The organism is Natronohydrobacter thiooxidans (assembly GCF_001884735.1).
GTDB classification, from domain to species: domain Bacteria; phylum Pseudomonadota; class Alphaproteobacteria; order Rhodobacterales; family Rhodobacteraceae; genus Roseinatronobacter; species Roseinatronobacter thiooxidans_A.
This window is the reverse complement of record NZ_MJAP01000013.1, coordinates 170899-224921: the sequence shown is the minus strand read 5'-3', so window position 1 is coordinate 224921 and position 54023 is coordinate 170899. Positions and strand designations below refer to the sequence as shown.

60 protein-coding genes, 2 tRNA genes and 1 pseudogene (2 of these 63 only partly in view) are annotated in these 54023 nt (G+C 64.4%); 41 read left to right on the top strand and 22 right to left on the bottom strand.

What is annotated here, in order from left to right; genetic code table 11:
• Positions 1-852, top strand: partial view of a hypothetical protein gene (locus tag BG457_RS10405; RefSeq protein WP_071797070.1) — the 3' portion only. Its footprint begins 213 nt before the window's first position; only the last 852 of its 1065 coding nucleotides appear in the window; the start codon falls outside the window, past its left edge; its stop codon occupies positions 850-852.
• On the opposite strand, the gene BG457_RS10400 is transcribed toward BG457_RS10405, so the two are convergent.
• Entirely contained in the window at positions 840-1331 is a 492-nt protein-coding gene (locus BG457_RS10400; protein ID WP_084657585.1) for a hypothetical protein, read from the bottom strand. The two genes, BG457_RS10405 and BG457_RS10400, sit on opposite strands and share 13 nt — an antisense overlap.
• 108 nt (positions 1332-1439) lie before the next feature.
• On the opposite strand from BG457_RS10400, the gene moaA reads away from it, so the two are divergent.
• Together moaA and BG457_RS10390 are read left to right on the top strand one after the other, a co-directional pair.
• Positions 1440-2444 carry a GTP 3',8-cyclase MoaA gene (gene moaA / locus BG457_RS10395; RefSeq protein ID WP_071797069.1) on the top strand — a complete coding sequence of 335 codons (1005 nt, stop codon included), beginning with the start codon at positions 1440-1442 and terminating at the stop codon, positions 2442-2444.
• 110 nt (positions 2445-2554) lie between these two features.
• Positions 2555-3157: a GNAT family N-acetyltransferase gene (locus BG457_RS10390; protein ID WP_425434922.1), complete on the top strand. Its 603-nt coding sequence runs from the start codon at positions 2555-2557 to the stop codon at positions 3155-3157.
• Between the two features lie 110 nt (positions 3158-3267).
• Here the strand turns inward: BG457_RS10390 and BG457_RS10385 are convergent, their stop codons facing one another.
• From BG457_RS10385 to dusB, 3 genes are read right to left on the bottom strand one after another with little or no spacing between them, the layout of a single operon-like run.
• Positions 3268-4659 (bottom strand): response regulator, encoded by a 1392-nt coding sequence (locus tag BG457_RS10385; RefSeq protein WP_071797068.1) that lies wholly within the window; start codon positions 4657-4659, stop codon positions 3268-3270.
• A 22-nt stretch (positions 4660-4681) separates the two neighbouring features.
• A complete protein-coding gene (locus tag BG457_RS10380; RefSeq protein WP_071797067.1) occupies positions 4682-5776 on the bottom strand; it encodes a two-component system sensor histidine kinase NtrB in 1095 nt (364 codons plus the stop codon).
• A complete protein-coding gene (dusB, locus tag BG457_RS10375) occupies positions 5773-6801 on the bottom strand; it encodes a tRNA dihydrouridine synthase DusB (RefSeq protein WP_071797099.1) in 1029 nt (342 codons plus the stop codon). The genes BG457_RS10380 and dusB overlap by 4 nt, the downstream gene beginning before the upstream one ends.
• Positions 6802-6990: 189 nt before the next feature.
• On the opposite strand from dusB, the gene ispD reads away from it, so the two are divergent.
• The 4 genes from ispD to BG457_RS10355 are packed head-to-tail and all read left to right on the top strand — an operon-like array spanning position 6991 to position 9121.
• Positions 6991-7650, top strand: a complete 660-nt coding sequence (ispD, locus tag BG457_RS20260) for a 2-C-methyl-D-erythritol 4-phosphate cytidylyltransferase (protein WP_071797066.1) — start codon at positions 6991-6993, stop codon at positions 7648-7650.
• Positions 7651-7665: 15 nt separating this feature from the next.
• Positions 7666-8154, top strand: a complete 489-nt coding sequence (gene ispF, locus BG457_RS20255; RefSeq protein ID WP_071797065.1) for a 2-C-methyl-D-erythritol 2,4-cyclodiphosphate synthase — start codon at positions 7666-7668, stop codon at positions 8152-8154.
• Entirely contained in the window at positions 8151-8648 is a 498-nt protein-coding gene (locus tag BG457_RS10360; RefSeq protein ID WP_071797064.1) for a phosphatidylglycerophosphatase A family protein, read from the top strand. The genes ispF and BG457_RS10360 overlap by 4 nt, the downstream gene beginning before the upstream one ends.
• Positions 8645-9121, top strand: coding sequence for a CinA family protein (locus tag BG457_RS10355; RefSeq protein WP_071797063.1), 477 nt, complete (start codon positions 8645-8647; stop codon positions 9119-9121). The genes BG457_RS10360 and BG457_RS10355 overlap by 4 nt, the downstream gene beginning before the upstream one ends.
• A gap of 33 nt (positions 9122-9154) precedes the next feature.
• Here BG457_RS10355 and BG457_RS10350 read toward each other — a convergent pair whose 3' ends face one another.
• Positions 9155-9601, bottom strand: coding sequence for a type II toxin-antitoxin system RatA family toxin (locus BG457_RS10350; protein WP_071797062.1), 447 nt, complete (start codon positions 9599-9601; stop codon positions 9155-9157).
• 64 nt (positions 9602-9665) lie between these two features.
• Between BG457_RS10350 and hpt the strand changes: the two genes are divergently transcribed.
• The 5 genes from hpt to BG457_RS10325 all read left to right on the top strand — a co-directional run bounded on the left by hpt (position 9666) and on the right by BG457_RS10325 (position 14034).
• Entirely contained in the window at positions 9666-10202 is a 537-nt protein-coding gene (gene hpt, locus BG457_RS10345; protein WP_071797061.1) for a hypoxanthine phosphoribosyltransferase, read from the top strand.
• An 82-nt stretch (positions 10203-10284) separates the two neighbouring features.
• Positions 10285-10743 (top strand): c-type cytochrome, encoded by a 459-nt coding sequence (locus BG457_RS10340; protein ID WP_071797060.1) that lies wholly within the window; start codon positions 10285-10287, stop codon positions 10741-10743.
• Between the two features lie 49 nt (positions 10744-10792).
• Positions 10793-11683 (top strand): c-type cytochrome, encoded by an 891-nt coding sequence (locus tag BG457_RS10335; RefSeq protein ID WP_071797059.1) that lies wholly within the window; start codon positions 10793-10795, stop codon positions 11681-11683.
• A gap of 91 nt (positions 11684-11774) precedes the next feature.
• Positions 11775-12956, top strand: a complete 1182-nt coding sequence (locus BG457_RS10330; RefSeq protein ID WP_084657584.1) for an AI-2E family transporter — start codon at positions 11775-11777, stop codon at positions 12954-12956.
• Between the two features lie 106 nt (positions 12957-13062).
• Entirely contained in the window at positions 13063-14034 is a 972-nt protein-coding gene (locus BG457_RS10325) for a cation transporter (protein ID WP_071797058.1), read from the top strand.
• Positions 14035-15455: 1421 nt separating this feature from the next.
• On the opposite strand, the gene BG457_RS10320 is transcribed toward BG457_RS10325, so the two are convergent.
• Both BG457_RS10320 and BG457_RS10315 read right to left on the bottom strand, forming a co-directional pair.
• Positions 15456-16043, bottom strand: coding sequence for a 5-formyltetrahydrofolate cyclo-ligase (locus BG457_RS10320; protein ID WP_071797057.1), 588 nt, complete (start codon positions 16041-16043; stop codon positions 15456-15458).
• Between the two features lie 67 nt (positions 16044-16110).
• Positions 16111-16308: a hypothetical protein gene (locus BG457_RS10315; RefSeq protein ID WP_071797056.1), complete on the bottom strand. Its 198-nt coding sequence runs from the start codon at positions 16306-16308 to the stop codon at positions 16111-16113.
• 87 nt (positions 16309-16395) lie between these two features.
• On the opposite strand from BG457_RS10315, the gene BG457_RS19975 reads away from it, so the two are divergent.
• A complete protein-coding gene (locus tag BG457_RS19975) occupies positions 16396-16626 on the top strand; it encodes a hypothetical protein (RefSeq protein WP_139257673.1) in 231 nt (76 codons plus the stop codon).
• 9 nt (positions 16627-16635) lie between these two features.
• Here BG457_RS19975 and gmk read toward each other — a convergent pair whose 3' ends face one another.
• Both gmk and BG457_RS10305 read right to left on the bottom strand, forming a co-directional pair.
• Entirely contained in the window at positions 16636-17280 is a 645-nt protein-coding gene (gmk, locus tag BG457_RS10310) for a guanylate kinase (RefSeq protein ID WP_071797055.1), read from the bottom strand.
• A 4-nt stretch (positions 17281-17284) separates the two neighbouring features.
• Positions 17285-18187, bottom strand: coding sequence for a YicC/YloC family endoribonuclease (locus BG457_RS10305; RefSeq protein ID WP_071797054.1), 903 nt, complete (start codon positions 18185-18187; stop codon positions 17285-17287).
• A gap of 202 nt (positions 18188-18389) precedes the next feature.
• Between BG457_RS10305 and BG457_RS10300 the strand changes: the two genes are divergently transcribed.
• Together BG457_RS10300 and hisA are read left to right on the top strand one after the other, a co-directional pair.
• Positions 18390-18971, top strand: coding sequence for a PAS domain-containing protein (locus BG457_RS10300; protein WP_071797053.1), 582 nt, complete (start codon positions 18390-18392; stop codon positions 18969-18971).
• Positions 18972-19328: 357 nt separating this feature from the next.
• Positions 19329-20054 (top strand): 1-(5-phosphoribosyl)-5-[(5-phosphoribosylamino)methylideneamino]imidazole-4-carboxamide isomerase, encoded by a 726-nt coding sequence (hisA, locus tag BG457_RS10295; protein WP_071797052.1) that lies wholly within the window; start codon positions 19329-19331, stop codon positions 20052-20054.
• Positions 20055-20075: 21 nt separating this feature from the next.
• Here the strand turns inward: hisA and BG457_RS10290 are convergent, their stop codons facing one another.
• Genes BG457_RS10290 through glmU form a run of 3 tightly spaced genes read right to left on the bottom strand, consistent with a single transcriptional unit; the run spans position 20076 to position 23929 of the window.
• Complete coding sequence (locus BG457_RS10290) at positions 20076-20762, bottom strand: DNA alkylation repair protein (RefSeq protein ID WP_071797051.1); 687 nt, start codon at positions 20760-20762, stop codon at positions 20076-20078.
• Positions 20759-22576, bottom strand: coding sequence for a glutamine--fructose-6-phosphate transaminase (isomerizing) (gene glmS / locus BG457_RS10285; RefSeq protein WP_071797050.1), 1818 nt, complete (start codon positions 22574-22576; stop codon positions 20759-20761). Before glmS ends, BG457_RS10290 begins: the two co-directional genes overlap by 4 nt.
• A gap of 3 nt (positions 22577-22579) precedes the next feature.
• Positions 22580-23929 (bottom strand): bifunctional UDP-N-acetylglucosamine diphosphorylase/glucosamine-1-phosphate N-acetyltransferase GlmU, encoded by a 1350-nt coding sequence (glmU, locus tag BG457_RS10280; protein ID WP_071797049.1) that lies wholly within the window; start codon positions 23927-23929, stop codon positions 22580-22582.
• A 195-nt stretch (positions 23930-24124) separates the two neighbouring features.
• Here glmU and BG457_RS10275 point away from each other — a divergent pair, with 195 nt between their 5' ends.
• The 4 genes from BG457_RS10275 to BG457_RS10260 all read left to right on the top strand — a co-directional run bounded on the left by BG457_RS10275 (position 24125) and on the right by BG457_RS10260 (position 27643).
• The gene (locus BG457_RS10275; RefSeq protein ID WP_071797048.1) at positions 24125-24538 is read left to right on the top strand and encodes a universal stress protein; all 414 of its coding nucleotides are present in this window, start codon (positions 24125-24127) and stop codon (positions 24536-24538) included.
• A gap of 39 nt (positions 24539-24577) precedes the next feature.
• Positions 24578-24994, top strand: coding sequence for a universal stress protein (locus tag BG457_RS10270; protein ID WP_071797047.1), 417 nt, complete (start codon positions 24578-24580; stop codon positions 24992-24994).
• Positions 24995-25106: 112 nt separating this feature from the next.
• Positions 25107-25523 (top strand): universal stress protein, encoded by a 417-nt coding sequence (locus BG457_RS10265; protein ID WP_071797046.1) that lies wholly within the window; start codon positions 25107-25109, stop codon positions 25521-25523.
• An 86-nt stretch (positions 25524-25609) separates the two neighbouring features.
• A complete protein-coding gene (locus BG457_RS10260) occupies positions 25610-27643 on the top strand; it encodes an ASKHA domain-containing protein (protein ID WP_071797045.1) in 2034 nt (677 codons plus the stop codon).
• Positions 27644-27701: 58 nt separating this feature from the next.
• Here the strand turns inward: BG457_RS10260 and BG457_RS20250 are convergent, their stop codons facing one another.
• Positions 27702-28280, bottom strand: a complete 579-nt coding sequence (locus BG457_RS20250; protein ID WP_071797044.1) for a hypothetical protein — start codon at positions 28278-28280, stop codon at positions 27702-27704.
• 173 nt (positions 28281-28453) lie between these two features.
• On the opposite strand from BG457_RS20250, the gene infC reads away from it, so the two are divergent.
• Positions 28454-29008 (top strand): translation initiation factor IF-3, encoded by a 555-nt coding sequence (gene infC / locus BG457_RS10250; RefSeq protein ID WP_425434921.1) that lies wholly within the window; start codon positions 28454-28456, stop codon positions 29006-29008.
• 68 nt (positions 29009-29076) lie between these two features.
• On the opposite strand, the gene BG457_RS10245 is transcribed toward infC, so the two are convergent.
• Positions 29077-29367 carry a hypothetical protein gene (locus BG457_RS10245; protein ID WP_071797042.1) on the bottom strand — a complete coding sequence of 97 codons (291 nt, stop codon included), beginning with the start codon at positions 29365-29367 and terminating at the stop codon, positions 29077-29079.
• A 196-nt stretch (positions 29368-29563) separates the two neighbouring features.
• Between BG457_RS10245 and BG457_RS10240 the strand changes: the two genes are divergently transcribed.
• The 16 genes and pseudogenes from BG457_RS10240 to BG457_RS10165 all read left to right on the top strand — a co-directional run bounded on the left by BG457_RS10240 (position 29564) and on the right by BG457_RS10165 (position 42283).
• Positions 29564-30430 carry an HpcH/HpaI aldolase/citrate lyase family protein gene (locus BG457_RS10240; RefSeq protein WP_071797041.1) on the top strand — a complete coding sequence of 289 codons (867 nt, stop codon included), beginning with the start codon at positions 29564-29566 and terminating at the stop codon, positions 30428-30430.
• Between the two features lie 4 nt (positions 30431-30434).
• Entirely contained in the window at positions 30435-30992 is a 558-nt protein-coding gene (locus BG457_RS10235; RefSeq protein ID WP_071797040.1) for an NnrU family protein, read from the top strand.
• Entirely contained in the window at positions 30992-31195 is a 204-nt protein-coding gene (locus BG457_RS10230) for a DUF1737 domain-containing protein (RefSeq protein WP_071797039.1), read from the top strand. The genes BG457_RS10235 and BG457_RS10230 overlap by 1 nt, the downstream gene beginning before the upstream one ends.
• Before the next feature lie 58 nt (positions 31196-31253).
• Positions 31254-32282, top strand: coding sequence for a MaoC family dehydratase (locus BG457_RS10225; protein ID WP_071797038.1), 1029 nt, complete (start codon positions 31254-31256; stop codon positions 32280-32282).
• A gap of 60 nt (positions 32283-32342) precedes the next feature.
• Complete coding sequence (locus tag BG457_RS10220; protein ID WP_139257671.1) at positions 32343-32774, top strand: hypothetical protein; 432 nt, start codon at positions 32343-32345, stop codon at positions 32772-32774.
• A 240-nt stretch (positions 32775-33014) separates the two neighbouring features.
• On the top strand, positions 33015-33398 hold the full coding sequence (gene sdhC, locus BG457_RS10215) for a succinate dehydrogenase, cytochrome b556 subunit (RefSeq protein WP_071797036.1): 384 nt from the start codon (positions 33015-33017) through the stop codon (positions 33396-33398).
• A gap of 12 nt (positions 33399-33410) precedes the next feature.
• Positions 33411-33791: a succinate dehydrogenase, hydrophobic membrane anchor protein gene (gene sdhD, locus BG457_RS10210; RefSeq protein WP_071797035.1), complete on the top strand. Its 381-nt coding sequence runs from the start codon at positions 33411-33413 to the stop codon at positions 33789-33791.
• Positions 33792-33800: 9 nt separating this feature from the next.
• Complete coding sequence (gene sdhA / locus BG457_RS10205) at positions 33801-35606, top strand: succinate dehydrogenase flavoprotein subunit (RefSeq protein WP_071797034.1); 1806 nt, start codon at positions 33801-33803, stop codon at positions 35604-35606.
• Positions 35603-35917, top strand: a complete 315-nt coding sequence (locus BG457_RS10200) for a hypothetical protein (protein ID WP_084657583.1) — start codon at positions 35603-35605, stop codon at positions 35915-35917. The genes sdhA and BG457_RS10200 overlap by 4 nt, the downstream gene beginning before the upstream one ends.
• A 9-nt stretch (positions 35918-35926) precedes the next feature.
• Complete coding sequence (locus BG457_RS10195) at positions 35927-36706, top strand: succinate dehydrogenase iron-sulfur subunit (RefSeq protein WP_071797033.1); 780 nt, start codon at positions 35927-35929, stop codon at positions 36704-36706.
• Positions 36707-36856: 150 nt separating this feature from the next.
• Positions 36857-37345, top strand: a complete 489-nt coding sequence (locus BG457_RS10190; RefSeq protein ID WP_071797032.1) for a hypothetical protein — start codon at positions 36857-36859, stop codon at positions 37343-37345.
• 325 nt (positions 37346-37670) lie between these two features.
• Positions 37671-38291, top strand: coding sequence for a hypothetical protein (locus BG457_RS10185; RefSeq protein WP_071797031.1), 621 nt, complete (start codon positions 37671-37673; stop codon positions 38289-38291).
• 31 nt (positions 38292-38322) lie between these two features.
• A complete protein-coding gene (locus BG457_RS10180; RefSeq protein WP_071797030.1) occupies positions 38323-38526 on the top strand; it encodes a hypothetical protein in 204 nt (67 codons plus the stop codon).
• Positions 38523-39367, top strand: a pseudogene (locus BG457_RS20245) (urea carboxylase-associated family protein). Before BG457_RS10180 ends, BG457_RS20245 begins: the two are co-directional and overlap by 4 nt.
• A gap of 55 nt (positions 39368-39422) precedes the next feature.
• Positions 39423-41222, top strand: a complete 1800-nt coding sequence (gene lepA, locus BG457_RS10170) for a translation elongation factor 4 (RefSeq protein WP_071797096.1) — start codon at positions 39423-39425, stop codon at positions 41220-41222.
• Positions 41222-42283, top strand: coding sequence for a RelA/SpoT domain-containing protein (locus tag BG457_RS10165; protein WP_084657581.1), 1062 nt, complete (start codon positions 41222-41224; stop codon positions 42281-42283). The genes lepA and BG457_RS10165 overlap by 1 nt, the downstream gene beginning before the upstream one ends.
• Before the next feature lie 72 nt (positions 42284-42355).
• On the opposite strand, the gene BG457_RS20240 is transcribed toward BG457_RS10165, so the two are convergent.
• A tRNA-Tyr gene (locus BG457_RS20240) sits at positions 42356-42439 on the bottom strand.
• Positions 42440-42550: 111 nt separating this feature from the next.
• Here BG457_RS20240 and rlmB point away from each other — a divergent pair.
• From rlmB to BG457_RS10150, 3 genes are read left to right on the top strand one after another with little or no spacing between them, the layout of a single operon-like run.
• On the top strand, positions 42551-43330 hold the full coding sequence (gene rlmB / locus BG457_RS10160; protein ID WP_071797028.1) for a 23S rRNA (guanosine(2251)-2'-O)-methyltransferase RlmB: 780 nt from the start codon (positions 42551-42553) through the stop codon (positions 43328-43330).
• Positions 43327-44229, top strand: coding sequence for an aldose epimerase family protein (locus BG457_RS10155; protein ID WP_071797027.1), 903 nt, complete (start codon positions 43327-43329; stop codon positions 44227-44229). The genes rlmB and BG457_RS10155 overlap by 4 nt, the downstream gene beginning before the upstream one ends.
• A gap of 2 nt (positions 44230-44231) precedes the next feature.
• Positions 44232-44789 carry a DUF2799 domain-containing protein gene (locus BG457_RS10150; protein ID WP_071797026.1) on the top strand — a complete coding sequence of 186 codons (558 nt, stop codon included), beginning with the start codon at positions 44232-44234 and terminating at the stop codon, positions 44787-44789.
• Here the strand turns inward: BG457_RS10150 and purN are convergent.
• Both purN and purM read right to left on the bottom strand, forming a co-directional pair.
• The gene (gene purN / locus BG457_RS10145; RefSeq protein ID WP_071797025.1) at positions 44773-45366 is read right to left on the bottom strand and encodes a phosphoribosylglycinamide formyltransferase; all 594 of its coding nucleotides are present in this window, start codon (positions 45364-45366) and stop codon (positions 44773-44775) included. The genes BG457_RS10150 and purN overlap by 17 nt on opposite strands.
• Positions 45363-46409, bottom strand: coding sequence for a phosphoribosylformylglycinamidine cyclo-ligase (gene purM / locus BG457_RS10140; protein WP_071797024.1), 1047 nt, complete (start codon positions 46407-46409; stop codon positions 45363-45365). The genes purN and purM overlap by 4 nt, the downstream gene beginning before the upstream one ends.
• Positions 46410-46537: 128 nt before the next feature.
• Between purM and BG457_RS10135 the strand changes: the two genes are divergently transcribed.
• Positions 46538-46614 (top strand) — tRNA-Ile (locus tag BG457_RS10135).
• 30 nt (positions 46615-46644) lie between these two features.
• On the opposite strand, the gene BG457_RS10130 is transcribed toward BG457_RS10135, so the two are convergent.
• From BG457_RS10130 to BG457_RS10110, 5 genes are all read right to left on the bottom strand, one after another.
• Positions 46645-47856: an efflux RND transporter periplasmic adaptor subunit gene (locus tag BG457_RS10130; protein ID WP_071797023.1), complete on the bottom strand. Its 1212-nt coding sequence runs from the start codon at positions 47854-47856 to the stop codon at positions 46645-46647.
• A gap of 15 nt (positions 47857-47871) precedes the next feature.
• On the bottom strand, positions 47872-50232 hold the full coding sequence (locus tag BG457_RS10125; protein WP_071797022.1) for an ABC transporter permease: 2361 nt from the start codon (positions 50230-50232) through the stop codon (positions 47872-47874).
• Positions 50229-50951, bottom strand: coding sequence for an ABC transporter ATP-binding protein (locus BG457_RS10120; protein ID WP_071797021.1), 723 nt, complete (start codon positions 50949-50951; stop codon positions 50229-50231). Before BG457_RS10120 ends, BG457_RS10125 begins: the two co-directional genes overlap by 4 nt.
• A 66-nt stretch (positions 50952-51017) precedes the next feature.
• Positions 51018-51542: a flavodoxin domain-containing protein gene (locus tag BG457_RS10115; protein ID WP_071797020.1), complete on the bottom strand. Its 525-nt coding sequence runs from the start codon at positions 51540-51542 to the stop codon at positions 51018-51020.
• 119 nt (positions 51543-51661) lie between these two features.
• Complete coding sequence (locus BG457_RS10110; RefSeq protein WP_071797019.1) at positions 51662-52441, bottom strand: SDR family oxidoreductase; 780 nt, start codon at positions 52439-52441, stop codon at positions 51662-51664.
• A gap of 304 nt (positions 52442-52745) precedes the next feature.
• On the opposite strand from BG457_RS10110, the gene BG457_RS10105 reads away from it, so the two are divergent.
• Positions 52746-54023: the 5' portion of a BCCT family transporter gene (locus tag BG457_RS10105; RefSeq protein WP_071797018.1), read on the top strand. Its footprint extends 402 nt past the window's final position; only the first 1278 of its 1680 coding nucleotides appear in the window; it begins with the start codon at positions 52746-52748; its stop codon lies off the right edge, out of view.

Below are 54023 nucleotides of genomic sequence, written 5' to 3'. Positions count from 1 at the left end.
TCCCATGCCACGCTTGGCCCCGGCAGGCTCGACCTGCGCATCGACGGCGCGCAGCTCGTCTTCGGAAGCTTTCCGCTGCCCACCACCGCCGCCTTCTTCCGGCCCGATATGGCCGGGGCCTCCCGCGCAACCGGGCGGCTCGGCTATCTGCTGAGCCATCACGACATGGCGCTGCGCCTGCGCATCGCCATATCCGCAACAACAGAGATGCTCGCCGCCATCCGGCATCTGCTCCTCAGCCTCACCCGGCCGAAAGCCGTGATCGCCCTGCCGCAATGGCTTGTGCTCAGCCTGCCCGAATTCGAGCGCCTGTCAACCGAGGCGCCCGACCAGCCCCTGCTCGCGATCCCCCTGCCGCGCCGCGCGCCGCGTCATGCCCGCCTGCGCCCCCGCGATCCGGACGCGAAACCGCCACAACAGCCCACCACCGAGCAGCCCGCAGCGCGCCCGCGCCTGTTTCGCCGCAGGCAGGACGGGCCAGATCCGCAGGGCGCGCCGGACCCGATCGAAACCCTGCTCGACGACTATCACGATACCCGCCTCAGCCGGGCCCTGCGCGCCGAGTTTCGCGCCACCGCCAACTGGAACTGGATCGCCACAAGGGGCAGCAACCACCGGCTTGCGCTCCTGCGCGGCCAGACCACCCGGTCAGAGCAGGCAAGCGACATGCTGGTCTGTGACGCAGTGGTTCTTGCCCGCCGGGGCTGGGCACGCCCCCGCCTCGCGCCGATCCTGCTCGCCACGCTGGTCGCGCTTCTGCCCCTGACAGGGCAGGACAGACCGGTTCAGACGGATATGGATCCCGACCGACCGGGGCTGATCCTGACCGCCGCGCCAGTTTATTCCGCGTAGACCTGCAATGTCACCAGTTGCGTCAGCGGCAGGCCCAATGTGGTGAAAGCCGAAAGCGAAAGCTGACTGCCCGACCCGGCCTCCGCGCCCGAGGGCCGCAACTCCACCCGCAACGATCTGCTGCCATCGGGCAACTCGATCCGCCCCTGCGTCACCCGCGTCACCAGACCGGTGCGCAACCACAGCCCCGGCTCGGACGGGCTGCCCAGACTGGCCAGCGTCTCGCCCAGGTGCTGCGTGCGCGCGGCAGGGGGAGCCAGCGCCGCAGCGCGCTCTTCAGCGCTGGTCTGATCGAGCGCTGCGGCCTGCAGCCCTGCACGTCCCAGCCCTGCCGCAACTCCGCCGTCCGGGCGGGTTTGCGGGCGTGCCGTCGCCTCATCAGGGCTTTGCACAGCGACCGCCTGCGCATCGCCCCCGCCGCGCCCAAGGCTGGAAAGCTGCGCACAACCGCCCAGCACCAGCGCCGCACCCAGCAGCATAGCAGAAGAATACCGTACCATCATGCCGCATGACATACCGCCAATACCTGCACCCTGCAATGCCCAAGCCCCTTGCCGCACCCAAGCGTGATCGCTAGATTACCTTGCATGACAGCCCCCCTGATCGACCCTTTCGCCCGCCCGATCTCTTACCTGCGCGTCTCGGTGACGGATCGCTGCGATTTCCGCTGCGTCTATTGCATGTCCGAGAACATGACCTTCCTGCCGAAGAAAGAGCTTCTGACGCTGGAAGAACTCGACCGGATGAGTTCGACCTTCATCCGGCTGGGGGTCCAGAAACTGCGCATCACCGGCGGCGAGCCGCTGGTGCGCAAGGATATCCTGACCTATTTCCGTGCCATGTCGCGCCATCTCGACAGCGGCGCGCTGCAGGAACTGACCCTGACCACCAATGGCAGCCAGTTGCGCAAACATGCCCGCGCGCTGGCCGAATGCGGCGTGCGCCGGATCAATGTCTCGCTCGACACCCGCGATGACACGAAATTCGCCGCCATCACCCGCTGGGGCAGGCTTTCGCAGGTGCTCGACGGCATCGCCGCGGCGCAGGAAGCCGGGATGCGGGTCAAGATCAACGCGGTGGCGCTCAAGGGCTTCAACGAGGACGAGCTGTTCAGCCTCGCCGAATGGTGCGCGCGCGAGGATATGGACATGACCTGGATCGAGGTCATGCCGATGGGTGATCTGGGCAATGAGGACCGGCTCGATCAATACTGGTCGCTCAAGGATCTGCGCGCCCGGCTCGCGACACGCTACACGCTGACCGATCTGGCGGAACGCACGGGCGGCCCGGCGCGCTATGTGCGACTGGAAGAGACCGGCCAGAAAATCGGCTTCATCACGCCCCTCACGCATAATTTCTGCGAAAGCTGCAACCGCGTGCGCCTCACCTGCACGGGAGAGTTGTATATGTGCCTCGGGCAAGAGGATATGGCCGATCTGCGCGCGCCGCTGCGCGCCGCGCCGGAAAATGACCTGCTGGAAACGGCCATCCGCAACGCCATTTCCCGCAAACCCAAAGGCCATGATTTCGACTATTCGCGCCAATCCGTCGCCGGTCAGGTCTCGCGCCATATGAGCCATACGGGCGGCTAGACGTAAGGTGCGTGGTCCCCACGCACCCTACCCCGCCCCAGCGCCCCCTCTGGACAGCGCGCAGTGATTGCGCTCTTCTCCCCGCGAAGCCAGAACCATTTCAGGACATGATGATGATAGATCTCGGCCCGATCACCTTCTCCGGGCGCCATGTCGCGCTGTACCCGCTCGACCCCCGGCACCATGACGATCTCGTTCAGGCCGTGACCGAGGGCGCGCTCTGGCGCCTGTGGTATACCACCATCCCCCGGCCAGAGGCGATGGAAGCAGAAATCGCGCGCCGTCTGGCGCTTCAGGCGGCAGGCACGATGCTGCCCTTCGCGGTCATCGACCCCGCCACCGGTCAGGCCGTCGGCATGACCACCTATATGAATATCGACGCTGCGACCCCGCGTCTGGAAATCGGCTCGACATGGCTTGCCCGCCGCGTGCAGCGCACGGCGCTCAATACCGAAGCCAAGCTTCTCCTGCTCACCCATGCTTTCGAGCGCCTCGGCTGCATCGCGGTCGAATTCCGCACGCATTTCCACAATCAGCAAAGCAGGCGGGCCATCGAGCGGCTGGGCGCAAAGCTCGATGGCGTGCTGCGCCAGCATATGCGGCTTGCCGATGGCAGCCTGCGCGATACTTGTGTCTACAGCATCATCGCCTCGGAATGGCCCGCTGTACGCGCGGGCCTGAACTGGAAACTCGAACAGCACAGCGCCGGTTGACAGGCGCGAAGACCCGCAGCAATCCTGCCCGCCCATGCCCCCGGCATGGGCAGCGCCCGCGAATGGCATGGGCAGGGCGGGCGGGCCGTGAGCGGGCGCTCCTGCCCCCCTCAGGCCAGCTTGCGCCGCCGCGACACGGAAATATCCAGTTCCGTGATCTTCTTGCGCAGCGTGTTGCGGTTGATCCCCAGCAGATCGGCGCATTTCGCCTGATTGCCGCCGGTTGCATCCAGCGCAATCTCGATCAACGGGATCTCCATCTCGCGCAGGATCCGCCCATAGAGGCCGGGCGGCGGCAATTCCTGCCCATGCAGGTCGAAATAGCGCTTCAGATGCCGTCCCACCGAATCCGAAAGCGTCTCATCGGTGAAGCGCTCACCCATCACCGCAGCGCTGGGCTGGCTCTGCAGCGCGCCTTCGATCTCGGCGCGGGTGATCACCGGATCGCTCTGGGTCAGGCTCAGCCGCCGCAATGTGTTCTGCAACTGGCGCACATTGCCGGGCCAGGAATAGCTGCGCACCAGTTCCATCGCCTCGGGCGACAGGCTGCGCTGGCTCGCCCCTTCATCCGCCGCCTGCCCCAGAAAATGCGCGGCCAACGGTTCCAGATCGTCGATCCGCTCGCGCAGGCTGGGCACATTCAGCACCACACCGCCCAGCCGGTAATAGAGATCCTCGCGTAGCGCCCCTTCGGCCAGCGCCCGCGTCAGATTGCCCTGCGCCGTGGCCATCACCCGCGGCCCGTCCTCGGGCAGCGCATCCAGTAGCCGCGCCGCGCGCAATTGCGCATCCGTGTCATAGGCGGTCAGCTCGTCAAAGAGAAGCGTGCCCCCCCGCACCCGCGACAAGAGCGACTGGGCCCCGTCCGCGCTCTGCAGATCCTCGGAATTCGCGGTCACAAAAGGCTGGCTGCGCCGGTCCGACAGATCATGCAGCGTGCGCGCGATCAGCGATTTGCCCGTACCCGATTCGCCGATGATCAAGACCGGCATCGTCGAATTGATCACCCGCGCGATCAGCCGGTACAGCTCCTGCATCACCGGCGTGCGCCCGACAAGCGGTATGGCATCCATGCTCAGCATATCGCCGCGCGGCGCGGGCGAAGGGCGCTGCGGCGCCTCCGCCGCCGAGATCAGCCGCCGGTTCTTCATCGCCGCACCCGCGCGTTTCAGCAGATCCGGCAGGTCGAACGGTTTGGGCAGATAATCATGCGCATCGACCTCATTGGCCTGAATCGCCGTCATGATCGTATTCTGTGCCGAAATCACGATCACCGGCAGATCGGGGCGCTCCTTGCTGATCTTGGGGATCATCTCGATTCCGTTGCCATCGGGCATCATCACATCGGTGATCACCAGATCGCCGCGCCCCTCCTCGACCCAGCGCATCAGCGTCGTCAGGCTGGAAGTGGCATGCACCTTGCAGCCCGCCCGCGTCAGCGCCTGAGTCAGCACGGTGCGGATCGTGCGGTCATCGTCAGCCACCAGAACTGTGCCGTCCATCAGGGCCTCTCCTTGCTCTCGGTCATTTCGGACTTCCGGTCATTTCAGGGTCGCGCGCACGCGGCAGCGAGACGCGGAACATCGTCCGTCCCGGCCTGCTTTCCACAGTGATCCAGCCATCATGCGCGGCGATGATCTTCGAGACCAGCGCCAGCCCCAGCCCGGTGCCATTCTCGCGCCCCGACACGAACGGATCAAAAACTTCATCGGCAATCTCGGGCGGCAGGCCGGGACCATCATCAATCACCTCGACATGAATGGGCAGCGCCACATCCTTGCCGCTCGCCCCGCGCCGCCGCAGCGACTGCTCGAAAAACGTGCGCAGCTCGATCCGCCCGCCCAGCAGATTGGCCTGAGCCGCGTTTTTCAGCAGGTTCAGAAACACCTGCAGCAACTGGTCCCCATCCGCCCAGACCGGCGGCAGCGACGGATCATAGGCATCGACAATCCGCATATGCGCGGCGAATCCCACCTCAGCCGAGCGCCGCGCGCGCTCCAGCACGTCGTGGATATTCACCGCCCGGCAATCGGGCGGGCGCTGGTTGCCGAATTGCTCGACCTGATCCAGAAGCTTCACAATCCGCTGGGTTTCGGCCACGATCAGATCGGTCAGCCCCCGGTCCTCGCCCGAGAGCCCCATCGACAGAAGTTGCGCCGCCCCGGTGATCCCCGCCAGCGGGTTCTTGATCTCATGCGCCAGCATCTGCGACATGCCGATGGCCGAGCGCGCGGCATGGCGGATCCCATCCGCCTTGCCCAGCTTGCCGGCAATATCGCGCGGGGTCATCAGCATCAGCACCAGATCGCGCCGATCCCCCATCAGCGCCAGATGAATCGCGCAATGCCCGCCCGAACGCTCGCCCAGACTGACCGGCACATCATTGATGAAAACCGGTGCGCGATTCTCGCGACAGCGCGCCAGTGCCGTCTCGATCGGCGCGTCAATCTCGATGATCCGCGCCAGCGGCCGCTCCAGCACCGACCGGCGCGACAGGCTCAGGAACTGCTCCGCCGCCGGGTTGCAATCTATGATGCACTCAACCCCGCCCTGCAGCCCGATCATCAGCGCAGGCAGGGGCAAGGCCGCCCAGATCGTGCCGGTGGCCGGTGGCGTCATGCGGCGCACTCCAGATCATCGCAAGGCTCCAGCGCCTCGGGCAGCAGGCGCAACACCTCGTCCGGATCGCGCGCTGTCAGCAGCCGGTGGCGCAGGGCAGCAGATCCCCGCGCCGCCTCGACATACCAGCCCAGATGCTTGCGCGCGTTCTTCATCCCCAGATCGCGCCCGTAAAAATCAAGCATCGCCTCGTAATGCCCGGCCACCAGCGCGACCAGCGCCGCGCCACTCGGGCGCGCAGGCGCCGCCGTACCGAACAACTCTGCCGCCACCTCAGCCAAGAGCCACGGCCGCCCCTGCGCGCCCCGCCCGATCATCACCCCCGCCGCGCCCGATTGCCCCAGCGCCGCCCGCGCGGCCTCGACACTCACGATATCGCCATTGGCGATCACCGGCACGCCCGCCGCCGCGACCACCTCGCCAATCGCCGCCCAATCGGCGCGGCCCTTGTAGAACTGGCAGCGCGTGCGTCCATGGATCGTGACCATCCGCACGCCCGCCTCTGCCGCCCGCCGCGCGATCTGCGCGGCATTCAGGCAATCATCATCCCAGCCCAGCCGGGTTTTCAGCGTCACCGGCACCCTGACCGCGCCCACCACCGCCTCGATCAGCCGCAGCGCATGATCCGGCTCGCGCATCAGCGCCGATCCCGACATGCCGCCCACCACCTTCTTGGCAGGACAGCCCATATTGATGTCGATGATCTCCGCGCCACCCGCCTCGACCATGCGCGCGGCTTCCGCCATCCAATGCGCCTCGCGCCCGGCAAGCTGGACCGAGGTGCGTGCCTCGCCCAGACCCAGTTCCGCCCGCGCCTTGGCCCGGACCGAGGGTTTGGCCTGCACCATCTCCTGACTGGCCACCATTTCCGAGACCACCAGCCCGGCCCCGAATCCGGCAACAACCCGGCGGAAGGGCAGATCGGTGATTCCCGCCAGCGGGGCCAGCAGCACCGGCGGCGCAATCCCCAGCGCCGCCAACCCCGCATGGGGCGGATAGTCTGCGCGGCTCTCGTTCCTCTGCATCAGGTCATCCTGCATTCTCTTGCCCCTGTCCTAGTCTGCCGGGACCGATCACGCAAATGCCTTCGGCAAAAGGCTGACGCGAATTTCATCATGTGATGAAAAATTGTGCATATTTTTCCGGCAGACGCGCGGATTGTCAGCAAGCCCCGCTTCGGCCTATAGCTGGGCGCATCACCAGCCGAGGGGCGCATGGCACAGACACTCGCCGCAATCATCGTCGCCGCAGGGCGCGGCACCCGTGCCGGACCGGGCGGGCCGAAACAATGGCGCCCGCTTGCGGGCCGCCCGGTTCTGGCCTGGACGCTCGACGCTTTCCGCAAGGCGGGGCTCACGCGGCTCGTGCTCGCCATCCACCCCGAGGACCGCGATCAGGCCGAAGCCCTGCTGCGCCCCGGCGAGATTGCCGTCACCGGCGGGGCCGACCGCGCCGCCTCAGTCCGCGCCGCGCTCGAATCCCTCAGCGACAGCCCCCCCGATCTGGTGCTGATCCATGACGGCGCGCGCCCGCTGGTCAGCGCCGCCGTCATCGCAGGCGTGATCACAGCGCTTCAGACCAGCGAGGGCGCCGCCCCCGCCCTGCCCGTCATCGACGCGCTCTGGCGCGGGCAGAACGGCCTCGTGCAGGACACCGCCCCGCGCGACGGTCTCTACCGCGCCCAGACCCCGCAGGGCTTTCACTTTGCCGCTATCCTGCAGGCCCATCGCGCCCATTCCGGCCCCGCCGCCGATGATGTGGAAATCGCCCGCGCCGCAGGCATGCGCGTCGCGATCACGCCGGGCTGCGAGGATAATTTCAAACTCACCTATGCCCCCGATTTCGCCCGCGCCGCGCGGCTTCTCGGGGCCTGAACAGGACAGACCGACATGGATATCCGCCTCGGCAATGGCTATGACGTGCACCGTTTCACCAGCGGCGAGGGCTGCTGGCTCTGCGGCATCCTCGTGCCCCATGACCGCGCGCTCGATGGCCATTCCGACGCCGATGTCGGCATGCATGCGCTGACCGACGCAATCTATGGCGCGCTCGCTCAGGGCGATATCGGCCGCCATTTCCCGCCCAGTGATCCGCAATGGAAGGGCGCGGCAAGCCATATCTTCCTGCGCCATGCGGTCGATCTGGCCGCGAGCATGGGGTTTCGCATCAGCAATTGTGATGTGACACTGGTCTGCGAACGCCCCAGAATCGGCCCCCATGCCGCGGCGATGCAGGAAAAACTCGCGCAGATCATGGACCTCGACACCAGCCGCATCTCGGTCAAGGCCACCACCTCCGAACGCCTTGGCTTCACCGGCCGCGAGGAAGGGATCGCCGCCCTCGCCACCGCCTGCCTGATCGCAAAGGAGACAGCATGACCCCCACCCGCCTCATCGCCACCTTCTTCGGCGCGGGCCTGTTGCGCCCGGCCCCCGGAACTTGGGGCTCGCTCGCAGCCCTGCCCGCGGCATGGGCGATCCACCAGATCGGCGGCTTCGCGCTGCTGGCACTCGCCACAGTGCTTGTCTTCCTGATCGGCTGGTGGGCGACGGTGCAGGAAACCCGCGGCCTCGATGACCCGGACCCCTCGGAGATCGTCATCGACGAAGTGGCCGGTCAATGGCTCGCGCTCTGGCCGGTCTCGCTTGGGGCGATGATGCAGGGCGTGCCGATCACCGCACTCTGGCCGGGCTGGGTGGTGGCGTTTCTCGCCTTCCGCGCCTTTGACATCTGGAAACCGGGGCCGGTGGGGCTGGCCGACCGGATGCACACGCCCTTGGGCGTGATGCTCGATGATATCATCGCAGGCGCGCTGGCGGCAATGGTCGTGGCCGTGGCCGCCGTGGTCGCACATGGGATCATGGGGGCATGAGCCCCGCCGAGCTTCTGGCGTTGGCCCGCGCCGCCGGAGCGCGGATCGCCACCGCCGAAAGCTGCACCGGCGGCATGATCAGTGCCGCGCTGACCGATATCCCCGGATCGTCGGATGTGGTGGATCGCGGCTTCGTCACCTATTCCAACGCCGCCAAGACCGAGATGCTGGGCGTGCGACCTGAAACCCTTGCCGCCCATGGCGCGGTCTCGGAACAGGTGGCGCAAGAGATGGCCGAAGGCGCGCTGGCCCGCGCCAATGCGACAATCACCGTCGCCGTCACCGGCATCGCAGGCCCCGGCGGGTCCGAGCACAAACCCGAAGGCCGCGTCTGTTTCGGCATCGCGCGGCCCGACGGCACCCGTACCGAAACCGTCGATTTCGGCCCGCTTGGCCGTGCTCGGGTGCGCGCGGCCAGTGTCACCCATGCCCTGAACCTGCTCGCCGCAGCGCTTGGCGACGACGCAAGGTAAGGTGCGTGCTACAGCACGCACCCTACGCCCCCCTCACCCGTAAAGCGCCTTCGCCCGCGCCTCGAACGCGCTCACAACCCGGCGCATCGCCTGATCGAACACCACCCCGATCAGCTTTTGCAGCACCGGATTGCGGAACTCGAAATCAACCGAGAAATCCACGACACAGCCGCCCCCCTCGGCAGGCCGCACCTGCCAATGCGAGATCAGATATTTGAACGGCCCGTCCAGATAGGCCGTGTCGATCTTGCCCGCTTCGGGGTAAAGCCGCACGCGCGAGCCGAATCGCTCGCGAAACACCTTGAAGGAAATCACCAGATCCGCCTCGATCTCCTCGCCCCCCGCAATCGGCCTGCGCGACCGGATCCGCGCCGCCGCGGTCCAGGGCAGAAATTCGGGATAGCGCGCCACATCCGCCACCAGATCGAAAATCTGTCCCGCCTCATAGGGCATATGGCGATGTTCGGTATGTTTGGGCATGCTCTGCTCTTGTCCTGCTCCGCGCCCATGTCCTAAAGTCAGACCGAAAAATCAAGGGGCAGTTATGACGCAGCCAGCCTATGTCATCGACCAGATGATCTCCGCCAAGCAAATCGCCGCACGGGTCGAGGAACTGGCCGAGGAAATATCGCGCAGCTTCCAGAGCACCGAGAAACTCGTGGTCGTGGGGCTTTTGCGCGGCTCTTTCGTCTTCATCGCCGATCTGGTGCGCGAAATCGACCTGCCGGTCGAGGTCGATTTCCTCGAAGCCTCCAGCTATGGCGACAGCACCCGCTCCTCGCGCGAAGTGCGCATCCTCAAGGATCTCTCCGGCCAGATCGAGGGGCGCGATGTGCTGGTGGTCGAGGATATCGTCGATACCGGCTTCACCCTCAGCCATGTGCTGCAACTCCTGCTCGCGCGCAACCCCGCCCGGCTGGAAGTCTGCGCGCTTCTCGACAAACCCTCGCGCCGCGAGGTCGAGATCAAGGCCACATGGACCGGATTCGAGATCCCCGATGAATTCGTCGTCGGCTACGGCATTGATTATGCCCAAAGAAACCGCAACCTGCCCTTTATCGGCAAGGTCCGCTTCACCTGAGACCCGCCTCACGGATCTATGATATTGATTTGCGACAGCATTATCCTAAGGTCACAGCCGTGATCAACAGGGAGTAGACAGAATGTCTTTCAAACACCTCATTGGAACCCTTGCCCTCGGCGCCGCCATCGCCTTTCCGGCCATGGCCGAGAATGACCCGGCAGTTGAAACACGGCAGGGGCAGTTCAAGCTCTTCATTCATAATTTCGGCGTCATGGGCGCCATGGCGCAAGGCCGGATCGACTATGACGCCGAAATGGCGCAGACCGCTGCCGACAATCTCTTTCATGTGACCCGCCACGACCAGTCCCGCCTCTGGCCCGAAGGCACCGATTCCATGAGTATCGACGGCACCCGCGCCCGGCCCGCGATCTGGGACAATCTCGATGATTTCGCGGCGAAATTCGGCGCATTGCAAGACGCGACCGAAGCGCTGCAGGGGGCTGCGGGCGATGGTCTGGAGGCCATGCAGGCCGCCTTTGGCAGAACCGCAGGCGCCTGTCAGGCCTGCCATGAGGTCTATCGCGAAGAGGCCAGCTAAGGCAGGGCGCGGCATCGAACCCGCCCACAGGATCAGCGAAAGGGCTCTCATGCACCGGTTTCTTCTGGGCTTCGCAGCTTTGGGCATCATAGCGGCAGGAACCGCCTGGGCGCTCTCCGCCCCGCGCCCCTTGGACGAGGCACAGATCACCGACCTGCAAGGCGACCCGCAGGCAGGTCGAACCATCTTCCTCGCCGCCGGCTGCAGTTCCTGCCATCGTGCGCCTGCGCGCGACTCTGATCCGCTGATCCTGTCAGGCGGGCGCAGCTTTGCCAGCGATTTCGGCACCTTTCACGCCCCGAATATCAGCACCCACCCCGACCATGGCATCGGCAACTGGTCGCAGGCCGAATTCATCAATGCGGTGATGCGCGGCATCTCTCCGCAAGGCGCGCATTATTACCCGGCCTTCCCCTATACCAGCTATATCCGGGCCGAACCGCAGGACATCGCCGATCTCTATGCCTATATGATGACCCTGCCCTCGGACGCGACCCCCTCGCTGCCGCATGATCTGGACTTTCCCTTCACCATCCGCCGCACGCTGGGCCTGTGGAAAACCCTCTTCCTGCGCGACGACTGGGCCGTCACCGGCCCCCTCACCCCGCAAGAAGAACGCGGCCGCTACCTTGCCGAAGCGCTCGCCCATTGCGGCGAATGCCACACGCCGCGCAACCTCCTTGGCGGGCTCACCCGCGCCGAATGGCACCGTGGCGCACCCAACCCCTCGGGCACAGGCCGGATCCCGGCCATTGCCGGGCCGGGTTTCGACTGGACCGAATTCGATGTCAGCGCCTATCTCAGTTCCGGCCTGACCCCTGAATTCGACGTGGTGGGCGGGACCATGGCCGATGTGGTCGGCAATCTGCGCCAGCTCGACAAGGCCGATCTCGACGCAATCGCCGCCTATATCCTGCGCGCGGCCCGCGAAGGCGACTGAGCCGCCGATAAAAAACGCGGCAACACCCTTGTGCGCGTCACAGGGGGCACGCATACTGCATACCTGAGTTCCGCAGTGGCAGCCGCACCATATGTCTGACAAGAACACCACCCCGGCCCCAAGCGGCATCGCAAGGCTGAGCTTCAACGAGAAGTTCCGCCTGCAGACATGGCTGATGGGCATCATCGCCTTCGCCGTGGTGCTGTTTCTGCTGGTGCAGGCGAAATTCATCCTGATCGCACTCGCCATCGCCATCATCCTGTTTTCGCTGACCTCGGATGCGATCAACTCGATCTCGCGCCTGCGCATCGGCCAGTTCCGCATCGCCAACTGGCTGGCCTCGATCGTCGCGGTGTTCCTCATCGCCTCGGGGCTGCTGACCCTTGCAGGGCTGGTGATCTCGCAGATCAATACGGTCCTCAGCACCACCCTCGCCTATACCGACGACGCGCAGCGCGCGATTGCGCAGATGTTCGCATGGATGGGTCCGGGGGTCGAGAACTCGGTCCTGCAGACGGTGCGCAGCATCGAGATCTCGGGCTATCTGCGCTCGGCCGCCGGTCAGGCGGGCACGATCCTCAGCCAGGTCGTGCTGATCATCCTCTTCGTGGGCTTTCTCTTCCTCGAACGGGTCTGGTTCGGCACCAAGCTGGAAAACCTGATGGCCGACAAGGCCCAGGCGGCGCGCGTCAGCGCCATCATCGGCTCGATCATCCGCCGCGTGAACCGCTACCTTCTGGTCAAGACGCTGGTCTCTTCCGTCACCGGCGTCGCGATCTTCCTGCTGCTCAGCGTCTTCAACCTGCAATTCGCCGTGGCCATGGGGCTGCTGACCTTCGTTCTGAACTTCCTCCCCTCGGTCGGCTCCATCATCGCCACGCTGATCGTGACGCTGGTGGCCTATATCCAGGTGCCCGAGCCGCAGACCGCCGTGCTCATCTTCGTGCTCGCAGGCATGATCCAGTTCATCCTCGGCAATGTCATCGACCCGATGCTGATGGGCCGGACCCTGCGCCTCTCGGCCTTCGGCATCATCATCTCGCTCGCCTTCTGGGGCGCGGTCTGGGGCATCCCCGGCATGTTCCTCGCCGTCCCCTTCATGGTCGCGGTGATGATCGTCTGCTCGCATATCCCCGCCGCCCGCCCCGTCGCCATCCTGCTCTCGCGCGAAGGGTTGCCGGAAGAGGAATTCCCCCTGACGCCCGACAGCCCGGCCCAGAGCACCGAGGCCGGGGCCGAACGCGGCTACAGCCACGCCATCGGCGCCGAATAACCCGCCCCGAAAACGCAGCCCTGCCTGCCAGCACCGCGCTTCACCCCGGCCGCCATCCGTGCCAAGCTGGCGCAACGATCCGCTGTCCCGCCCAAGGTGCCCCGCCATGACCCAAAGCCCCCATGCCACCCGCGAAAGCCGCTCGATGATCCTGTCGATGATCGGCAATCTCTTCATGGGCGCGGCGGGTGTCGGCGCGGGCATCATGGCCAATTCCAGCGCCATTCTCGTCGACGGGCTGTTTTCGGCCATCGGCTTCACCTGGGCGCTGATCGGCCTGCTGGTCAGCCGCCGCCTCTCGCGCGGTCCCGACAAGTTCCGACCGCTGGGCTATGCGACCGAGGAATCACTCTTCACCACCTTCCGCGCGCTCACCATCCTTGGCCTGATCCTCTTTGCGGTCGCCACATCCGCGCAGTCGATCCATGCCTATCTGGTCCATGGCGAGGTCTCGGAACTCGTCTTCGCCCCGGTCTTCATCTATTTCGCCATCATCGCCGTGACCTGCCTGCTGCTCTGGGCGGTGCATTACCGCAACTGGGTCAAAACGGGTCGGCGCAGCGACATCCTGCGGGTCGAGGCCAAGGCCGCGATCTTCGACGGCGCGCTGTCGGGCATCGCCGGAACCGGCCTCATCGCCATCTATGTCTATCGCGACAGCTTCCTCGCCCCCGTCGCGCCCATCGGCGATTCGCTGATCGTGCTCATGCTGTGCCTCGCCGCCCTTGGCCATTTCTGGAAGGATTTCCTCGCCGGTCTGGGCGAATTGGCCGGTGTGACCGCACAGCCCGCCACGATCTCAGCGGCACGCCGGGCGATGCGCCCGGTTCTCGCGGCCCTGCCCGGCGAGGTGCAGGATTTCACGGTGATGAAAAACGGCCGCAGCCATCTGATCTGCGTCTATTACACGCCCGAGGCCGCCATCACCGCCCGCGAGGTCGACGCGCTCTATCAGCAACTGACAAAAACCGTGCACCCGGTCCTGCCCGGATCGGAAGTGCTGGTGATCATCTCCGAGGAATCGCGCGCAGGCGTCGCGATGCCCGGCCCGGAGGGGTTGCCCACCGCCCCGGCCTGATCGCGCAGCCCTTCCCGCGCGCCATGTCAACGCCCGCGCCCCGCAGCGGCGAGACGCCACGCATCCCGCGCCCGCCCCGGCCCACCTCGCGCGCGCTCAATATCCGCGACCTAAAATGCGCGAGAGGCTGCATATTTCCCTGCCCGGCACCACAAGGCGCCTGATCCCCCCGAAAGCGCGCACGCAGCTGTCATCCCTCCCATCCCGGACGGCTCAGACGCCAATCTGACCTTCACCCGCCGCGTTCATCGCCGCCCGTGCCCCGCAGCGGCGAAAGGCCCTCCATTCCGCCCCACCCGGCACCGCGACGGCCCCGATCACCCCCGAAGACCCGTGCACGCAACTAGTGCTGCCCCGCCCGGAGGGGCTCCCCCGGCCCCAGGATGCAGCTGGTCACCTCCGAGAGCTCACGCGCGGGATTTGTGCTGCCCGGCCCGGAGCGGCCAAACGCCCGCGCCTGATCCGCGCACACCACTACGCTCCCAACCTGCGCCCAGCGCCCCCGCCCCTCAGCAGCGAGAGACGGTACAGTCGCCCCCCACCACAATGCGACCGCCCCCCCGAAAATTCGCCCGCAGGCGTCGCATTTCCCACCCCGGACGCGCTCTCCGCCGCCCCGGCCACAGCGAATACCGGGCTGAGGATTCACCCGACCGGACATTCCGGCGCGCGATATCAATGCCCACCACCCCCGCGGCGAGAGACCACGCATTCCGCTCCGGCCGACCCCGCGAGGCGGCTGATATCCCGGAAGAGTCCTGCGCGGGCGTGGCACCGGCCGCCCAGGCGGGCCAGACTGCCCCGCCTGATCCACATTCGCCCCCCTCCCCGCGCGCGCCCAGCGCCCCCGCCCCGCGGCGGCGCGAGCCGTGCCAATCCCCCACCCAGCACCACAATGCGGCTGATCATCCCGGAGGACGCGCGCCCAGGGCTTGTCCTGCTTGGCCGAGCAGGCTATCCGCCGCCCCGGCCTGATCCGCACCCGCCGCACCCCTCCCCGCGATGTGGCTGGTCACCCCCGAAAACTCGCGCTCAGCCATTCTGTTTCGAGCACCGGACGGAAGCGATCTGGAGGGATAGCGGAGGGAAGCAGCACCCGACCGGACAGGCCCAACACCCGCTGCCCCGACAACTCTGCCCCATGGCGCGCCCCCGCCCAGGATGCGCCTGAGGGATCACGAAGCCCTGCGACACCGGACCAGTGCCCATGAGGGCACTTCATCCCCCCGGCGACCAGCGACGCTTCCCGCGTCTGTGCCGCGCTTGCGCGATGCGACCTCCGACTCGTTCAGGAACCCAGCGCATCCCCCCGCCGGATCACCGGACAGGCCCAACACCCGCTGCCCTGCCCGACATGCGACCTCCGAGCTCGGCCCCCCCGGATCAAACACCGTCACGGAGTCCGCCACAGAGCTGTCCGGTCACTCCGGCACCATCACCCGCTCCGGGGTCACAATCAGATCCAGCCGCTGGTCCGTCGCCTCGATCGGCACGAGCGGCACTTCCTGCGTATCAAAGGCGAAGCCGATCGCCAGAACCGGGCCTGCGGCGCGCAATCGCTCCAGCGTCCGGTCATAGAACCCTCCGCCATAGCCCAGACGATAGCCCTGCCGGTCAAAGGCCAGCAGCGGCACGATCAGCACTTCCGGCACCAGCGCCTCGCGTGTTTCGGGGATCATCGCCCCGAATGTGCCCGCCACCATCCGGCCCTCGGGCGTCCAGCGGTGAAAATCCAGCGGCTGGCCCTTGCCCGTGATCACCGGCACGCAGACCGGCCCCGGATGGCGGGTCATGATCGCGCGCGGATCGAGTTCCCCGCGCATCGCCATATAGGCCGAGAGAACCACCCCCGGCAGCCTGTCCCCGAACCGCGCCGCCAGCACATCCGCAACACGCGCCGCAGCCGCTGCGTTCATGCGGTCAGGATCGCCAGCGGCCACCGCCTGATCGCGCCGCAAACCGGCCTCGCGCCGCATGTCTTTCTTCGCCACTGCAAGCGCATCCGTCATCGCGCACCACCTTTTCTGCCGGGTCTGGCGCAAGACTGCCCAAAGCGCGGCAGGACAGCAATGCGGATTACGGCATCTCCCCTGCCGCAGGCGACGCGCGTGCGGGAAGGAAGAAGCCGATCACGGTCATTGACAGCACCAGCGCTGCCGCCCCGCCGAGGCTATAGGCGAGCACCGCCAGCAGCAGCCCGGATCCGCCCGAAAGCGCATAGCCCGCCGCAACCAGCCCGCTCAGTATGGCGATCAGAAAACCGATAATGCTCATCCACGCGCCCCCTGCGAGATCCGATCCCGCGAGTCTCGCATCAAGGGCTGAAGATTTCCTTAAAGCAATTTCAGAGAGCGCTGACAGATGTTTTCTGATAAAAACACGCCACAACAAGACCTTAAAGCAATTTCAGAAAAAGTTGACAGACTTTTTCGGTTCGAAATTGCGACAAAACAAGAAGTTAAAGCGTCTCGACAGCTCAATGAAAGCCGCATTGCGGCGCGCGCTTATCTTCAGGTGCCTGCCCGCCCTGATCTCGCGCGAGCGCCTGTCGTGCAACACCGGAACCCACTCTCGCGCATCGTGCCATGGTGACAGCGCGCTCTATCGCGCCAGCCGCGCCTCGAACTCGCGGTTCAGCCCGCGCACGAAATCCGTCAAGCCGGTCTGGCGCTCACGACGCAGGCGCTCGGACTGGATGATCCCGCGCAGCGCCGTATCGGTGCGCTCCAGATCATCATTGATCAGCACATAATCATATTCCGCCCAATGACTTATCTCATCGCGCGATTTCTGCATCCGCCCGGCGATCACCGCGTCACTGTCCTGCCCGCGCCCGCGCAGCCGCATCTCCAGCGCCGCGATCGAGGGCGGCAGTACGAAGATCGACACCACATCCTTGCCCAGGCTCGAATTGCGCACCTGCTGCCCGCCCTGCCAGTCAATATCGAACAGCATGTCGCGCCCCGCGGCCAGCGCGGCCTCGACCGGGCCTTTGGGCGAGCCATAGAAATTGCCGAAGACTTCGGCATGTTCCAGCATCTCACCCGCCGCGATCATCTGCTCAAACTCTGCGCGGCTGCGGAAATAATACTCGCGCCCCTCTTCCTCGCCGGGGCGCGGCGCGCGCGTCGTGGCCGAGACCGAAAAGCGGATCGTCGCATCCCAGTCCATCAGGCGGCGCGCCAGCGTCGATTTCCCCGCCCCCGAGGGCGATGACAGGATGATCAGCAAACCGCGCCGGGTCATGGGCTTACTCCACGTTCTGAACCTGCTCGCGCATCTGGTCGATCACGGTCTTGAGGTCAAGCCCGATCCGCGTCATCTCCAGATGCTGCGCCTTGGAACAGAGCGTATTGGCCTCGCGGTTGAACTCCTGCGTCAGGAAATCCAGCTTGCGCCCGACCGGGCCCTGGGCCTCCAGCAGCGCATGCCCGGCGGCGCAATGCGCCTCCAGCCGGTCCAGCTCCTCGGTCAGATCGGCCTTGACCGCCAGCAGCGCCAGTTCCTGCTCGATCCGGCCCGGATCGGCGCGCGCGCTCTCCAGAACCAGCGCCATGGCGCGCTCGAAATGGGCGCGCAGATCGGCACTGCGCGCGTCCCGCAAATCCCGCGCGGCGGCAGTCAGCCGCGCGATCTCATCCAGCTGGCCCGCCAGCAGCCCGGCCAGCGCCGCCCCTTCCTGCGCCCGCACCTGCGAGAAATCCGCCAGCAGCGCATCGAAATCCTCCAGCAGAATCCTCCCCAGCATTTCGGGCGGAATTGTGGCAATTTCCGGGCCCTGCTGTTGCACACCGCGCCAGGCCAGCAGATCCAGCGCACTCGGGGCCTGCAGCAGAACCCCTGCCGCCTGCGCCCGCGACTGGATCAGATCCAGCGCCGCCAGCACCGCCTCCAGCGCCTCTGCATCCACCTGCGCCACAGTCTCCGCCTGTGCGATCCGCAGCCGCAGCGCCAGGCTGACATTGCCGCGCGACAACTGGTCCGAGAGCCTGTCGCGCAGGGATTTCTCCAGAAATCCAAGTGTATCGGGCAGCCGCAGACGGAGATCCAGCCCGCGGCCATTGACCGCGCGCATATCCCAGTCCCAGTCAAGTATGGTCGTACCGAGCCTGTGGCTCCCGGCGCGGCTGGCATAGCCTGTCATCGAATACATGCGCTCTCCCTGTCTTCGCCATCGCGCCCGGTCGCATCGCCTTAACCAAATTCACAAAATATGGCAGAAATCGAGCACAATTCGAGCTATTAATATCTCATTAACAGAGCTTGCTGCAGGATGAAGGCTCCGATCAGCAGGCTCCGGGCAAGGATGTCGCGGCGCGTCTTGCCGCGCGTGGAGAGCAGGGGATGGATGCAGCATGACGGATACGGGCAAATTCACCGGTAGCACCGCTTTCGATTCGCATGCGACCCCGACGCTCTTCGCCCGGGTCTGCGCCTATTGGTCCAGCCTGCGCGAGAACGGCACCCCGCCGCGCCGCGCCGCAATCGAGGCTCAGGCGCTCGCTGATGCCCTGCCCCATGTCTTTCTGGCGGAACTCGTCACCCCGCGCGTGGCGCGGCTGCGCATCTGCGGCCACCGGATCGAGGCCCTGATGGGCATGGAAATGCGCGGCATGCCGCTTTCGGTGCTGTTTGTGGGCAGCGCGCGCGACGCGCTCGCCGAAGCGGTCGAACAGACCGCAAAGGGCGCGCGCGTGATCCTGTCGCTGGAGGCCGAAGCCGAGTCGGGGATGCCGCAGATCAGTGCCACGCTCGCGCTCTTGCCGCTGGTCGATGAGGCTGGGCGCATCACCCGCCTTCTGGGCGTGCTCGACCAGCGCGGCGAGACCGGGCGCGCGCCGCGCCGCTTCACACTGGCCCGGCCCGTGCTCGACGAGCCCCCCGCCGCGCCTGCCCGACGCCCCGTGCTGCGCGTCATCCCCGGCGGGCGGCGCTGAGATCCTCGGGCGATCTGGCGCCTGAAGTGCTGCGTCTTCGGGCGAAATCCATGAGGCTCAGCCCCCCAGAGTGACCAACCGGTCCCGCAGAACCGGAAACGCGGTTCGCAATACTCTTTAAGTGCCCCCGCTGCACCCTGCCCAACCACTGCCACACGCCCCGCCCGGCTATGCCGGGCAGCGCCCGTGAAGCGTGCAAGGACACGCTGAACGGGCGCTTTCTGCCGCAGCCCTGCAAAGCCCCCGTTTTCACTGCACCACCGCACGCATCCGGCGCGGCAGACGTCTTTTAGAGGTTTTCCTGCCCCCCGCCCCAAGGTAGAAGGCGCGCAAATCCCGCTCAGGAAAGGCCGTGCCATGATCCTCTACCCTGCCATCGACCTCAAGGACGGCCAATGCGTGCGGCTTTACAAGGGCGAGATGGATCAGGCGACTGTCTTCAATGACAGCCCCGCCGATCAGGCCCGCGCCTTCGCCGCCCAGGGTGCCGAATGGCTGCATCTGGTCGATCTGAACGGCGCTTTCGCCGGTGCCCCGGTCAATGCGCAGGCGGTCGAAGCCATCCTTGCCGCCGTCACCATCCCCTGCCAGTTGGGCGGCGGCATCCGTGACATGGCGACGATCGAGGGCTGGCTCGCCCGTGGCCTCCGGCGTGTGATCCTTGGCACAATTGCCGTCGAAAACCCCGATCTCGTGCGTCAGGCCGCCCGCGCCTTCCCCGGTCAGGTGGCGGTCGGCATCGACGCGCGCGAGGGCCGCGTCGCAACCAAAGGCTGGGCCGAGGAAACCGATGTCCTTGTCACCGACCTTGCCCGCCAGTTCGAGGATGCCGGCGTCGCTGCGATCATCTACACCGATATCAACCGCGACGGCGCGATGCAGGGCCCGAATGTCGAGGCCACCGCCGCCCTGGCGCGCGCCGTCTCGATCCCGGTCATCGCTTCGGGCGGGGTTTCCAGTCTGGCCGATCTGATCGCGCTGCGCGATTCGGGCGCGACACTCGACGGCGCAATCTCGGGCCGCGCACTTTATGACGGCAAGCTGGATCTGGCCGAAGCCATGGCCGCGCTCCGGGCGGGCTGATCCCGCCCGAATCCCCCGCGCTCAGGGCTGGAGGATCCGCAGCGCCTCTTTCCGCGCCCATTTCGCCAGCCCCGCGCCGGGACCGTCAAGAAAGGCCAGCACCCGTTCCGGGTCGCGCCGCGACAGATCGCGCAGCCACCAGGCCACCGCCTTCTGGATGAACCAGTCGCGATCCGTCACATAGCCCTCTGCCCAGCCCAGCACCCGCTCGCGCACTGCCAGTTCCTGCGCTTTCGGATGGGTCAGCCGCGCCCAGGGCAGCGTCATCACCAGCGCCGCGCGCCGCGTCCACATATTCTCATGTGTGGTCCAGCCCGCGACCTGATCCAGCCGCGCAGGCACCGCCTGCAACCGCTTCGCGCCTGCGATACTGGCGTGATCGGCCAGGGCCCAACTGTCAAATCCCTGCGCCCAACCGGCGATGATCTGCCAGACTTCGTCATCCTCGGGCCGGATCCGCGCCTGCGTCAGCAGTTTCGCGGCAAAGATGCAGGCTTCATGGATATCGCTGGCCCACATCTCGCGCGCCAGCGCGCAACGCGCCTCCAGCGTGATCTCGCGGCGCAACCCACGCGCCATTTCATCCAGCAGCGCCGCCGAGACACCCAGAAATTCGCGCCCGGTCTTGTGATAGGCCGCCATCTCCGCCGCCTTGGTCGCATCGCCCTGCGCGCGCAACGCCTCCAGCACCTGCTCTGCGCGGCTCATTCCACCGTCACCGATTTCGCCAGATTGCGCGGCTGGTCCACATCCGTGCCGCGATGCAGCGCCGCGTGATAGGCGATCAGCTGCGCGGGCACCGCATAGACAATCGGCGCGATCAGATCGGGGACCGTCGGCATCTGCAGCCGGTTGGGCACATCCCCCGCCTCTGCCAGACCCTTCGCATCCGAGACCAGAAACACATTGCCCTGCCGCGCCATGACTTCCTGCATGTTCGAGACGGTTTTTTCAAAAAGCGCGTCAAAAGGCGCGAAAATGAAAATTGGCAGATCCTGCTCGATCAGCGCGATGGGGCCGTGCTTCAGTTCACCTGCCGCATAAGCTTCGGCGTGTATGTAGCTGATTTCCTTGAGCTTCAGCGCACCTTCCAGCGCCAGGGGATACATGGTGCCGCGTCCAAGGAACAGCACGTCCCGCGCCTGCGCCAGCGATTCGGTCATCCGCCGTATCTCCTCCTCCCGATCCAGCGCCTGCGCCACATAGCCAGGAACGCTGCGCAACTCATTGAGAAGGCTTGAAAATTCTTCATCCGACAGGCGCCCGCGATCGCGTCCGGCGCGCAGCGCAAGCAGCGCGAGCACCTGAAGTTGCGCGGTAAATGCCTTGGTCGAGGCCACGCCGATCTCTGGCCCGGCATGGATTGGTAAAGCGACCGTACTCTCGCGCGCGATAGAGGAAGTCGGCACATTCACCACCGAAACCACTTGACCTACATGTGGTTTCACATGGCGCAGAGCCGCCAGCGTGTCGGCGGTTTCGCCGGATTGGCTAACGAAAAGCGCCATATTCGCAGGCCCCAGAACCGGGTCGCGATAGCGGAATTCCGAGGCGATATCGATCTCGACCGGCAGGCCCGCATATTTCTCGAACCAGTATTTCGCCACCTGACAGGCATAGAAGGCGGTGCCGCAGGCGACCATCAACAGCCGATCAACGCTTTTGAAATCAAGGGCTTCCGGCAGATCAATGCCCTGCGCATCCGCCGCGGAATATTGCCCGAGCGCCGCTTTCAGCACGGCAGGTTGCTCGGCCATTTCCTTGGCCATGAAATGCTTGTGGCCGGATTTGTCGATTCGCGCGGCCTCGACATTGATCCGGTTCACCGGGCGCGCGGTCTGTTGATCTTCCGCATCGAAAATCTGCACCCCGGCGCGCGACATGATCGCCCAGTCGCCTTCTTCCAGATAGGTGATCCGGTCGGTCAGATCCGCCAGCGCAATCGCGTCCGAGCCGAGATACATCTCGCCATCCCCATGCCCGATGCAGAGCGGAGACCCGCGCCGCGCCGCAATAATAAGGTCTTGCTCGCCCTCGAACAGAAAAGCCAGCGCAAAGGCCCCTTCCAGCCGCTTGAGCGCCGCGCGCGCCGCCTGAACCGGGGTCAGGCCCTGATCGAGGAACCGGCTGGTCAGTTGCACGATGGTTTCCGTGTCGGTGTCTGACGCGAAACTCACCCCGTCAGCGCTCAATTCTTCGCGAAGCGCGCGAAAATTCTCGATGATGCCATTATGCACCACCGCCACCCGGCCCGCCCGGTGCGGATGGGCATTGGCGACAGTCGGGCCGCCATGCGTGGCCCAGCGGGTATGGCCGATCCCGGAATGTCCCGGCAGCGGCTCATGCACCAAGAGATCCGACAGGTTGATCAGCTTGCCCACCGCCCGGCGACGGTCCAGCCGCCCATTGTTCACCGTGGCGATACCCGCACTGTCATAGCCACGATATTCTAGCCTTTTCAATGCGTTGAGGATCTGGGGCGAGGCTTCGTGGCGCCCGAGGATACCGACGATTCCGCACATGGCTTATCCTTTCACCTTGGCGGCCTTGGCCGCGCGCAACCGCTCCATCAGACGTTTGCCAAGGCCCGGCTTGGTCTCCTGCTTCGCCCGGCCCAAAGCCAGCGCACCCTCCGGCACATCCATGGTGATGACCGAACCCGAGCCGGTCAGCGCATGCGCCCCCACCTTCACCGGCGCCACCAGCATGGTGGAAGAGCCGATAAACGCCCCCTCGCCGATCTCGGTGCGATGCTTGAACACCCCGTCATAGTTGCAGGTTACTGTCCCCGCCCCGAGATTGGCGCGCGGCCCGACGGTTGCATCGCCCACATAGGAGAGGTGATTAACCTTTGCGCCCTCGTCGATCTGGGCATTCTTGATCTCGACGAAATTCCCCACCCGCACATCTTCCGCCAGTTCCGCCCCCGGCCGCAGACGTGCATAGGGGCCGACCACCGCGCCACGGCTGACATGGGCCCCTTCCAGATGGCTGAACGCGCGGATATGCGCGCCGCTTTCGACCGTCACACCGGGGCCGAAGACCACGAATTGATCCACCACCGTGTCGCGCCCGATACAGGTATCCTGCGCAAAATAAACGGTTTCCGGCGCGCTGAGGGTGACACCGTTTTCCAATGCCTCGGCCCGCATCCGCGCCTGAAACCGCGCTTCGGCCTGCGCCAGTTCCGCGCGGGTGTTGATGCCCAGCGTCTCGGCCTCGTCGCAGCGCACGACGCCTGCACTCAGCCCCTGCGCGCGGGCGAGCGCCACGATATCGGTCAGGTAATATTCCCCGGCGGCATTTTCCGTACCGATCTTTGCGATCAGGTCGAAGAGCCGCGCGCGGTCCGCACAGATCACGCCGGAATTACAAAGCGTTATCGCGCGTTCTTCTTCGGTGGCGTCCTTGAATTCGGTGATCCGCTCCAGCGCCTCGCCCTGAGTGATCAGCCGCCCGTAACGCCCCGGATCGGCGGCGTCGAACCCCAGCACCACCACGTCATGGCTTGCGCGCGCGGTCCGCATCGCCTCCAGCGTCTCGGGGCGGATGAAGGGGGTGTCACCATAGAGTACGATCACATCGCCCACTGCCCCCTCAAGTGCGGCGCGGGCCTGATCGACCGCATGGGCGGTGCCAAGCTGCTCGGTCTGGGTGACGATGGTGGCAAGCTCATCCTCGCCGCGCACAACCTTCGCGACCGCATCGCCCCCGTGCCCGACGACAACCACCGTGCGTTCCGGCTCGATCTCGCGGGCGGCGCGCATGGCGTGCAGGACCAGCGGCACGGCCCCCAGAGGATGCAGAACTTTCGGCAGGTCGGATTGCATGCGACTGCCCTGACCGGCTGCGAGAATTACCACTGAAACGGACATGCCTGCCTCTTCTCTTGTGTGAACTGCCTGAAATACTCCCTCGCGCAGATACAGGGGCGGGCGCAAGAGGCGCAAGGCTCACATCTCATGTCATACTGAAACACTGGCGAATTGGCGCCGCGATTTGACACGGATCAACGCGCAGGCGACACAATTCCCGCAATCTGGCCCGGCGTAACAGGAAAGGACAGTCGCATGTATAGCCGTATCATCGTGGCCGTGGATCTGGAACATCTGGATCAGGCCAAGGCCCTCTTGCTCCGCGCGACCCGGCTTCTCGATGCCGGAGGCGAGATCCGGCTGATCCATGCTCTGGAGGAAGTGCCCGGATATATCGCCGCCGATCTGCCCGCCGATCTGGCTGAGAGACGTCGCGCGGAAGCTGCGGTCGAGTTGCGCGCGCTGATTGATCCGGGGCTGGAAATCCGCATGGTGCCCGAGGTCCGCCGCGGTGCGGCATCAGGTCAGATCCTGCAGGCCGCCAGTGACAGCGGCGCGGATCTGATCATGGTCGCGAGCCACAAACCCGGTCTGCGGGATTATTTTATTGGCTCGACTGCGGCGCGCGTGATACGACATGCGCAATGCTCGGTTCTGGTAGAACGCTGAATAGACCCAAGAAATACCCAACAAGACAAGGAAAGTTCCATGTATTCCTCCATCGTTATCGCCGCTGCCCTGTTCAATGAAGGTGCGACCACGCGCGCAGCCCTTGCGAAAGCCCGCACGCTTCTGGATGAGGGCGGCAAGGTCACGCTGGTTCATGTGATCGATGAAGTGCCGGGCTATGTCGCGGCCTCGATCCCGAAAGAGCATATGAGCGCGCGTCGCCGTGATGTGCAGGATCAGCTTGAGGCCCTTGCCGCCGAAGGCGCGGGCATGAATGTCGAATGCGTCGTGCGCGAAGGCCAGCCCTCTGCCGCCATTCTGGGTGCCGCGAAAGAGGCGGGTGCCGATCTGATCATGATTGCCAGCCACAAGCCGGGCCTGAGCGATTACTTCATCGGCTCGACCGCATCGCGCATTGTACGTCATGCGCCGGTTTCGGTGCTGGTCACGCGCTGAGTCGCCTGCCACCGCGATTGCCTTGCGGTGAAACTTGTGCGATGCTGCCTTCCAAAGCGCTTTGGAAGGCAGTTTTCTTTCGGAACCTGCCACGGCTGAAAGGGAGGAAGCCATGTACAGATCCATCGTTATCGCTGTGGCCTTGTTCAACAAGGGTGCGACCAGCCGCGGGTTGATCGAGAAAGCCAACAAGCTGATCGACCCGGATGGCAGCATCACGCTGGTGCATGTTCTGGATGAAGTCCCGGCCTATCTGGCAACGATTGTGGCGCGCGAGCAATTGCTGGAGCATCGCAAGGCATTGCGCGAGCAGATGGAATCGCTTGCCGCAGTGGCCAAGGCCAAGACGGTGGATATCGAAATCCGGGGCGGGCGGGCCTCGGAAGAGATCATCGCCTGTGCCGGGGATTGCAACGCTGATCTGATCATGGTCGCCTCGCACAAGCCGGATATGAGCAATTATTTCATCGGCTCGACCGCCTCGCGGGTGGTGCGCCATTCGCCGGTTTCGGTGCTGGTCGCGCGCTGACGGAATTTCGTGCCGAATTGCCGCGATCCGGCCTTCCCTCTGCCGCTCAGACAGTTATCTGAGAGGGGTAGCACGGAGGCAGGCAGATGGCAGATGCGCTGGTGATTTTCACGCCCTCGGGCAAGCGGGGGCGTTTTGCTGTGGGAACCCCGGTTCTGACCGCCGCGCGGCAATTGGGGGTGGACCTTGATTCCGTCTGCGGCGGGCGGGGTATCTGTTCCAAATGCCAGATCACGCCGGGCTATGGCGAGTTCTCCAAGCATGGTGTGACGGTCAAGGACGGGGCGCTGTCCGAATGGAACGCGGTCGAGCAACGTTACAAGGACAAGCGCGGGCTGATCAGTGGCCGCCGTCTGGGTTGTCAGGCCAAGATCATGGGCGATGTGGTCATCGACGTGCCGCCCGAGAGCCAGGTGCACCGGCAGGTCGTGCGCAAGGCCGCGACCGCGCGGGCCATCGTGATGGACCCGGCGACGCGGCTTTATCTTGTCGAGGTGCAGGAGCCCGACATGCACGAGCCCTCGGGCGATTTCGAGCGTCTGGCGAAGGCGCTGCGCGAGGAATGGAACATCCCTGAAATCACCGCCGGACTGGAGGTGTTGCGCAAGCTGCAACCGGTGCTGCGCGAAGGCAAATGGCGCGTGACGGTCGCGCTGCACAAGGATCACAATGCCGGGCCGCACCGGCTGCTCGATATCTGGCCGGGCTTTTATGAGGGCGGGCTTTACGGGCTGGCGATCGACCTTGGCTCGACCACCATCGCAGCACATCTGTGCGATTTGCGCACCGGCGAGGTGGCGCTGTCATCGGGCATCATGAACCCGCAGATCCGCTTTGGCGAGGATCTGATGAGCCGGGTGAGCTATGCGATGATGAATCCCGGCGGCGATGTGGAAATGACCCGCACGTTACGCGAGGGGATGGATGCGCTGATCGCCGAGATCGCGCGCGAGGCGCAGATCAGCGCGCGCGAGATCATGGAAGCGGTGATCGTGTGCAATCCGGTCATGCATCATCTGTTTCTGGGGATTGACCCGGTGGAACTGGGTCAGGCGCCTTTCGCGCTGGCGACTTCTGGCGCGCTGAATGTGGGTGCGCGCGATCTGGGGCTGGCGGCGATGAACCCGGCTGCGCGTGCCTATCTGTTGCCCTGTATCGCCGGGCATGTGGGGGCGGATGCGGCTGCCGTGGCGCTGTCGGAAAGCCCCGAGACATCGGAAGATCTGGTGCTGGTCGTGGATGTGGGCACCAATGCCGAGATCCTGCTGGGCGACAAGCGCCGGGTGCTGGCCTGTTCCTCGCCCACCGGGCCCGCGTTCGAGGGGGCGCAGATTTCCTCCGGGCAGCGCGCGGCACCGGGGGCGATTGAGCGCATCGAGATTGACCCGGTGACGAAAGAGCCGCGATTCCGGGTGATCGGATCGGATCTGTGGTCGGATGAGCCAGGCTTTGACGCAGAGACCGAGGCGACGGGAATCACCGGCATTTGCGGTTCCGGCATCATCGAGGCGGTGGCGGAAATGCGGATGGCGGGGCTGGTCGATGGTTCTGGCCTGATCGGTTCGGCAGAGCAGACCGGGACCGCGCGCTGTCTGCCCGAAGGGCGGACACATGCCTATCTGATCCATGATGCAACCGCGACGGGCGGACCGCGTATCACCGTCACGCAGGGCGATATCCGCGCAATCCAACTTGCGAAATCCGCGCTTTATGCCGGGGCGCGGCTGCTGATGGATGAAATTGGTACCGAGCGCGTGGACCGCGTGGTGCTGGCCGGGGCCTTTGGCGCCCATATCAGCCCGAAACATGCGATGGTGCTGGGCATGATCCCCGACGCGCATCTGGACCGCGTGACCAGCGCGGGCAATGCCGCGGGCACCGGCGCGCGGATCGCACTGTGCAATGTCGCGGCGCGGGCCGGAATCGAGGCCACAGTGGGGCGGATCCACAAGGTCGAGACCGCGATCGAGCCGCGCTTTCAGGAGCATTTCGTCAATGCCAATGCCCTGCCCCATGCGGTCGATACATTCCCCGAACTGAGCCGCATCGTGACGCTGCCCGAGGTGAGTTTCAACACCCATGATGGCGCGGGCGGCGGGCGCAGACGGCGGCGCGGCTGAGACATGAAAAAAGCCCGGATGCGCGCATCCGGGCTTTCTTTTCATCAGCGTGAGCGGATCAGTTACCGGTCATCTGGCGCAGACGCTCGGCCACTTCGCGCAGCAGTTCGGGGTTCTCACCAGCGGCCTGCAGCAGACCTTCGATGATACCGCGCTCTGCGATATTCAGATTTGCGGCCTCGATCTGGGCGCGGATGGTGTCGAGCGATACATCAAGGCCAAGCTCTTCAAGCTCAAGCTGTCCTTCAACTGCATCTGCGGTTTCTTCTGCAGCCTCGGGGGAGAGCGTCTCTTCCGCCGTGTCGAGAGCATCTTCGACAGCGGCTTCGCTGCCCGCATCAGCTTCGGCTTCGACGGCAGCATCTGCTTCCACCGCAGCTTCTTCCTCTACCACAGCTTCTTCTTCAACTACGGGTTCTTCTTCCGGCTCGATGGGCTCGGCTTCGACGGGCTCGGGTTCAACCGGCTCGGGTTCAACCGGCTCGGGCGCCTCGACGGGTTCTTCGACGGTTTCGGGTTCGACTACCGTCTCCGTCACCGGTTCGATCACCTCGGGCGCCTGCCGCGACTGGAACCCGAACCAGATGCCAACGGCCACTGCCGCTGCTGCGATGAGACCGAGAAGGGTCTTGTTCATGATGTTTTCCCTCTGAACAACAATACTCTGGCCGCCTATGCCAGAACTGTCAGGGTTTGCAAGTCGACTCTGCCACATGCGCGAAAACAAGCATGTTCTCGCGGATGGGGCTTGATCTTCGCGCTTGAATCGCACATGCCGCGACATTAGTTTGAGTTACCAGCCGAAACAGCATACAGGAGGCTTCCATAGCCCGCAGACCGCATAATGCCCCGCCGCAACGCGATACCGGACCGCGCATCAATGATCGTATCCGGGCGCCGGAGATTCGCCTTATCGGGGCCGATGGTGAAAATCTGGGGGTGGTCAAACCCTCGCAAGCGCTGATCCTGGCCGAAGAGGCCGGGCTCGATCTGGTCGAAATCTCGCCCAATGCTGTGCCGCCTGTCTGCAAGATCATGGATTTCGGCAAGTATAAATACGAGATGCAGAAGCGCGAGGCCGAAGCGCGCAAGAATCAGAAGATCATCGAGATCAAGGAAGTCAAATTCCGCCCGAACACGGATACGCATGACTATGAGGTCAAGATGCGCAATGTGTTCCGCTTTCTGGAAGCGGGCGACAAGGTGAAGGTCACGCTGCGCTTCCGGGGGCGCGAAATGGCGCATCAGGATATTGGCGCGCAGCTTCTGCACCGGGTCGCCGCCGATATTGATGAGATCGGCAAGGTCGAGAATATGCCCAAGATGGAAGGGCGGCAGATGATCATGATGATCGCGCCGCGCTGAACCGGCAATCAGGACCGCCATATGAAACCCGCCGCATCACCGGCGGGTTTTTTCATGGCTTGTGGCGGTCAGCTGGCAGTGCCGGGCACCGGGAAAGCCTCGTCGCGCGCCGTATAGTCCGTGCCATGGGCGATCAGGCACATGCGCCCGTCGCGCAAAGTCACGGTCAGCGTCCAGCGCTGGCTGTCTTCGGCGGCGAAAAGCTCCATCACGGCAGGGCCCGCCTGCCCCATCGCGCGGCGGGTTTGCTGGCTTTGCGCGAGCATGTCCAGAAGCTGCGCGCGCGGCGCGCATTGCGGGGATTGTGCAGCGGCGGGGGATGCGAGAAGCAGGGCAAGACAGAGGCTGAGGGCACGCATGGGAGAGTCCTTTCGAAGAATGCGCAAGCGGGGCCCCCAGCCTGCCAGCACGCCCCGAAAGCGGCGTTAACCCGGCGCACGCTGCCATGTTAGCGCCGCAGGACGCCCCGTCACCGCTGCGATGCAGCATTTTCCGCTTGCGGTTTATGTCGCAAAATGCTCCACAAGCGACAGAATATTACAAGGAGCCTTCATCATGGACACGCGCCCCTTCCGGTCTGTTCTCTATATCCCCGGCTCGAAAGCGCGCGCGCTGGAAAAAGCCGCAACGCTGGCCACGGATGCGATCATCTTCGATCTGGAGGATGCGGTCGCGGTGGACGAGAAGGCGCGCGCCCGCGCGCTTCTGGCCGAGACGCTGCAGGCCCAGGACTATGGCCCCCGCGCGAAGCTGGTGCGGATCAATGCCCTGTCCTCGGACTGGGGCCGCGACGATCTGGACGTGATCGCAACCGCCCGGCCCGAGGCGATTCTGCTGCCCAAGGTGGATGAGGCGGGCCATGTCGAGGAGCTGGCCCGCCTGCTCGACGCGCGCGCCGAGACGAGCGAAACCCGTATCTGGGCGATGATGGAATCCCCCCTTGGCGTGATGAATGCGCTGGCGATTGCGCGCGCGCCCCGCATGGCGGGCTTCATCATGGGCACGAATGATCTGGCCAAGGATATGGGCTGCCGCTTCCGCCCCGACCGCCTGCCGCTGCTATCGGCGCTGCAACTGCCGCTGATCGCGGCGAAAGCCGCCGGGATCGTGGCGGTGGACGGGGTCTACAATGCGTTCCGGGATGAGGCGGGGCTGCGTGCGGAATGTGAACAGGGCCGCGACATGGGCTTTGACGGCAAGACGCTGATCCACCCCGCGCAACTGGCCATCGCCAATGAGGTCTTCTCGCCCAGCGGCCCTGAGATCGAGCTTGCGAAGCGCCAGATCGAGGCATTTGACGCCGCGACCGCGCGCGGCGAAGGGGTGGCGGTGGTGGATGGCAAGATCGTCGAGAATCTGCATATTGTGACTGCGAAGCAAATCCTTGCAAAGGCAGAGGCCATTGCAGAACTGACGGAGTAGCCACATGGGAAATCTGGTCCTGATCCTCGGCGTCGCCCTCTGGGCCGGGGCGCATCTGTTCAAACGCCTCGCGCCCGACCGCCGCGCGGCACTGGGCGAGGCGGGAAAGGGGCCGGTCGCGCTGGCGCTCCTGGCCTCGATCATCCTGATGGTACTGGGCTATCGCTGGGCCGATCCGGTCTGGCTCTGGGTCGCGCCGGGTTGGATGGTGCATCTCAATAACCTGCTGGTCTTTATCGGGTTCTACCTGTTCGCGGTGTCGGGGCTGAAAACCCGGCTGCACCAGAAGATCCGCCATCCGCAGCTTTCGGGCTTCAAGGCCTGGGCGCTGGCGCATCTCCTGGTCGTGGGCACGCTGCAGGGTGTGATCCTGTTCGGCGGGCTTCTGGCCTGGGCCGTGATCGCGGTCATCTCGATCAACCGCGCAGAACCCGACTGGACCCGCCCGCCCGAGGCTGCGGGCTGGAAAGAGGGCGTCGCGGTGGTCGCCGCACTTTTCGCGATGCTGGTGGTGGGGCAGATTCATGGCTGGCTTGGGCCATGGCCATTCGGGGGGGCGTGATGCTGGCCTATCGGTTGCTGACGGAAGAGGACACATCGGCCTTTTGTCACAAGGTGACGGAAGCGCTGTCAAAAGGCTGGGCGCTGCATGGCAGCCCCGCCTATGCTTTTGACGCGTCGAGCGGCAAGATGCGCTGCGCGCAGGCGGTGGTGAAAGAGGTAAATGGGGACTATGCGCCCGAGATGAAGCTCGGAAGTCTCTAGCGCCGGGGGCGCTGCCCCCGGACCCCCGGAGTATTTTCAGCAAGAAAATGAGCAAAAGATGAGCAAGACGACTGCAGGCCGGTTTTTCGAGGATTACCGGATCGGAGATGTGATCGAACATGCGGTGCCGCGCACGGTCTCGGGTGGGGAGCGGGCGCTTTATCATGCGCTCTACCCGGCGCGCGGGGCGCTTTATTCTTCGGATGAGTTTGCGCGTGCCTGCGGGCTGCCGCAAAGCCCGGTGGATGATCTGATCGCCTTTCATATCGTCTTTGGCAAGACCGTGCCCGATATCAGCCTGAACGCCATCGCCAATCTGGGCTATGCCGAGGCGCGGTTTCTGGCACCGGTCTATCCCGGCGACACGCTGCGCGCGCGCTCGGAAGTGATCGGGCTGAAGCAGAATTCGAACGGCAAGAGCGGCGTGGTCTGGGTGCGCACCGAGGGCATGAACCAGCGCGGCGAAGTCGTCCTGAGCTATGTGCGCTGGGTGATGGTGCGCAAGCGCGACGCGGCGGCAGAGACCGGCGCGCCCGTGGTGCCGGATCTGGCGCCCGTGGTCGATGCGGCGGATCTGGTGGTGCCCGAGGGGCTGGATTTCAGCGCTTATGATTTCACGCTGGCGGGCGAGCCGCATCGCTGGGGCGATTACATGCCGGGCGAGCGCGTCGATCATGTGGATGGCGTGACGGTCGAGGAAGCCGAGCATATGCTGGCCACGCGGCTGTGGCAGAACACGTCGAAAGTGCATTTCGACACCACCCAGCGCGCCGATGGCAAGCGGCTGATCTATGGCGGGCATGTGATCTCGATGGCGCGGGCGCTCTCGTTCAACGGGCTGGCCAATGCGCAGATGATCGCGGCGATCAATGCGGGCAGCCATGCCAATCCCTGTTTCGCGGGCGACACGATCCGGGCCTGGTCGGAAGTGCTGGACCGGGCGGAAACCACCGCGCCGGGCGTGGGCGCGCTGCGGTTGCGGCTGGTGGCGACCAAGGGCGCGGGCGATATCTTGCGGGAGGAGAGCGGGAAATATCACCCCGATGTGCTGCTTGATCTGGATTACTGGGTGCTGATGCCGCGCTGATTTCCTGACCTGCCGGGCTTTGGCTGTGATATCCTTTGGCCTATTGGCATGGAGGATATCATGAGAAAGGGACTATTGGCACTTCTCCTGTCGGTCATGAGTATCGGCCCCGCATTGGGGCAAGGATTGAGCTGCGGGGCCGCCGCCAAAAGCTGGCCCCTGTTCGAGCGGCTGAAGGCGCATTTCCTGAATGCAGAATACCGCGCTTTCCTCGAAACCTCTGGCCCGATGCTGGCGCATGAGGTCGAGAATTACGACGCCTATTTCGCGATCATGGATGAGCTGTTTCCTGCGGGCTTCGATCTGTGCCAGACCGTTCTGGTCCGCGACGAGGAGCCCGCCTTCCGGCAGGAAATCGTGATGTATATGCGCGAGGATATGCGCGGGCCGATCACCTTGCTGTTGATCGGGGTCGTGATCCGGGGCGTGCCGCAACTGGTCTATTTCAACTACAGTTCGGATTCGTCGGCGGTTCTGGGCGAATTGAAATAGCCCGATGCGCGAAGTGAGTCGGGTCGGGCGTGAAGAGTGATCACGCGGGCCGGGATTTGTGATCACAGCACGAAATTCCGTGATCACAAACCTCGATTTCCTTTGGATTTTATCGCAATCATCGGCGAAAAACACCCGCACGCCCCTGTGAACGCGTGACATTTGCGTGAAATCCAGTATGTCAGGAGGCACCAAGCGAGGCGCCGCGAGGTCGCCGAGCCACCAGCAAGGGAGCCGTGCATGGCTGATGTCAACCGGGGCAATCGCCCGCTTTCCCCGCATCTGCAAATCTATCGCTTGCCGCTTTCCGGCATTACCTCGATCCTGAACCGGATCACCGGTGTGAGCATGACACTGGCGGCCATGCTGATCGTCTGGTGGTTCGCTGCGGGTGCTTTCAGCGCGGGGTATTTCGCCTTTGTGGACGGGCTGCTGACCTCGATCCTGGGCCATCTGATCCTGATCGGCTCGCTGGCGGCACTGTGGTATCACATGCTCAATTCGATCCGTCACCTGATCTGGGATACTGGCCGCATGATGGATGTCGCCACGGTTGAAAAGACCAGCTACGGCGTCTTTGCAGGCACGGCGGTTCTGACGCTGCTGACCATTCTGATCGTCTGAGGGGGCTGGATCATGGGTTTCAAGACAGATTACGCGCGCGTCCATGGCCATGGGGCGGCTGGCGAAGGCTCGCATCACTGGTGGAGCCAGCGCGTCACCTCGGTCGCACTTATTCCGCTGACGCTGCTGTTCATCTTCCCCTTTGGCCGCGCGCTGGGGGGCGGGCATGAGGTGTTCGTCGCCACCTATTCGAACCTGTGGCACGCGCTGGTCGCGGTGCTGTTCATGATCGCGGCTTTCGCCCATCTGCAACAGGGCTTGCAGACCGTGATCGAGGATTATGTGCCCGGCAAAGCGACCCGCACTGCGGCCCTGCTGGCCAATACCCTGTTTTGCTGGGCTTTCGGGGTGGCGGGCGTGCTGTCCGTCGCCGCTGTCCTGTTCCGCGCCTGAGGAAAACCAATGTCTGCATACAAGATCGAAGAACATTTCTACGATGTCGTCGTCGTGGGCGCGGGTGGGGCTGGACTGCGCGCCACGCTCGGCATGGCCGAACAGGGGCTGAAAACCGCCTGCGTGACCAAGGTCTTCCCGACGCGCTCGCACACGGTTGCGGCGCAGGGGGGCATTGCCGCCAGTCTGGGGAATATGGGCCCCGATAGCTGGCAATGGCATATGTATGACACGGTGAAAGGGTCCGACTGGCTGGGCGATACCGATGCGATGGAATATCTCGCCCGCGAAGCCCCCAAGGCGGTCTATGAGCTGGAACATTACGGCGTGCCGTTTTCGCGCACCGAGGATGGCCGGATCTATCAGCGCCCCTTTGGCGGGCACACAACCGAATTCGGCGAAGGCCCGCCGGTGCAGCGCACCTGCGCCGCCGCCGACCGCACCGGGCATGCCATGCTGCACACGCTTTATGGCCAGTCGGTCAAGGAAAAGGCCGAATTCTATATCGAATATTTCGCGACCGACCTGATCATGTCCGAAGATGGCGTGTGTCAGGGGGTGCTGGCCTGGAAACTCGATGATGGCACGCTGCATCTGTTCAACGCCAAGATGGTGGTGCTGGCGACGGGGGGCTATGGCCGCGCCTATTTCTCTGCGACATCGGCGCATACCTGCACCGGCGACGGCAACGGGATGGTGGCGCGCGCAGGTCTGCCCTTGCAGGATATGGAATTCGTGCAGTTCCACCCGACCGGGATCTATGGTGCGGGCTGCCTGATCACCGAGGGCGCGCGCGGCGAAGGCGGTTATCTGACCAATTCCGAGGGCGAGCGTTTCATGGAACGCTACGCGCCGACCTACAAGGATCTGGCCTCGCGCGATGTGGTGTCGCGCTGCATGACCATCGAGATTCGCGAAGGGCGCGGGGTCGGGCCGAACAAGGACCATATCCATCTGCATCTGAACCACCTGCCGCCCGAGACGCTGAAACTGCGCCTGCCGGGGATTTCCGAGAGCGCGCGGGTCTTTGCCGGTGTCGATGTGAACAAGGAGCCGATCCCGGTTCTGCCGACGGTGCATTACAATATGGGCGGCATCCCCACGAATTACTGGGGCGAGGTGCTGAACGCCGATAGCGAGAATCCGGGCCGCATCGCGCCCGGCCTGATGGCGGTGGGTGAAGCGGCCTGCGCAAGCGTGCATGGCGCGAACCGGCTGGGATCGAACAGCCTGATCGATCTGGTGGTCTTCGGACGTGCTGCGGCCATCCGCGCCGGTCAGGTGGTGGACCCCAAGGCGCCGAACCCGACCCTGAACCGCGCCAGTGTCGACAAGGCGGTCGCGCGGTTTGACCATTTCCGCAACCTGAACGGGGCGATCCCGACCGCCGATCTGCGGCTGGAGATGCAGAAAACCATGCAGGCCAATGCCGCCGTGTTCCGCACCGAAGAGGTGCTGGCCGAAGGCGTGTCCGAGATGGGCAAGGTCGCGGCCAAGATGGGCGATCTGCAAGTTACCGACCGCTCCTTGATCTGGAACTCGGATCTGATGGAAACGCTGGAGCTGGACAATCTGATGCCCTGCGCGCTGACCACCATCAATGGCGCATTGGCGCGCAAGGAAAGCCGTGGCGCGCATGCGCGCGAGGATTATTCCGACCGCGACGATGTGAACTGGCGCAAGCACACCCTGGCGCGCATGGACGGCACCAATGTCGCGCTGGATTACCGCCCGGTTGTGACCGAGCCGCTGACGAAGCAGGAAGAAGGCGGCATTGATCTGGCGAAAATCGCGCCCAAGGCGCGGGTCTATTGATCCGCGCGGCCCTTCTTGCGGCGCCGCTGGCGCTGGTGGCCTGCGCGCCGGTGCAGGACCAGTTCGCGCGGGACGCCGCGCGGCAAGCCGTGCGTCCGGTGCTGGCGGAACGCTTCCCCGGTGTGCCGCTGGAACAGGCCAGCGACTGCGTGATCAACAATGCGTCCGGGGCAGAAATCACGCAGCTTGCCCTTGCGGCAACGCAACCTGTCGTCCATCCGACGACAAGCGCGCTGGTCTACGAGATTGCCACGCGTCCCGAAACAATCAGATGTCTAGCCACGGACGGGCTTGCCCCGTTCCTGCGATGAGGTAGCACGATGGTCCAGTTTTCCCTTCCCAAGAACAGCCAGATGCGCACCGGCAAGACCTGGCCCAAGCCGGAAACCGGCGGCACGCTGCGCAAGTTCCAGATCTATCGCTGGAACCCTGATGACGGCAAGAACCCGCAGGTCGATACCTATTTCGTCGATCTGGACGATTGCGGCCCGATGGTTCTGGACGCGCTGATCTATATCAAGACCAAGATCGACCCGACGCTGACTTTCCGCCGGTCCTGCCGCGAAGGGATTTGCGGCTCTTGCGCCATGAATATCGGCGGGCAGAACCGCCTCGCCTGCATCTTCGGCATGGATGAGGTTTCGGGCGATGTGAAGATCTACCCCCTGCCCCATATGCCGGTGATCAAGGATCTGGTGCCCGATCTGAGCCATTTCTACGCGCAGCATGCCTCGGTCAAGCCATGGCTGGAGACGACCACGAACACGCCCGCGAAAGAGTGGAAACAGTCGATCGAGGATCGCGAGAAGCTCGACGGGCTCTATGAATGCGTGATGTGCGCCTGCTGCTCGACCTCCTGCCCGAGCTACTGGTGGAATGGTGACCGCTATCTTGGCCCGGCGGCGCTGCTGCATGCCTATCGCTGGCTGATTGACAGTCGCGACGAAGCCACGGGCGAGCGGCTGGACGATCTGCATGATCCGTTCAAGCTCTATCGCTGCCACACGATCATGAATTGCGCCCAGACCTGCCCCAAGGGGCTGAACCCCGCAAAGGCGATTGCCGAGATCAAGAAAATGATGGTCGAGCGGGTGATCTGAGCCGCGCGTTGGGGGGGGCATCGCCCCCCCTATTACTTCGAGGTTGTTGCGAGATTCCGCGTCCAGCAACAAAGGTCTGCGTGGCGCAAGAATGCCGCCAGTCATAGCGAAACCACCTGAGTATATTGCCAGTTTCAAAGGGCGCCAGAGTTGAAAATACAAGACATCGAGACCCTTATCGAGGCCTTCAAAGCACTTGGGGTTGAGGAACCAGAAGCGTGGGCTGGGAGCGAACTGAAGGAAGGCATTTTTCAACTGGCCCGCGCCACGTTACTGGTTGAAATGGCTAGCAGCGTGGAAGTTGGCACGCAGTCGGTTCTGGACTATGACCAGCATGAATTTCCGTCAGCAAGGGTGCCGACGATCCTGAACAAGATCAAGGCAGCAGGTGTCACCGATGATGATTTGCTCGTCTTGTTACGTTTTGCGTCATCGCTGGTCGTCTTTGACTTGTGCGCCTTGTTTGATGGCTCCAGCGAGGTTCGAAACAATCCCGGCCAACTGGCGTTTGGATTGGCTGTCGCACATGATGATCCTATGTCCGACGAGTGCGATCTTCAGCCAACAGATATGGGTTTACATGAAAGCTGGGGTACGCTGGTCGCAGAAAAGCTCGGCAAGGATGTGTATTGGTATTGAAACGACTTTATCTCAAGTTGACAGGATTTATTGCCTCGAAAGACCGAGAAAACAATAGGTTGTAGCGTATCAGCGTGTCAGTGCTTTTCTAGAGGCCTCAACCGGAACTGCGCCGCAGGTCAGGTTTCAGGGTCAGCCTTGATCATCGCCTTCTTGTCACACCGCGCGGATCCGCAGAAGCTGGAACATCATGGATCAGGCGTCGGCACAGTTGCACGACCCGGTATCCTCGCGAAGGACATATGGGCCGCTGACCAGCATGCGCTCCGGTGCTCCGCTCGGGAATGTGATCGGCGTTTCGGCCTGAAACGGGCAGAATGGGGCCATGCGGCACCCTGATATCGACCTGCATGTGCTGAGACTCCTGCTGACGCTGGCTCTGACCGGGCTGGCCCTGCTTGGTATCGCCATGGCCCGGACCGAGGCCCAGCCGCGTGCCCTGCGCATCCCCCCGCCGCCGGATTTCGAGTTGCGGCTGGACGCGGGTGGGGCGGGTTTCCACTTTGAAGGGCTGGTGGATTTTGGCCTGACCGAGGCCCTGCGCGGGCTGGTGGCCACGCATCCCGAGATCCGCCAGCTGACGCTTGAAAGCCATGGCGGCTATATTTCCGAGGCGCGCGGCGCGGTGACGGTTCTGCGCGCGCATGGGATTGCCACCCATGTCGAGGGGCATTGCGCTTCGGCCTGTGCGCTGATCTTTGCGGGCGGTGCTGCACGCAGTCTGGGGCCTGAAGCGCGATTTGGGCTGCATGGCTATGCGCTGGTCCGTGAACGGCATTTCGGCATGATCGACCCTGTGGCCGAGATGCAGCGCGATCTGGCGATCTACCGCGCGCAGGGGGTGGAAGAGAGCTTTGTCGCGCGGCTGGCGGATCTGCCGCAGGTGCCGATGTGGTATCCAAGTCGTGAGAAGCTGCGCGCCGCCGGAATGGTGACAATGCCTTGACCTGTGGCGCGCGGCCCGGCACAACGCAGGCATGATCCTGATCCTTGTCCTTCTGATCGTCCTTGCGGTGATCCTGATCCTGCGCCCCTGGAAGCAGCGCGGCTGTCGCTGGCGGCAGGATACGCGCAAGCTCGCGGATGGGCGGGTGCTGTTCACCTGTGCGGCCTGCGGGGCGGAAACCGCATTGCCGAAAGGACGCGAGCCGCGCGACTGTCTGGCGGGGGAGATGAAATGAGCGCGCCCGAAGATGCGGGAGCGCGCCGCGCCATTGCCCCGGTGATCTGCTACCCGACCGCGACCCTGCCGCCCGCGCCGCTGGATCTGTATCATGCAGCACGGGCTGTTGCGGTTGAAGGTCCACGCCTGCGCATTGCCCCGCGCGAGGCCGGGGCCTTCACGGTGCCTGCGGGCAGTTTCTTCCGCATTTCCTGCCCGGAGGGCGCGCAAGTGGGGGATCTGAACCTCTTTGCAGCCGATAATCTGAGCGAACGCTTCTTCTCGGGCAAGACCCGCGCGCTGCATGGCACGCATGTCTCCGCCGGCGACCGGCTCTGGTCCTGCCTGCCCTTTCTGCGGCCCATGGCGACGATTACCGCCGATAGTCTGGACTGGTACGGCACCGACCCGCATGGCGGCCGGGTGCATGATGTGATCGGCACGCGTTGCGATCCCTATACCCATCATCTGTTGCAGGGGCAGGAGTATCACCATTGCTGCCATTCCAACCTGACGCGGGCGCTGGCGGCGCATATGGGCAGGCCCTTGGCAGAGGTCGAACCGCATGTGCATGATGTGCTCAATGTCTTCATGTGCACCGGATTCACCCGCGACACGGGCCAGTATTTCATGAAGGCCAGCCCCGCGCGTCAGGGCGATTACATTGAGTTCTTCGCCGAAATCGACCTCTTGGGCGTGCTCTCGGCCTGTCCGGGCGGGGATTGCGGGGCAGAGCATTCCTCGGACGCGGCCATCTGTCACCCGCTGGAGGTCACGATCTATACGCCCCCGGCAGGCGCGCTGGAGGGCTGGCGCCCCCTGCCCGCTCTGGCTATTCACGAAGGCATGGGCCGGGCTGACACAAGCCCTGCAATCCCCATTGACCACCCGCGCAAACCGCTACATAGACAGGCCATGACAGAGCTTTCGCATATCCGCAATTTCTCGATCGTGGCCCATATCGACCACGGCAAATCCACCCTTGCTGACCGGTTGATCCAGTCAACCGGCACGGTGTCCGACCGCGACATGAAGGACCAGCTTCTGGACGCGATGGATATCGAGCGCGAGCGCGGGATCACCATCAAGGCCAATACGGTGCGGATCGACTATACCGCGCAGGATGGCGAGAAATATGTGCTGAACCTGATCGACACGCCCGGACATGTCGATTTCGCCTATGAGGTCTCGCGCTCCATGCGCGCGGTCGAGGGCTCGCTTCTGGTGGTGGATGCCAGCCAGGGGGTCGAGGCGCAGACGCTGGCCAATGTCTATACCGCGATCGAGGCCAATCACGAGATCGTGCCGGTCCTGAACAAGATCGACCTGCCCGCCGCCGAACCCGAGCGCGTGAAGGAACAGATCGAGGATGTGATCGGGCTCGATGCGTCAGACGCGGTGCTGATCAGCGCCAAATCGGGCCTCGGGATTCCCGATGTGCTGGAAGCCATCGTCAAGCGCCTGCCCGCGCCCAAGGGCGAGCGCAATGCGCCCTTGAAGGCCATGCTGGTGGATAGCTGGTATGACGCATACTTAGGCGTTGTCGTGCTGTTCCGGGTCATGGATGGGGTCATCCGCAAGGGCGACCAGATCAAGATGATGCAGACCGGTGCGAAATACGGGATCGACAAGCTGGCAGTGCTGAAACCCGCGATGGTCGATGTGGCGGAGCTGGGGCCGGGCGAGATTGGCGTGCTCACGGCCTCGATCAAGCAGGTGCGCGACACGCGCGTGGGCGACACGATCACGCATGAGAAAAAGGGCACCGACACGCCGCTGCCCGGGTTCAAGCCCTCGCAGCCAGTGGTGTTCTGTGGCCTCTTCCCCGTGGACAGCAATGAGTTCGAGGATCTGCGCAGCGCCATCGAGAAGCTGGCGCTGAATGATGCGTCTTTCAGCTATGAGATGGAAAGCTCTGCCGCGCTTGGCTTCGGTTTCCGCTGCGGCTTCCTGGGCCTCTTGCATCTGGAGGTCATCCGCGACCGGCTGGAGCGCGAATATGATATCGACCTGATCACCACGGCGCCCTCGGTGGTCTATCACGTCCATATGCGCGACGGCACGATGATGGAGTTGCACAACCCCGCCGACCTGCCCGACCTGACCCATGTCGAGCATATCGAGGAGCCGCGCATCAAGGCCACGATCCTTGTGCCGGATGACTATCTGGGGGATGTGCTGAAACTCTGTCAGGACCGGCGCGGCATCCAGCAGGAACTGACCTATGCGGGCTCGCGCGCGATGGTGGTCTATGACCTGCCGCTCAATGAGGTGGTGTTCGATTTCTACGACCGTCTGAAATCCATCTCCAAGGGCTATGCGTCATTTGACTATGAAATCACCGGCTACCGCGAGGACAAGCTGGTGAAGATGCAGGTGCTGGTCAATGACGAGCCGGTGGATGCGCTGTCGATGATGGTGCATCGTGACCGGGCCGAAGGGCGCGGGCGGGCGATGTGCGAGAAGCTGAAAGACCTGATCCCGCGGCATATGTTCAAGATCCCGATTCAGGCAGCCATCGGCGGCAAGGTCATCGCGCGCGAGACGCTGGCGGCTTTGCGCAAGGATGTGACGGCGAAATGCTATGGCGGCGACGTGACGCGGAAGAAGAAATTGCTGGAGAAGCAGAAGGCCGGGAAGAAGAAGATGCGCCAGTTCGGGAAGGTGGAGATCCCGCAGCAGGCGTTTATAAGCGCGTTGAAGATGGATGGGTGATGGCTAGAAGCGTAGCACCACTACATACGCGAAGTGAGGTTAAAAAAGCAGGCCGTGCAATCCGAGCAGGCAGTGCAAGATTGCATGATCATCAAATCATCGAGAATTTCCGGGCTAGCCACGTCCATGTATTGAATGGGTTTCAGGCATCGCTTCGCAATCGAGCACGCTCTAAAGACATAACTGTGGCACAGAGATTAAAGCGGCGCGTTACCATTTATGACAAACTAACACGAAGGCCTAACTTTTCATTAACTGAGATGCAAGATATTGCAGGCTGTCGCCTGATATTCAAGAACACGCAAGAGCTTCAAGATTTTAGATCATCTTATCACCGAGCTAATTTTTCCCATAAGCTCCTGAGTGAAAACGACAGGTATAATTACATCATTTCTCCAAAGCCTGACGGCTATCGTGGGATTCATGATGTTTATGAATATTGCGGAAGAAGCTCAAGCAGCAAGCCTTGGGACGGCCTAAGAATCGAATTGCAGTATCGAACGATATATCAGCACGCTTGGGCTACAGCAGTTGAAGTGGCGGGACTACTCACAGGGAATGAACATAAATTCGGGCGAGCTGCACAAGCTTATTCGGAGTTCTTTTGTTTGACGAGTGAACTTATTGCTAGAAGCTTCGAAGCAAGCACGAGTTGCAGACCAGATCTAACGATATCAGAAATAGCGAAATCAATTTTAGAAATTGATCAGGAAATAAAAATACTCAATCTTTTTGAGCAATACAATTCTGTTGCACTCAACGTGACCGCAATTCACAAGAACGCGATTCTGATATTTAATAAAAGACCCGAGAAATACCAAGAACGGACGAAGATCTTGAGATTTTCAAGCTTTTCCGATGCCGTGCGGAAACTGGAAAAAATCGAGCAAGCAAATGTAAGGGATGGTGATCCTTACGATGTTGTCCTAGTCCGGTCAGTAGAAGGACCAAAAAGTGGTTCAATTCAAAGCGCCTTTAGAAACTACTTCGCTGATACTCGAGATTTTGTTTCATATGTTCAACAAGGATTAAACTTAGCGCCAAACAGTCATCGCGGATGAATTCGTTTATTCCGCGCCTTACAGAAAACACGCGCCACACGCGGCCCACCACTCTGAAATCTAAAGGAAAAGTGGTGGGCGACCCTGGAATCGAACCAGGCGTGGGTCTCCCCGGCGGAGTTACAGTCCGCTGCCGCACCTTGCAGCCCGTCGCCCTATGAGCGCCCGTCTAACGAAGCCCCCGGCGGGCGTCAAGAGGCTAAAATCACCCTTGCGCCCCCCTGCCCGCCTGCCGCATTCTCGCCCCCGCAAGACAGGGGAAATCCGATGAAAAAACCCGCCTGGGTGATCGACAAGGAAAAGGCACGGCGCGCCAGCGCACAGGAAACGCTGTGGCTCTTTGGCCTGCATGCCGTGGAAGATGCTCTGAAAAACCCCGCCCGCGACAAGCGCCGCCTGATCCTGACCCGCAATGCCGCCGACAAGCTGGCCGAGGCGGTCGCGGCCTCGGGGATGGACCCCGAAATCAGCGACCCGCGCAAATTCGCGGCCCCCCTGGACAGCCAAGCCGTGCACCAAGGCGCCGCGCTGGAGGTCCGCCCGCTGGCTTGGGGTACGGTGGCGGAGGTCTGCGCCCCGGAAGGCGCGCGCGGGCTGGTGGTGCTTCTGGACCATGTGAGCGACCCGCATAATGTGGGCGCGATCCTGCGCTCGGCCGAAGTCTTCGGCGCGAAAGCCGTGATCGCCACCCAGCGCCATGCCGCGCCCGAAACCGGTGCTTTGGCCAAGACCGCGAGCGGCGCGCTGGAACGTCAGCCCTATTTGCGGGTGCGCAATCTGGCCGAGGAGATGGAGGCGCTGAAGGGGCTAGGCTATGTGCTCCTGGGCCTCGACGGCACTGGCGAGGTGACATTGGCCGAGGGGCTGGCGCGTTTCCCGCCCGGCCCGATTGCGCTGGTGCTGGGGGCCGAGGGGCCGGGGCTGCGCGACAAGACGCGGGCGACTTGTGACCTGATCTTGCGGGTGCCGAGCGCGGGCGAGTTTGGCTCGCTGAACGTGTCGAACGCGGCTGCTGTGGCGCTCTATGCCGCAAGGATGGCGCAATGATGCTGCGCATCGGTACAGGGGCGCTGCAGGCGGAGCTTCTGCCCTATGGCGCGGCGCTGCATCAGCTCTGGCTGGGTGGTCATCAGGTTGTGGCGGGTCTGCCCGACATGGCGGCCTATCACGCGGGCCGGGGCTATCATGGGGCGGTGGTCGGGCCGGTGGCGAATCGGATCCGCGGCGCAGAGGCGATGATCGGCGATCAGCTCTGGCGGTTCGAGCCGAATGAGGGCACGACGCTCTTGCATGGCGGCGAGCCGGGATTGCATGCGCGGGACTGGGCGATTGCCGATCAGGGGCCGGAGCATGCGACCTTCGCCCTCGATCTTGGCCATTGCGAGGGCGGTTTTCCGGGCCAGCGCCGGATCGAGGCGCGCTATCGCGTGGCGGAGATGACCCTGCGGCTGGATCTGGTGGCGCGCACCGACCGGCCCACGCTGATGAACCTCTCCAGCCATGTCTATTGGAACCTGACCGGGCGCGGCAATCTGGACGGGCATCGCCTGCGGGTGGCGGCGGACCAGTTTGTGCCGGTCGATGCGCGGCTCTGCCCCGCGGGTGCGCCGGTCGCGGTGACAGGCGAGATGGACCTGCGCGAAGGTCGCCCTCTCGATGGCGGGCCGCGCTATGACCATAATTTCTGCCTGTCGGACTCGCGGTCGGCGTTGCGCCCGGTGGCATGGCTGTCCGCCCCGGATGCGCCGGAGATGGAACTCGCCACAACCGAGCCGGGATTGCAGGTCTATGACGGGGGTGCTTCAATGTTCGGCATTGCGCTGGAGCCGCAGTGCTGGCCGGATGCGCCGAACCAGCCGGGCTACCCGTCGATCCTGCTTGCGCCCGAAGACGGCCCGCTTGTGCAGGTGACCGAGTGGCGTTTCACCCTGCCTGACGGAGCCTGACCATGCGCACCCTGCCCCTTGCCCTTGCCGCGCTCGCCCTGCTTTCCGCCTGCGCCTCGGTCTCGCGCGAGGAATGTCTGGCGGGGGATTGGGTCAGCATCGGCCAGCGTGACGGGGCTGCGGGGCGCGTGGGGGCGGTGCAGTTCGAGCGGCATGTGACGGCCTGCGCCAAAGTTGATGTGACCCCGGATCGCGCCGCCTGGGCGCAGGGCTATGAGGCGGGTTTGCGGCAATATTGCACGCCGCTGAGCGGGCTGCGCGAGGGCGAGGCCGGGAACCGCTACCGCGATACCTGCCCTGCCGCCAGCGAAGCCGGGTTCCTGCGCGGGCATGAACTGGGGCTTGCGGCCCATCGCCAGCGCCAGCGCATCAGCGAGATTGAGCGCGAGATCAACGCCTTGACCCGGCGCAATGCCGCGCTGGCCGGTCAGGAAGAGGGCCGCGCGGAATGGCAGGCCAATCAATCGCAAATCCTGTCGCTGCGGCTGGATCTCGGTTTCGCGCGCGCGGAGCTTTCGCGGATCGAACGCGAGATCCGCGCTTTCAGGGCAGCGCAATAGGGGCGCGCTTGCCCTCCAGCACGCGGCGCAGCACCGCGGGGTAAAGCTGATGCTCCAGCGGCAGGATGCGCGCCGCCAGGGTTTCGGCCGTATCGCCGGGCAGGACTGGCACCCGCGCCTGCCCCAGAATCGGGCCGTCATCAAGGGCCGCCGTCACTTCATGGACCGTGCATCCGGCCTCGGTATCGCCCGCCGCGATGGCACGGGCATGGGTGTTCAGCCCCTTGTATTTCGGCAGAAGCGAGGGGTGGATATTCAGCATCCGCCCCTCAAAACGCGCCACGAAATCAGGCGTCAGCACGCGCATGAAGCCTGCAAGCGCGATCAGATCGGGCGCGGCGGCCAGAAGCGGCTCCATGAGGGCTGCCTCAAACGCGGCACGGTCGCCCTTGAATGGCCGGTGATCCACCACGGCTGTGGGGATGCCCATGGCTCTCGCCTTGGCCAGCCCCCCGGCCTGCGGATCATTCGACAGAACCAGACAGGCACGCCCCGGATGATCGCCCGTCATCGACTGCGCCAGCGCCACCATATTCGAGCCTGACCCGGAAATCAGGATCGCAACGCGCTTGTTCACGCAAGCACCCCGGAATAGCGAATGCCTGCGCCGGGCGCGACATGGCCCAGATGGTGCACGCTTTCGCCCGCATCAGTCAGAAGCGCGGTCAGCGCCCCGGCCTGATCGGCGGCCACGACCAGCACCATGCCGATCCCGGCATTGAAGGTCTTGAGCATCTCGGCCTCTGCAATCCCGCCTTCTGCTGCCAACCAGCGGAAGACAGGCGGCAGCGTCCATGCGCCCAGATCGATCTCGGCGCCCATGCCCTCGGGCAGCACGCGCGGCAGGTTTTCGGTCAGCCCGCCCCCGGTGATATGCGCCAGCGCATGCACGCCCCCCGCCCGGACCGCTGCCAGCGCGGGTTTCACATAAAGCCGCGTGGGCGCCAGCAGTGCCGCGCCAAGGGTTTCATCGGCGAAAGGTGCCGGCGCATCCCAGCCCAGACCCGTGCGCTCGACGATCTTGCGCACCAGCGAGTAGCCATTGGAATGCACCCCGTCCGAGGCCAGACCTAGAAGCACGTCCCCCGCCTGCACCCCCGCAGGCAGATCGGTGCCGCGCTCCATTGCGCCGACGGCAAAGCCCGCAAGGTCGAAATCCTTGGCTTCATACATGCCCGGCATTTCCGCCGTCTCACCACCGATCAGCGCGGCACCTGACAGGCGACACCCTTCGGCAATCCCGTTGATGATGCGGGTCGCAGCGGGCACATCCAGCTTGCCGGTCGCGAAATAATCCAGGAAGAACAGCGGCTCTGCCCCCTGACAAACCAGATCATTGACGCACATCGCCACCAGATCGATGCCGATCGTGTCCAGATGGCCGGTGTCAATGGCAATGCGCAGCTTGGTGCCCACCCCATCTGTTGCCGCCACAAGGATCGGGTCCGAGTAGCCTGCGCCCTTCAGGTCGAACAGTGCGCCAAAGCCCCCAAGCCCCGCCATGACGCCGGGGCGTGCCGTGGCCTTGGCGGCAGGCTTGATCGCCTCGACCAGCGCATTGCCCGCATCGATATCGACGCCTGCCTGCGCATAACTCAACCCGTTCTTGCCCTCTGACATGATTGCAGCCCCTTGCAGCGAAATGTCCTCACGCCGCGCGATAGCGGATCGGGGCAGGCAGGGCAAGCAGACAAGCCCCACTGGCGTCTTGACCCGCCCGCGCTTTGCGCATAGCACCACGCGCAGGCGGGCCTGTAGCTCAATTGGTTAGAGCAGAGCGCTCATAACGCTTTGGTTGGGGGTTCGAGTCCCTCCGGGCCTACCACGCCGTCGCGCAAAGCCCTTGCGACCCTGCCTAGCCTTCACGCTCGCGGATGCTTGCCCCGTCCTCGATCCCGGCACCCGGATAGAGCAGCACCCGCGCGCCTTCGGCAATGCCGACCAGAACTTCGGCCTGCCCCGAAGCCTGACGCCCGATCTCGACGATCTGCAGCCGCGCGCGCCCGTCCTCTTCGACAAAGACCGCCCAATCCCCCGCCTGCCGGAACAATGCCGCCTGCGGCAGTTGCAGCACGTCCTGCGCCTCCCACAGAATCAGGCGGACGGTGACGCGGAACCCCTCGCCCAGACCCTGCCGCTCTTGCGGTCCGGCCAGCAGATCGAGACGCAGGCGCACGCGCTGTTCCTCTATCCCCAGCGCCGAGACGCGGGTGAAGGCCGAAGGCTCGATCCGGCGCAGCCGCGCCTCCAGCACGCCCGAACCGCCCCAGTTCTCGATCAGCGCGCGGGCTTCTGCGGGCACGCGCACGGCATCGGTCGAGAGCAGGTCGAGTTCGATTTCCATCTCGTCGAGATTGCCGATGGTCAGCAGTGGTGCTCCGGCCTGCACCAGCCGCGCGCTCAGATCCGTGACGTCAAGCACCAGACCGGTCTGGGGCGCAAGAATACGCATGCAGCAGGCGCCGGGGTCATCCGAGGGGTCGAAGTTCAGATCCGGCCCGATCAGTTGCGCCTGCGTGCGGGTCAGCGAGGCGCGGGAGAGATCCAGCCGGGATTGCGCGGCCTCAACCGTCTGGGTGGCGCTCTGATAGGTTGTCTCGATTTCCTCCAGCATCCGGTGCGGGATGGTGCCGCTTTCCGCCAGCGCCCGGCTGCGGGCAAGCTGCGTGCGCGCTGCGCGAAGCGCGGTCTCGGCCTGCCGCAGATCGCTCTCGGCCACGCCGACAGCGGCTTCGGCCTCGATCACTGCCGCCTCGGCCTCGGCGCGCGAGCGGGCATCCATCAGCACCGGATCGGCAGGCCGGATCAGCGCGACGACGGTTTCGCCTGCAACCACGGCATCGCCCACCTCGACCGGCGAGCGCGTGACGCTGCCGGTGATGGGTGCCGCAATCGTATAGGCGGCGCGCACCCGCGTCACGCCCTGCGCGGTGATCGCGCCCTGCATCGGTGCACGGCTCACTGTCGCCAGATCGACCCGCTGCGGCTGCGGCCAGAGCGCCCAAATCAGCGCCGTCACAAGCCCCAGCCCGATCAGACCCAGAAACAGCTTGCGAAACATGGTCATCCTCAAACCTCTCTTTTACGCGCGCGACTTCAGCGCCGTGGCCAGATCCACCCGGTCCAGACGCCGCCGCACCATCAGAACCGCCCCCAGCGCCGCCAGAAAGACCGCGAGCGCGGCCAGCGCATAGGTCCGGCGGCTCAGATGGAAGGGCAGTTGCATCATATCGGTCGAGATCGCGCCCACCATGCCCTGCGCCAGAAACACGCCCAGAACCCAGCCCGCCGGAATCGCCAGCAGGGTCAGCAACATCATCTCGCCCACCAGCACATATCCGACCTCGGCGCGGCTGAAACCCAGCACCCGCAGGCTGGCGAGTTCATAGCTGCGCTCGGATAGCTGGATTCGCGCGGCGTTATAGACCACGCCAATGGCGATCAGCACGCCGATCAGCGTGTAGATCAGCACCATGGTCAGCAGGCTTTCGCTGAGCGTGGCGTCGAACTGGCGGCGCACCTCGGCCCAGTCGGTCAGCCCGGCAATGGCGGGGGTTTCCTTGATCGCGGCATTGAGCGCGTCCATCCGGTCGGATTGCACCGCAAGATGGATCATATTGACCTGCGGCACGCTGTCCATCGCCGCAAAAAGTGCGGGGGCGGCGATATGCACCTCTTGCCCCAACCCCTGCGGGATGATCCGCGCCACCGGCAGGTCGAGCACCGCGCGCGGTGCGGCGAGCATCTCGATACGCAGGTTTTCGCCCGCAGAGATGCCCAGCGCGCGGGCCAGCATTTCGGGCAGCACCACCCCGTCAACGGGCAGCGCCACCACCGCGCCTGCATCATCGACGAGCCGCGCAAGTTCGGTTCCGGGGAAATGCGCCTGCAATGCGGTCAGGCGGCTGCGATGGCCATGCAGGGCGCGGACCGGCATCACATAGGACGCTTCGGCGCGCAGCACCCCGGGCAGGCTGGTCGCATCCTGCACGGCGCTTTCTGTCTGCGCCTGAGACAGGCTGATCGTCACCTGCTGGCGGTTGGCCTGCTGGAACACGCTCTCGCCCAGCAACTCGACCGCATCCATCATGAAATAGCTCATCACCAGCGCCCCGACCGAGGCGGAGACCCCGAAGAGCGTGATCGCCGCCCGCCCCGGCCAGCGCAGGATCGAGCGAAAAATCATCATCGTGGTCTGACGCAGGCGCAGCGCGGCCAGCACCCGGTCGGCCATGCCGCGCGCGAAAACCGGCGGTGCCGGGGGCTGCATCGCTTCGGCGGGCGGCAGTTTCAGCGACGACCAGACCGCGCGCAGCCCGCCCAGGCCCACAGTGGCAAGCCCCAGCAGCGCGGAGATGACCAGCGCTCGCGTGCCCCAGTCGCGCAGGATGAAGGGAAAGCGGAAATAATCGCCGTAGAGCCGGATCATGGCATCGGCGATCCACCAGCCAAAGCCCCAGCCCAGACCCACGCCGATCACCCCGATCAGCGCCGCGAGTTTCAGGTAATGCCCGGCGATCTCGGCCCGGCCATAGCCCAGCGCCTTCAAGAGCCCGATCTGCACGCGCTCCATCGCGATCAGGCGGCCCAGCACCATATTGACCAGAAAGGCCGAAACGATCAGGAAGATCGGCGGGATATAGACGGCCATCGCGCCCAGCTGGCTTAGCTCGCCATCAAGGAAGGCATGCGAGACCTGCCGGTCGCGGCCATAGGCGCCGGTTCCGCCATAGGGGTCGAGAAGCGTATCCAGCGCGTCGATCACGGCGCGGCTGTCGCCCTCGCGGGTCAGGCGCAACGCCAGTTCATTCACCGCGCCCTGCATGTCCATCGCCGCCGCCGCTGCCCCCTCGCCCATCCAGATCAGCCCGAAACGGCGGTCATCGGGCATCAGCGCACCGGGCGGCATGGCATAGATGAATTCGGGGCTGAGCACCCAGCCCGTCACGGTCAGTTCGCGGCGCTGGCCGTTCAGCACGGCATGAAAGCGGCTGCCGGGGATCAGGTCATGCGCCTCGGCAAAGGGTTCGGAGAGCGCCACTTCTTCGGGCCGTGACGGATCGGGCAGCGCGCCGCGCCGGATCAGTGGCAGGTTCAGGGTGGGCCCCGTGGCGGGCAGTGACAGGATGCGCCCGGTCGCGGGTTCGGCCATGCCGTCGATATCGAGAACCGCCTGCAGGCCGATGCGCCCCTCGACCTGCGCGACGCCGGGGATCATGGCTACAGTCGACACGATCTCGGCCGGGGCGCGGGTCATGCCTGCAAAGATATCGGCGAAACGGTGGCGGTCGTAATAGGCGGCCTGTGTCTGGACCAGCGTCGCCTGCGTGGCCTGCGCGCCCACCATGACCATGATCCCGCAGCCCAGCACCAGCGCGATTGCCAGCGTCTGCGCCCAGATCTGGCGCAGGTCGCGCAGGAGTTTGCGGTCCAGCGCCCTCACCAGCTTACCTCTGCGGGCAGGACGCGTGCGGTATTGATCTCGTCGCGCGTGACCCGGCCATCGGCCAGCACGACGACGCGATGCGCGATGCGCTGGATCGCGGCATTATGGGTGATCAGCACGGTGGCGGTGCCCAGATCGCGATTGACCTCATGCAGCGCTTCGAGCACCTGAATCCCGGTCTTGCTGTCCAATGCGCCGGTCGGTTCATCGCAGAGCAGCACATCGGGGCGCTTGGCGATGGCGCGGGCGATGGCCACGCGCTGTTGCTCGCCCCCCGACAGTTCTGCCGGGAAATGGTCCATCCGCGCCGCGAGCCCTACCCGTGCCAGCGCTTCTTCAGGCGTCATCGGGTTGCGCGCGATTTCCGTCACCAGTGCCACATTCTCCCGCGCGGTCAGGCTGGGCACCAGATTGTAGAACTGAAAGACGAATCCTACATGGTCGCGGCGAAAGGCGGTCAGCGCCCGGTCACTGGCCCGTGTCAATTCGCGCTCGCGGAAGAACACCCGCCCGTCGGTCGGCAGATCCAGCCCGCCAAGGATATTGACCAGTGTCGATTTTCCCGACCCCGAGGCACCGAGCAGCACCACCATCTCGCCTTCGGTCAGTGACAGATCGACGCCGCGCAGCGCCCGGACCTCGACCGCGCCGGTGCGGTAGATCCGGGTCAAGCCCTCGGCCCGAAAGACGGGTAATGCCTGAGTATCGCGCGCCATGGCGGCACCCTAGCACAGCCGATGGCCCCCACATTGATCAAAATCAAAAAAGACCAGGCGGCGGCTTCAGCCCCGCAGAAACGCGGCGACCTGCGCTTCCAAAGCGGACCAGTCGGTAAACTCGCGCCCGCTTTCGCCAAGCGCGACCTCATGCCCGGCAAGCGCCACATGGCGCACGATCTGGCGCTCGTAATAGTCATAGGCGTTCAGCCGGACAGCGCCTGCGACCAGCACCTCCTGCGTGGGTCTGAGGCCCGTGCGCATCTCCATCTCGATCAGATAGTCGCGCGCCTCTTCCAGCCCGTCGGGAAAGGCCGCTTTCAGACTGACCGACAACATCAGCGTCGGGCGCGCGGCAAGCTCGGCGCGGGCGGCGACCAATGCGGCCTCGAAACTGCGCGGATGGCGGCGTTCATGGACGGGGGCGGCGAGGATCACCCTGTCGGCACCGTTCAATGCGCCATTGACGGTCTTTTGCGCTGTGTCGCACAGCGTGACCCTGTGGCCCAGATCGCGCGCCTGTTCCGCCACCACCCCGACAATCTTGCCGGTCTGGCCTTCGACCGTCTCGAAGAGAATCACGATATCCATGCACCACCTTCGGTTGACCCTGGGATGTTCAGCGCAGACGATGGCCGTGAAAAAGCGCGCCCGCCTTGTTCCAGATCAAGGCGGGTTGACCTTACGGCAGCCAGAGGCCGGGTTTGCGCTCACAAGGTCGCGTTGATCGCGCCGCCATCCAGCAGCAGGTTCTGCCCGACGATGAACCCGGCATGCTGCGAGCAGAGAAAGGCACAGGCCGCCCCGAATTCGGCCGCGGTGCCATAGCGCCGCGCCGGAATGGTCGCTTCGCGCTTCGTGCGCGCCTCCGCCATCGAAATCCCCTCTGATTTGGCCACACCGCTATCGAGCGCAGAGGCGCGGTCCGTGTCATGGATGCCCGGCAGCAGGTTGTTGATGATCACCCCCTTGCCCGCCACCTGCCGCGCGGTGCCGGCGACAAAACCGGTCAGCCCGGCGCGGGCGGAATTGGACAGGCCCAGCACCGGGATCGGCGCTTTTACCGAGCCGGAGGTGATATTCACCACCCGCCCCCAGCCGCGCGCGATCATGCCCGGCAGAACCGCCTGCATCAGCGCGATGGGTGTCAGCATATTCGCATCCAGCGCCTTGATGAAATCCTCGCGCGACCAGTCGCTCCACATCCCCGGCGGCGGCCCGCCTGCATTGGTGACAAGGATATCCACCGCGCCCGCGGCCTCCAGCACCGCGCTGCGCCCGGCCTCAGAGGTGATATCGGCGGCGACTGTCACCACCGCGACGCCATGCGCGGCGCGGATTTCGGCCGCCGTGGCCTCCAGCGCCGCGGCCCCGCGCGCATTCAGCACCAGATCCACCCCCTCGGCGGCCAGTGCCTCTGCGCAGCCCCGGCCCAGACCCTTTGATGACGCGCAGACCAGCGCGCGTTTGCCGGTTAGTCCCAGATCCATCCTGTCCTCCTGATCCACTCGCTTGCGACAGAGATAACACCCGGCAGAGATGCCGACAAACCCGCCCGAGCGACAAGATTCTGTCGCTTATGGAACATTCTTCGCCGCCAAGGGTAACAATTCACCAATTTGTCATGTTAGCGTGACCCATCGTCAGGGGGTCAACGCGCGGAATCGGTAAAGGCTGACCTGCGAGCCGCAGAAGGCGCGGCGCAGCCCGCTGGCCGGTGCGACATAGGCCGGTCACTGACGCAACACTCAAGGCCCGCAAGTGATACGACGGGTCCAACAAGGGGAATACGCAATGTCACAAATTGACGAGGACGATGGTTCTGCCGCGACCGAAGAGGCGATTCCGGAGCCCGAGGGCGCGTCGGAAATCATCCAGACCGACTATGAGATCGGTCAGGATAACATCACCCCGAAGATCGGCCCTTTCGGTCTGGATATCCATAATCCGGTCTTTGTCGTTTCGGGTTTGGTCGTGGTGGCCTTCGTCATCATCACGCTGGCCTTTCAGGAGGCGGTCGGCCCGGCGCTGGGCGCGATGCGCGGCTATCTGACCTCGACCTTCGACTGGTTCCTGATCATGGCCGGCAATATCTTCGTGCTGGTCTGCCTTGGCCTGTTGATCTCGCCGCTGGGCAAGGTTCGCATCGGCGGGGCGGAGGCAACGCCGGATTACAGTTACCTTGGCTGGTTCGCGATGCTCTTCGCCGCAGGCATGGGCATCGGGCTGATGTTCTTCGGCGTGCTGGAACCGGCCTATTACTTTGCCACGCCCTGGGGCGATCAGCCGTTGAGCCGCGATATCGGCATTGTCGAGGGCATGCTGGCCGATCCGGCGACGGTCGAGGCCGCGCGCCGTACCGCCATGGCTGCCACGATCTATCACTGGGGTCTGCACCCCTGGGCCATGTATGCGGTGGTCGCGCTGTCGCTGGCGCTCTTTGCCTATAACAAGGGCCTGCCGCTGACCGTGCGCTCGATCTTCTATCCGATCTTCGGGGACAAGATCTGGGGCTGGCGCGGCCATGTCATCGACATTCTGGCGGTGTTTGCCACGCTCTTCGGCCTTGCGACCTCGCTCGGCTTTGGCGCGCAGCAGGCGACAGCCGGGATCGGCTTTGTCTTCGGCATCGAGGATCTGGGCGCGACGGCGACCTTCCCGGTCATCCTGATCGCGATCATCACCGGTCTTGCACTGATTTCGGTGCTGCGCGGGCTGGAAGGCGGCGTCAAGGTGCTGTCAGAGATCAATATGGTGCTGGCGATCCTGCTGATGGCCTTTGTGATCCTTGTCGGGCCGACCTTCACGCTGATTTCGCAGTTCTTCAGCAATCTGGGATCCTATGCGACCGAGATCCTGGCGCTGTCCAACCCGATCGGGCGTGAAGATGATGGCTATCGTCAGGGATGGACCGCCTTCTACTGGGCCTGGTGGATCAGCTGGTCGCCCTTTGTCGGCATGTTCATCGCCCGCGTCAGCCGGGGCCGCACGGTGCGCGAATTCATCACCTGCGTGCTGGTGATCCCGACCATCGTCTCGGCCATCTGGATGACCGCTTTCGGTGGCACCGCC

Excerpts from the sequence above, each read along its gene's own strand:
- BG457_RS10180 (WP_071797030.1), top strand. The coding sequence starts at position 38,323 with ATGATCCTGATCCTTGTCCTTCTGATCGTCCTTGCGGTGATCCTGATC.
- BG457_RS10260 (WP_071797045.1), top strand. The coding sequence starts at position 25,610 with ATGGCAGATGCGCTGGTGATTTTCACGCCCTCGGGCAAGCGGGGGCGT.
- BG457_RS10305 (WP_071797054.1), bottom strand. The coding sequence starts at position 18,187 with ATGTATTCGATGACAGGCTATGCCAGCCGCGCCGGGAGCCACAGGCTC.
- BG457_RS10400 (WP_084657585.1), bottom strand. The coding sequence starts at position 1,331 with ATGCTGCTGGGTGCGGCGCTGGTGCTGGGCGGTTGTGCGCAGCTTTCC.
- BG457_RS10130 (WP_071797023.1), bottom strand. The coding sequence starts at position 47,856 with ATGACCATGTTTCGCAAGCTGTTTCTGGGTCTGATCGGGCTGGGGCTT.
- BG457_RS10385 (WP_071797068.1), bottom strand. The coding sequence starts at position 4,659 with ATGGACGGCACAGTTCTGGTGGCTGACGATGACCGCACGATCCGCACC.
- BG457_RS10290 (WP_071797051.1), bottom strand. The coding sequence starts at position 20,762 with ATGAGCCGCGCAGAGCAGGTGCTGGAGGCGTTGCGCGCGCAGGGCGAT.
- BG457_RS10165 (WP_084657581.1), top strand. The coding sequence starts at position 41,222 with ATGGCTAGAAGCGTAGCACCACTACATACGCGAAGTGAGGTTAAAAAA.
- BG457_RS10265 (WP_071797046.1), top strand. The coding sequence starts at position 25,107 with ATGTACAGATCCATCGTTATCGCTGTGGCCTTGTTCAACAAGGGTGCG.
- BG457_RS10340 (WP_071797060.1), top strand. The coding sequence starts at position 10,285 with ATGTCTTTCAAACACCTCATTGGAACCCTTGCCCTCGGCGCCGCCATC.
- BG457_RS10355 (WP_071797063.1), top strand. The coding sequence starts at position 8,645 with ATGAGCCCCGCCGAGCTTCTGGCGTTGGCCCGCGCCGCCGGAGCGCGG.
- BG457_RS10155 (WP_071797027.1), top strand. The coding sequence starts at position 43,327 with ATGATGCTGCGCATCGGTACAGGGGCGCTGCAGGCGGAGCTTCTGCCC.
- gmk (WP_071797055.1), bottom strand. The coding sequence starts at position 17,280 with ATGACCCGGCGCGGTTTGCTGATCATCCTGTCATCGCCCTCGGGGGCG.
- glmS (WP_071797050.1), bottom strand. The coding sequence starts at position 22,576 with ATGTGCGGAATCGTCGGTATCCTCGGGCGCCACGAAGCCTCGCCCCAG.
- hpt (WP_071797061.1), top strand. The coding sequence starts at position 9,666 with ATGACGCAGCCAGCCTATGTCATCGACCAGATGATCTCCGCCAAGCAA.
- sdhD (WP_071797035.1), top strand. The coding sequence starts at position 33,411 with ATGGGTTTCAAGACAGATTACGCGCGCGTCCATGGCCATGGGGCGGCT.
- BG457_RS10240 (WP_071797041.1), top strand. The coding sequence starts at position 29,564 with ATGGACACGCGCCCCTTCCGGTCTGTTCTCTATATCCCCGGCTCGAAA.
- BG457_RS19975 (WP_139257673.1), top strand. The coding sequence starts at position 16,396 with ATGTTTTCTGATAAAAACACGCCACAACAAGACCTTAAAGCAATTTCA.
- rlmB (WP_071797028.1), top strand. The coding sequence starts at position 42,551 with ATGAAAAAACCCGCCTGGGTGATCGACAAGGAAAAGGCACGGCGCGCC.
- sdhA (WP_071797034.1), top strand. The coding sequence starts at position 33,801 with ATGTCTGCATACAAGATCGAAGAACATTTCTACGATGTCGTCGTCGTG.
- BG457_RS10300 (WP_071797053.1), top strand. The coding sequence starts at position 18,390 with ATGACGGATACGGGCAAATTCACCGGTAGCACCGCTTTCGATTCGCAT.
- BG457_RS10220 (WP_139257671.1), top strand. The coding sequence starts at position 32,343 with ATGAGAAAGGGACTATTGGCACTTCTCCTGTCGGTCATGAGTATCGGC.
- BG457_RS10120 (WP_071797021.1), bottom strand. The coding sequence starts at position 50,951 with ATGGCGCGCGATACTCAGGCATTACCCGTCTTTCGGGCCGAGGGCTTG.
- BG457_RS10235 (WP_071797040.1), top strand. The coding sequence starts at position 30,435 with ATGGGAAATCTGGTCCTGATCCTCGGCGTCGCCCTCTGGGCCGGGGCG.
- moaA (WP_071797069.1), top strand. The coding sequence starts at position 1,440 with ATGACAGCCCCCCTGATCGACCCTTTCGCCCGCCCGATCTCTTACCTG.
- BG457_RS10110 (WP_071797019.1), bottom strand. The coding sequence starts at position 52,441 with ATGGATCTGGGACTAACCGGCAAACGCGCGCTGGTCTGCGCGTCATCA.
- BG457_RS10245 (WP_071797042.1), bottom strand. The coding sequence starts at position 29,367 with ATGCGTGCCCTCAGCCTCTGTCTTGCCCTGCTTCTCGCATCCCCCGCC.
- BG457_RS10335 (WP_071797059.1), top strand. The coding sequence starts at position 10,793 with ATGCACCGGTTTCTTCTGGGCTTCGCAGCTTTGGGCATCATAGCGGCA.
- BG457_RS10275 (WP_071797048.1), top strand. The coding sequence starts at position 24,125 with ATGTATAGCCGTATCATCGTGGCCGTGGATCTGGAACATCTGGATCAG.
- BG457_RS10115 (WP_071797020.1), bottom strand. The coding sequence starts at position 51,542 with ATGGATATCGTGATTCTCTTCGAGACGGTCGAAGGCCAGACCGGCAAG.
- BG457_RS10330 (WP_084657584.1), top strand. The coding sequence starts at position 11,775 with ATGTCTGACAAGAACACCACCCCGGCCCCAAGCGGCATCGCAAGGCTG.
- BG457_RS10390 (WP_425434922.1), top strand. The coding sequence starts at position 2,555 with ATGATGATAGATCTCGGCCCGATCACCTTCTCCGGGCGCCATGTCGCG.
- lepA (WP_071797096.1), top strand. The coding sequence starts at position 39,423 with ATGACAGAGCTTTCGCATATCCGCAATTTCTCGATCGTGGCCCATATC.
- BG457_RS10195 (WP_071797033.1), top strand. The coding sequence starts at position 35,927 with ATGGTCCAGTTTTCCCTTCCCAAGAACAGCCAGATGCGCACCGGCAAG.
- BG457_RS10315 (WP_071797056.1), bottom strand. The coding sequence starts at position 16,308 with ATGAGCATTATCGGTTTTCTGATCGCCATACTGAGCGGGCTGGTTGCG.
- BG457_RS10225 (WP_071797038.1), top strand. The coding sequence starts at position 31,254 with ATGAGCAAGACGACTGCAGGCCGGTTTTTCGAGGATTACCGGATCGGA.
- sdhC (WP_071797036.1), top strand. The coding sequence starts at position 33,015 with ATGGCTGATGTCAACCGGGGCAATCGCCCGCTTTCCCCGCATCTGCAA.
- BG457_RS20250 (WP_071797044.1), bottom strand. The coding sequence starts at position 28,280 with ATGAACAAGACCCTTCTCGGTCTCATCGCAGCAGCGGCAGTGGCCGTT.
- hisA (WP_071797052.1), top strand. The coding sequence starts at position 19,329 with ATGATCCTCTACCCTGCCATCGACCTCAAGGACGGCCAATGCGTGCGG.
- BG457_RS10380 (WP_071797067.1), bottom strand. The coding sequence starts at position 5,776 with ATGACGCCACCGGCCACCGGCACGATCTGGGCGGCCTTGCCCCTGCCT.
- dusB (WP_071797099.1), bottom strand. The coding sequence starts at position 6,801 with ATGCAGAGGAACGAGAGCCGCGCAGACTATCCGCCCCATGCGGGGTTG.
- BG457_RS10320 (WP_071797057.1), bottom strand. The coding sequence starts at position 16,043 with ATGACGGATGCGCTTGCAGTGGCGAAGAAAGACATGCGGCGCGAGGCC.
- BG457_RS10270 (WP_071797047.1), top strand. The coding sequence starts at position 24,578 with ATGTATTCCTCCATCGTTATCGCCGCTGCCCTGTTCAATGAAGGTGCG.
- purM (WP_071797024.1), bottom strand. The coding sequence starts at position 46,409 with ATGTCAGAGGGCAAGAACGGGTTGAGTTATGCGCAGGCAGGCGTCGAT.
- BG457_RS10230 (WP_071797039.1), top strand. The coding sequence starts at position 30,992 with ATGCTGGCCTATCGGTTGCTGACGGAAGAGGACACATCGGCCTTTTGT.
- BG457_RS10350 (WP_071797062.1), bottom strand. The coding sequence starts at position 9,601 with ATGCCCAAACATACCGAACATCGCCATATGCCCTATGAGGCGGGACAG.
- glmU (WP_071797049.1), bottom strand. The coding sequence starts at position 23,929 with ATGTCCGTTTCAGTGGTAATTCTCGCAGCCGGTCAGGGCAGTCGCATG.
- ispD (WP_071797066.1), top strand. The coding sequence starts at position 6,991 with ATGGCACAGACACTCGCCGCAATCATCGTCGCCGCAGGGCGCGGCACC.
- BG457_RS10360 (WP_071797064.1), top strand. The coding sequence starts at position 8,151 with ATGACCCCCACCCGCCTCATCGCCACCTTCTTCGGCGCGGGCCTGTTG.
- BG457_RS10150 (WP_071797026.1), top strand. The coding sequence starts at position 44,232 with ATGCGCACCCTGCCCCTTGCCCTTGCCGCGCTCGCCCTGCTTTCCGCC.
- ispF (WP_071797065.1), top strand. The coding sequence starts at position 7,666 with ATGGATATCCGCCTCGGCAATGGCTATGACGTGCACCGTTTCACCAGC.
- BG457_RS10325 (WP_071797058.1), top strand. The coding sequence starts at position 13,063 with ATGACCCAAAGCCCCCATGCCACCCGCGAAAGCCGCTCGATGATCCTG.
- BG457_RS10185 (WP_071797031.1), top strand. The coding sequence starts at position 37,671 with ATGCGGCACCCTGATATCGACCTGCATGTGCTGAGACTCCTGCTGACG.